General features: G+C 62.2%; 48 protein-coding genes and 5 pseudogenes (1 of these 53 running past the window's edge). 22 read left to right on the top strand and 31 right to left on the bottom strand.

Translation table 11 applies throughout. The annotated features are described in order from the left end of the window. The 4 genes from mdlC to ACV1FX_RS28655 form a co-directional block, all read right to left on the bottom strand. Positions 1-1026, bottom strand: partial view of a benzoylformate decarboxylase gene (gene mdlC, locus ACV1FX_RS28670; protein WP_473120915.1) — the 5' portion only. Its footprint begins 597 nt before the window's first position; 1026 of the gene's 1623 nt are visible here — the first part of the coding sequence; it begins with the start codon at positions 1024-1026; its stop codon lies off the left edge, out of view. Between the two features lie 171 nt (positions 1027-1197). Next, complete coding sequence (locus tag ACV1FX_RS28665; RefSeq protein WP_473120914.1) at positions 1198-2049, bottom strand: HTD2 family dehydratase; 852 nt, start codon at positions 2047-2049, stop codon at positions 1198-1200. A 15-nt stretch (positions 2050-2064) separates the two neighbouring features. Then, complete coding sequence (locus ACV1FX_RS28660) at positions 2065-3168, bottom strand: CaiB/BaiF CoA transferase family protein (protein ID WP_473120913.1); 1104 nt, start codon at positions 3166-3168, stop codon at positions 2065-2067. Between the two features lie 9 nt (positions 3169-3177). Further along, a complete protein-coding gene (locus ACV1FX_RS28655; RefSeq protein WP_473120912.1) occupies positions 3178-4347 on the bottom strand; it encodes an acyl-CoA dehydrogenase family protein in 1170 nt (389 codons plus the stop codon). 125 nt (positions 4348-4472) lie between these two features. On the opposite strand from ACV1FX_RS28655, the gene ACV1FX_RS28650 reads away from it, so the two are divergent. Beyond that, a complete protein-coding gene (locus ACV1FX_RS28650; protein ID WP_473120911.1) occupies positions 4473-5393 on the top strand; it encodes a LysR substrate-binding domain-containing protein in 921 nt (306 codons plus the stop codon). Between the two features lie 266 nt (positions 5394-5659). On the opposite strand, the gene ACV1FX_RS28645 is transcribed toward ACV1FX_RS28650, so the two are convergent. Then, positions 5660-6934 (bottom strand): cytochrome P450, encoded by a 1275-nt coding sequence (locus ACV1FX_RS28645; protein WP_473120910.1) that lies wholly within the window; start codon positions 6932-6934, stop codon positions 5660-5662. A 25-nt stretch (positions 6935-6959) separates the two neighbouring features. Further along, a complete protein-coding gene (locus tag ACV1FX_RS28640; protein WP_473120909.1) occupies positions 6960-8225 on the bottom strand; it encodes a cytochrome P450 in 1266 nt (421 codons plus the stop codon). 276 nt (positions 8226-8501) lie between these two features. Between ACV1FX_RS28640 and ACV1FX_RS28635 the strand changes: the two genes are divergently transcribed. Beyond that, positions 8502-9650, top strand: coding sequence for a DUF898 family protein (locus tag ACV1FX_RS28635; RefSeq protein ID WP_473120908.1), 1149 nt, complete (start codon positions 8502-8504; stop codon positions 9648-9650). Between the two features lie 3 nt (positions 9651-9653). Then, positions 9654-10778 carry a M48 family metallopeptidase gene (locus ACV1FX_RS28630; RefSeq protein WP_473120907.1) on the top strand — a complete coding sequence of 375 codons (1125 nt, stop codon included), beginning with the start codon at positions 9654-9656 and terminating at the stop codon, positions 10776-10778. 59 nt (positions 10779-10837) lie between these two features. On the opposite strand, the gene ACV1FX_RS28625 is transcribed toward ACV1FX_RS28630, so the two are convergent. From ACV1FX_RS28625 to ACV1FX_RS28600, 6 genes are all read right to left on the bottom strand, one after another. Continuing rightward, entirely contained in the window at positions 10838-11095 is a 258-nt protein-coding gene (locus tag ACV1FX_RS28625) for a DUF3551 domain-containing protein (RefSeq protein ID WP_473120906.1), read from the bottom strand. A 38-nt stretch (positions 11096-11133) separates the two neighbouring features. Then, positions 11134-11490, bottom strand: coding sequence for a hypothetical protein (locus tag ACV1FX_RS28620; RefSeq protein WP_473120905.1), 357 nt, complete (start codon positions 11488-11490; stop codon positions 11134-11136). A 232-nt stretch (positions 11491-11722) separates the two neighbouring features. After that, positions 11723-13903: an alkaline phosphatase family protein gene (locus ACV1FX_RS28615; protein ID WP_473120904.1), complete on the bottom strand. Its 2181-nt coding sequence runs from the start codon at positions 13901-13903 to the stop codon at positions 11723-11725. Between the two features lie 162 nt (positions 13904-14065). Beyond that, on the bottom strand, positions 14066-14437 hold the full coding sequence (locus tag ACV1FX_RS28610) for a cupin domain-containing protein (RefSeq protein WP_473120903.1): 372 nt from the start codon (positions 14435-14437) through the stop codon (positions 14066-14068). 134 nt (positions 14438-14571) lie between these two features. Then, positions 14572-15390 (bottom strand): DUF2927 domain-containing protein, encoded by an 819-nt coding sequence (locus ACV1FX_RS28605; RefSeq protein ID WP_473120973.1) that lies wholly within the window; start codon positions 15388-15390, stop codon positions 14572-14574. A gap of 202 nt (positions 15391-15592) precedes the next feature. Beyond that, the gene (locus ACV1FX_RS28600) at positions 15593-16168 is read right to left on the bottom strand and encodes a L,D-transpeptidase (RefSeq protein ID WP_473120902.1); all 576 of its coding nucleotides are present in this window, start codon (positions 16166-16168) and stop codon (positions 15593-15595) included. Between the two features lie 258 nt (positions 16169-16426). On the opposite strand from ACV1FX_RS28600, the gene ACV1FX_RS28595 reads away from it, so the two are divergent. From ACV1FX_RS28595 to ACV1FX_RS28570, 6 genes are all read left to right on the top strand, one after another. After that, positions 16427-17974 (top strand): acetolactate synthase large subunit, encoded by a 1548-nt coding sequence (locus tag ACV1FX_RS28595; protein WP_473120901.1) that lies wholly within the window; start codon positions 16427-16429, stop codon positions 17972-17974. A gap of 33 nt (positions 17975-18007) precedes the next feature. Continuing rightward, entirely contained in the window at positions 18008-18526 is a 519-nt protein-coding gene (locus tag ACV1FX_RS28590; RefSeq protein ID WP_473120900.1) for a hypothetical protein, read from the top strand. Positions 18527-18758: 232 nt separating this feature from the next. Then, entirely contained in the window at positions 18759-19163 is a 405-nt protein-coding gene (locus ACV1FX_RS28585) for a hypothetical protein (protein ID WP_473120899.1), read from the top strand. 63 nt (positions 19164-19226) lie between these two features. Continuing rightward, complete coding sequence (greA, locus tag ACV1FX_RS28580; RefSeq protein ID WP_473120898.1) at positions 19227-19709, top strand: transcription elongation factor GreA; 483 nt, start codon at positions 19227-19229, stop codon at positions 19707-19709. A 361-nt stretch (positions 19710-20070) separates the two neighbouring features. Further along, on the top strand, positions 20071-28635 hold the full coding sequence (locus tag ACV1FX_RS28575; protein WP_473120897.1) for a beta strand repeat-containing protein: 8565 nt from the start codon (positions 20071-20073) through the stop codon (positions 28633-28635). A 221-nt stretch (positions 28636-28856) separates the two neighbouring features. Then, complete coding sequence (locus tag ACV1FX_RS28570; RefSeq protein ID WP_473120896.1) at positions 28857-30857, top strand: O-linked N-acetylglucosamine transferase, SPINDLY family protein; 2001 nt, start codon at positions 28857-28859, stop codon at positions 30855-30857. A gap of 175 nt (positions 30858-31032) precedes the next feature. Here ACV1FX_RS28570 and ACV1FX_RS28565 read toward each other — a convergent pair whose 3' ends face one another. Together ACV1FX_RS28565 and ACV1FX_RS28560 are read right to left on the bottom strand one after the other, a co-directional pair. After that, positions 31033-31191 (bottom strand): hypothetical protein, encoded by a 159-nt coding sequence (locus tag ACV1FX_RS28565; protein WP_473120895.1) that lies wholly within the window; start codon positions 31189-31191, stop codon positions 31033-31035. A gap of 136 nt (positions 31192-31327) precedes the next feature. Beyond that, on the bottom strand, positions 31328-31471 hold the full coding sequence (locus ACV1FX_RS28560; protein ID WP_473120894.1) for a hypothetical protein: 144 nt from the start codon (positions 31469-31471) through the stop codon (positions 31328-31330). A gap of 380 nt (positions 31472-31851) precedes the next feature. Between ACV1FX_RS28560 and ACV1FX_RS28555 the strand changes: the two genes are divergently transcribed. Continuing rightward, positions 31852-32058: a cold-shock protein gene (locus ACV1FX_RS28555; RefSeq protein ID WP_473120893.1), complete on the top strand. Its 207-nt coding sequence runs from the start codon at positions 31852-31854 to the stop codon at positions 32056-32058. A 480-nt stretch (positions 32059-32538) separates the two neighbouring features. On the opposite strand, the gene ACV1FX_RS28550 is transcribed toward ACV1FX_RS28555, so the two are convergent. Beyond that, entirely contained in the window at positions 32539-33078 is a 540-nt protein-coding gene (locus tag ACV1FX_RS28550) for a GNAT family N-acetyltransferase (RefSeq protein ID WP_473120892.1), read from the bottom strand. A 202-nt stretch (positions 33079-33280) separates the two neighbouring features. Here ACV1FX_RS28550 and ACV1FX_RS28545 point away from each other — a divergent pair, with 202 nt between their 5' ends. After that, positions 33281-34168, top strand: coding sequence for a LysR family transcriptional regulator (locus ACV1FX_RS28545; RefSeq protein WP_473120891.1), 888 nt, complete (start codon positions 33281-33283; stop codon positions 34166-34168). A 499-nt stretch (positions 34169-34667) separates the two neighbouring features. Beyond that, positions 34668-35999, top strand: a complete 1332-nt coding sequence (locus ACV1FX_RS28540; protein WP_473120972.1) for a tyrosine-type recombinase/integrase — start codon at positions 34668-34670, stop codon at positions 35997-35999. Here ACV1FX_RS28540 and ACV1FX_RS28535 read toward each other — a convergent pair. Continuing rightward, the gene (locus ACV1FX_RS28535; RefSeq protein WP_473120890.1) at positions 35996-36313 is read right to left on the bottom strand and encodes a hypothetical protein; all 318 of its coding nucleotides are present in this window, start codon (positions 36311-36313) and stop codon (positions 35996-35998) included. The two genes, ACV1FX_RS28540 and ACV1FX_RS28535, sit on opposite strands and share 4 nt — an antisense overlap. Positions 36314-36534: 221 nt before the next feature. On the opposite strand from ACV1FX_RS28535, the gene ACV1FX_RS28530 reads away from it, so the two are divergent. After that, positions 36535-36723 carry a hypothetical protein gene (locus tag ACV1FX_RS28530; RefSeq protein WP_473120889.1) on the top strand — a complete coding sequence of 63 codons (189 nt, stop codon included), beginning with the start codon at positions 36535-36537 and terminating at the stop codon, positions 36721-36723. Here the strand turns inward: ACV1FX_RS28530 and ACV1FX_RS28525 are convergent. Continuing rightward, complete coding sequence (locus ACV1FX_RS28525) at positions 36716-37282, bottom strand: hypothetical protein (RefSeq protein WP_473120888.1); 567 nt, start codon at positions 37280-37282, stop codon at positions 36716-36718. The genes ACV1FX_RS28530 and ACV1FX_RS28525 overlap by 8 nt on opposite strands. Before the next feature lie 177 nt (positions 37283-37459). Then, positions 37460-37747: a hypothetical protein gene (locus ACV1FX_RS28520; protein ID WP_473120887.1), complete on the bottom strand. Its 288-nt coding sequence runs from the start codon at positions 37745-37747 to the stop codon at positions 37460-37462. Positions 37748-38099: 352 nt separating this feature from the next. Here ACV1FX_RS28520 and ACV1FX_RS28515 point away from each other — a divergent pair, with 352 nt between their 5' ends. Both ACV1FX_RS28515 and ACV1FX_RS28510 read left to right on the top strand, forming a co-directional pair. Then, positions 38100-38387: a helix-turn-helix domain-containing protein gene (locus ACV1FX_RS28515; RefSeq protein WP_473120886.1), complete on the top strand. Its 288-nt coding sequence runs from the start codon at positions 38100-38102 to the stop codon at positions 38385-38387. Beyond that, positions 38384-39667 carry a type II toxin-antitoxin system HipA family toxin gene (locus tag ACV1FX_RS28510; RefSeq protein WP_473120885.1) on the top strand — a complete coding sequence of 428 codons (1284 nt, stop codon included), beginning with the start codon at positions 38384-38386 and terminating at the stop codon, positions 39665-39667. Before ACV1FX_RS28515 ends, ACV1FX_RS28510 begins: the two co-directional genes overlap by 4 nt. Here the strand turns inward: ACV1FX_RS28510 and ACV1FX_RS28505 are convergent, their stop codons facing one another. Genes ACV1FX_RS28505 through ACV1FX_RS28495 form a run of 3 tightly spaced genes read right to left on the bottom strand, consistent with a single transcriptional unit; the run spans position 39668 to position 40769 of the window. Next, positions 39668-39790 carry a hypothetical protein gene (locus ACV1FX_RS28505; protein ID WP_473120884.1) on the bottom strand — a complete coding sequence of 41 codons (123 nt, stop codon included), beginning with the start codon at positions 39788-39790 and terminating at the stop codon, positions 39668-39670. Between the two features lie 42 nt (positions 39791-39832). Continuing rightward, a complete protein-coding gene (locus ACV1FX_RS28500; RefSeq protein ID WP_473120883.1) occupies positions 39833-40459 on the bottom strand; it encodes a LysR family substrate-binding domain-containing protein in 627 nt (208 codons plus the stop codon). Further along, the gene (locus ACV1FX_RS28495; RefSeq protein ID WP_473120882.1) at positions 40398-40769 is read right to left on the bottom strand and encodes a LysR family transcriptional regulator; all 372 of its coding nucleotides are present in this window, start codon (positions 40767-40769) and stop codon (positions 40398-40400) included. The genes ACV1FX_RS28500 and ACV1FX_RS28495 overlap by 62 nt, the downstream gene beginning before the upstream one ends. Positions 40770-40911: 142 nt before the next feature. Here ACV1FX_RS28495 and ACV1FX_RS28490 point away from each other — a divergent pair, with 142 nt between their 5' ends. The 4 genes from ACV1FX_RS28490 to ACV1FX_RS28475 all read left to right on the top strand — a co-directional run bounded on the left by ACV1FX_RS28490 (position 40912) and on the right by ACV1FX_RS28475 (position 45714). After that, positions 40912-41880 (top strand): hydroxymethylglutaryl-CoA lyase, encoded by a 969-nt coding sequence (locus ACV1FX_RS28490; protein WP_473120881.1) that lies wholly within the window; start codon positions 40912-40914, stop codon positions 41878-41880. Continuing rightward, the gene (locus ACV1FX_RS28485; protein WP_473120880.1) at positions 41870-43072 is read left to right on the top strand and encodes a CaiB/BaiF CoA transferase family protein; all 1203 of its coding nucleotides are present in this window, start codon (positions 41870-41872) and stop codon (positions 43070-43072) included. Before ACV1FX_RS28490 ends, ACV1FX_RS28485 begins: the two co-directional genes overlap by 11 nt. A gap of 51 nt (positions 43073-43123) precedes the next feature. Continuing rightward, positions 43124-44578 carry an MFS transporter gene (locus ACV1FX_RS28480; RefSeq protein ID WP_473120879.1) on the top strand — a complete coding sequence of 485 codons (1455 nt, stop codon included), beginning with the start codon at positions 43124-43126 and terminating at the stop codon, positions 44576-44578. A 644-nt stretch (positions 44579-45222) separates the two neighbouring features. Continuing rightward, positions 45223-45714 carry a calcium-binding protein gene (locus ACV1FX_RS28475; protein WP_473120878.1) on the top strand — a complete coding sequence of 164 codons (492 nt, stop codon included), beginning with the start codon at positions 45223-45225 and terminating at the stop codon, positions 45712-45714. Positions 45715-46132: 418 nt separating this feature from the next. Here the strand turns inward: ACV1FX_RS28475 and ACV1FX_RS28470 are convergent, their stop codons facing one another. From ACV1FX_RS28470 to ACV1FX_RS28455, 4 genes are all read right to left on the bottom strand, one after another. Next, the gene (locus ACV1FX_RS28470; RefSeq protein WP_473120877.1) at positions 46133-46333 is read right to left on the bottom strand and encodes a transposase; all 201 of its coding nucleotides are present in this window, start codon (positions 46331-46333) and stop codon (positions 46133-46135) included. Between the two features lie 332 nt (positions 46334-46665). Then, positions 46666-46932 (bottom strand): hypothetical protein, encoded by a 267-nt coding sequence (locus ACV1FX_RS28465; RefSeq protein WP_473120876.1) that lies wholly within the window; start codon positions 46930-46932, stop codon positions 46666-46668. Positions 46933-47009: 77 nt separating this feature from the next. Beyond that, a complete protein-coding gene (locus tag ACV1FX_RS28460) occupies positions 47010-47246 on the bottom strand; it encodes a hypothetical protein (protein ID WP_473120875.1) in 237 nt (78 codons plus the stop codon). Beyond that, a complete protein-coding gene (locus ACV1FX_RS28455) occupies positions 47239-47694 on the bottom strand; it encodes a hypothetical protein (protein WP_473120874.1) in 456 nt (151 codons plus the stop codon). Before ACV1FX_RS28455 ends, ACV1FX_RS28460 begins: the two co-directional genes overlap by 8 nt. A 338-nt stretch (positions 47695-48032) precedes the next feature. Here ACV1FX_RS28455 and ACV1FX_RS28450 point away from each other — a divergent pair. After that, positions 48033-48428, top strand: a pseudogene (locus ACV1FX_RS28450) (transposase); the annotation flags it as partial. A gap of 312 nt (positions 48429-48740) precedes the next feature. On the opposite strand, the pseudogene ACV1FX_RS28445 reads toward ACV1FX_RS28450, so the two are convergent. Continuing rightward, a pseudogene (locus ACV1FX_RS28445) lies at positions 48741-49482 on the bottom strand (transposase). A gap of 98 nt (positions 49483-49580) precedes the next feature. Here ACV1FX_RS28445 and ACV1FX_RS28440 point away from each other — a divergent pair. After that, positions 49581-50411, top strand: a pseudogene (locus ACV1FX_RS28440) (IS701 family transposase); the annotation flags it as partial. A 985-nt stretch (positions 50412-51396) separates the two neighbouring features. Here the strand turns inward: ACV1FX_RS28440 and ACV1FX_RS28435 are convergent. Continuing rightward, positions 51397-51639, bottom strand: a complete 243-nt coding sequence (locus ACV1FX_RS28435) for a hypothetical protein (RefSeq protein ID WP_473120873.1) — start codon at positions 51637-51639, stop codon at positions 51397-51399. Positions 51640-51993: 354 nt separating this feature from the next. Between ACV1FX_RS28435 and ACV1FX_RS28430 the strand changes: the two genes are divergently transcribed. Further along, positions 51994-52431, top strand: a complete 438-nt coding sequence (locus ACV1FX_RS28430; protein ID WP_473120872.1) for a hypothetical protein — start codon at positions 51994-51996, stop codon at positions 52429-52431. A 112-nt stretch (positions 52432-52543) separates the two neighbouring features. Here ACV1FX_RS28430 and ACV1FX_RS28425 read toward each other — a convergent pair. From ACV1FX_RS28425 to ACV1FX_RS28410, 4 genes and pseudogenes are all read right to left on the bottom strand, one after another. Continuing rightward, positions 52544-52808, bottom strand: a pseudogene (locus ACV1FX_RS28425) (transposase); the annotation flags it as partial. A gap of 4 nt (positions 52809-52812) precedes the next feature. Next, a pseudogene (locus ACV1FX_RS28420) lies at positions 52813-52941 on the bottom strand (IS256 family transposase); the annotation flags it as partial. A gap of 9 nt (positions 52942-52950) precedes the next feature. Beyond that, a complete protein-coding gene (locus ACV1FX_RS28415; RefSeq protein ID WP_473120871.1) occupies positions 52951-55311 on the bottom strand; it encodes a hypothetical protein in 2361 nt (786 codons plus the stop codon). Positions 55312-55782: 471 nt separating this feature from the next. Continuing rightward, a complete protein-coding gene (locus ACV1FX_RS28410; RefSeq protein WP_473120870.1) occupies positions 55783-56475 on the bottom strand; it encodes a hypothetical protein in 693 nt (230 codons plus the stop codon). Positions 56476-56828: the final 353 nt, after the last annotated feature.

Here is a 56828-nt window from a genome sequence, read left to right as displayed (position 1 = left end):
CGTCGCGCGCTTGCTTTCCGGCAGCAGGTCGAGCAGCGCATTCAGCGCCGGCTTCATGGTCGCGACGATGCTGGCGCCGACCGGCGCCACCGCGGCGGCATCCGGATCGTCGGTGATCTGGAAAATGATCGTTCCGCCGTCGAAGATCGAGGCGTGCCCCTCGACATGGAACGTGAACACCGGGGCGCCGATTACGACGACGAGATCGTGTACGCTCAGAGCATCCGAGAGCTGGCCCGGCGAGGCATGCAGAAAGCCTGCGAATTGCGGATGGCGCTCCGGGAAGGAGCAGCGCGCCGAGAACGGGCTGACCCAGACGCTGGCCTTTGCTTTCTCTGCTACGCGCACCATGAGATCGACGGCACCGGCACGGTCGATGCCGGGGCCGACGACGAGGGCAGGGTGCTTGCTCGCGGTGAGCGCGGTGACCAGCGCCTTCATCGCCTCGGGCTCGGGTCCGAGTTCTCGGCTGACCTTGCGTGCTTCGGCCGGCGTCGCCGCATGCGTCCAGTCGTCGATCGGAATCGAGACGAAGGTCGGGCCGCAAGGCGGCTGCATCGCGGTGTGATAGGCGCGCGCGATCGCGGCCGGGACATCCTCGGCGCGCGCCGGCTCGACGCTGTATTTGACGTAAGGCCGCGGGAATTCCGATGCGCGCTCGGCGTAGAGGAACGCCTGCAACGGCAGGATCGAGCGCGCCTGCTGGCCTGCGGTGATGACGAGCGGCGTCTGGTTGCGATGGGCGGTGTAGATGTTGCCGAGTGCGTTGCCGACGCCGGCGGCTGAATGCAGATTGATGAAGCCGGCATTGCGTGTGGCCTGCGCATAGCCGTCAGCCATGCCTACGGCGGAAGCTTCCTGAAGCGCCAGCACATAGTCGATGTCGTCGGGCCAGTCGCTCAGGAACGGCAGCTCCGTCGATCCCGGATTGCCGAACACGCGCTTGATGCCGAAGCCGCGCAACAAGTCGAATGTTGCCTGCTTGACGGAGACGGATTCGCTGCCGGTTTTTCCGTTCTTTGACATTGTTTCCGTCCCTTGTTGTTTATTGAAGCTGCCACCGCCGTCATTGCGAGCGAAGCGAAGCAATCCAGACTGCCACCACGTTAACAGTCTGGATTGCAGCGTCGCGGAGCTTGTCATCCGGCCCGCCGAAGGCGGGACCGGGTGGCTCCTCGTAATGACGAGGAGAGTGTATCACCACACTGCCGTCCCCTTCATCGTCGGCTGAGCCTCCGCGTTCGCCGTCCACAGCTCCAGGCCAGCTTCGGTCTCATTCGCGTTGACCGAGAACTCCGTGCCTTCAAACAGTGGCTGCAAGCCGCGATATGAAAACTTCTTCGGCGCCTTGCCGCCCCGCAGCTTCGCCGCCATTTCGATAATCAGCGCCGCCTGAAGCGGCCCATGGAAGATCAGGCCCGGATAGCCCTCGACCTTGGTGACGTAGTCGCGGTCGTAATGGATGCGGTGTCCGTTGAAGGTCAGCGCGGAGTAGCGGAACAGCAGCACGGGATCGGAGACATGCGTCTCGCGATGCTGCGCCTTGGGCGGCTGGGGCGGAGCCTTGGCCGTCGCAGGCTGACTGCTCGTCACTTCGCGATAGACGATGTCCTGCCGCTCGCGAATGGCGACGCCGCGTGGCGAGGTGATGGTGTGCTCGACCGCGACGAAGCACAGCGTGCCGGTCGAGCCGGTCTTGACCGTGACGTCGGCGATGCGCGAAGTCCGGGTCGCGTCATCGCCGACGCGAAGTGCGTCGACGAACTCGATCTCGCCGCCGGCCCACATCCGGCGCGGCAGCGGCACCGGCGGCAGGAAGCCACCGCGGCTGGGATGACCGTCGGGGCCGAGCATCGACATCGGAGACACCGGTTGCGCCAGGCACCAATGCGCCGTGAACGGTGCGGCGTCGCCCTTTCTGGGCTCGCCGACCTCCTGGAACAGGGTCGCGCGCAGGCCCTTGACGAGCTGCGCGGTGACTGTGTCGGTCGCCTCCTGGGTGCGGCCGATCCATTGCCGCAAATGATCGATGTCGAGCTTCTCGGTCATGACGCCTCGCGCTTGTTACTTCTCCTGGCCGGGCCGTTCACCAATGGCGGGCACAGCGCCGTAGCCGCGCGTCTCGCCGACGATGATCGGCGCCGGCGCGGGATAGCTGACGCGGCCGTTCGGCGTGTCGACCTCGATGCGCCTCAAATGTGGATGAGTGGAGAGATCGGCCATGGTGTTGACCTCGGCAAACGCGATGTCGGCATCCGACAGCCGTTTCAACAATTCATCGCGAGTCATCTTCTCGAAACTGTCTGCGACCGTCTTGTCGGTGAAGTCGCGGTTGCGCACGCGCTCGACCATATTGGCGACGCGGGGATCGCTCGGTAGCGCAGGCTGGTCCAGCACCTCGGCGCACAGCGTCTTCCATTCGCGCTCGCTCTGGATCGAGATCAGAATGTCCTTGCCGTCTTTTGAGGTGAACACGCCGTAAGGCGCGATCGAGGGATGACGCAGACCCATGCGCTTCGGCGGATTGCCGGCTTCGGCATTGAGCAGTGGCACGGTGAGCCAGTCCGCCATCACGTCGAACATGGAGATGCGGATGTCGGCGCCCTTACCCGTGCGTCCTCGTGCGATCAGCGCTTCCAGGATTGCGGCATGCGCGGTCGCGCCGGTCGCGACATCAACGATGGATACGCCGACGCGCGAGGCGCCGTCGGGATTGCCGGTGATCGATGCAAGTCCGCTTTCGGCCTGGATCAGGAGATCATAGGCCTTGCGATGCGCATAGGGGCCCTCGTCGCCATAGCCTGTGATGGTGCAGGAGATCAGCTTCGGATGGTCGCGCAGCAATCGCTCGCGCGAAAAGCCGAGCTTGTCCATCGAGCCGGGCTTGAGGTTCTGGATCAGCACGTCGGCGCTCGCGATCAGCTTTTCAAGCTCCGCGCGCCCTTCCTTGGTCGACAGGTCAGCTACCGCCGATTGCTTGCCGCGGTTGAGCCAGACGAAGTAGCTGCTCTGGCCCTTGGCCGCTGCGTCATAGCCGCGGGCGAAATCGCCCTCGGGACGCTCGATCTTGATCACCTCGGCGCCGGCATCCGCGAGGCGCGACGAGCAGAACGGCGCCGCGACCGCCTGCTCGACCGCAATCACCCTGATCCCGTCAAGTGCTCCCATGGCGCGACCTCAGTATGAGCGGGGCATGCCGAGCACATGCTCGGCGATGAAGGACAGCACGAGGTTGGTCGAGATCGGCGCGACCTGATAGAGCCGCGTCTCGCGGAATTTTCGCTCGACATCGTATTCCTCGGCGAAGCCGAAGCCGCCATGGGTCTGGATGCAGGCGTTCGCCGCTTCCCAGGACGCATCCGCGGCCAGCATTTTTGCCATATTGGCCTCCGCGCCGCAGTCGAGCCCGGCCTCGTATTTGCGTGTCGCCTCCTTCACCATCAATTCAGCCGCGCGCATCGAGGCGTAAGCCTTGGCGATCGGGAACTGGATGCCCTGGTTCTGGCCGATCGGCCGGCCAAACACGGCGCGCTCCTTGGCGTAGTTCGAAGCCTTTGCGATGAACCACTTCGCATCGCCGACGCATTCGGCCGCGATGAGGATACGCTCGGCATTCATGCCGGAGAGGATGTAGCGAAAACCCTTGCCTTCCTCACCGATCAGGTTTTCCGCGGGCACTTTCATGTCCGCAAAGAACACTTCGGTGGTGGCGTGATTCATCATGGTGCGGATCGGGCGGATTTCGAGGCCCTTGCCCCTGGCCTCGCGCATGTCGACGATGAACACCGAGAGCCCGTCGGTGCGCTTCTTGGCCTTTTCTTTCGGCGTGGTGCGCGCGAGCAAAATCATCAGGTCGGAATGCTCGGCGCGGCTGGTCCAGATTTTCTGGCCGTTGACGATGTAGTGGTCACCCTCGCGGCGGGCGAACGTCTTGAGCGAAGAGGTGTCGGTGCCGCTGGTCGGCTCGGTGACCCCGAAGGCTTGCAGGCGCAATTCGCCGGTCGCGACTTTCGGCAGATACTTGGCCTTCTGCGCGTCGCTGCCGTGTCGGAGCACCGTGCCCATGGTGTACATCTGGGCGTGGCAGCCGCCGCCGTTGCAGCCGGCGCGCTGGATCTCCTCGAGGATCGCGGCCGCCGCCGACAACTTCAGCCCTGCGCCGCCATATTCCTCGGGGATCAGCACCGAGAGGTAACCCGCCTCGGTGAGCGCATCGACGAAGGCTTTTGGATAGGCCATCTCGCGATCGAGCTTGCGCCAGTATTCGCCGGGAAACTGCGCGCAGAGCTTTGCGACGGCTTCGCGGATATCCGCGTGATCGTCGTTGTGTTGTTCTTGTTGGGTCATGGCGTTTCCCGTTGGGTTCGTTCGAGAGGATAACGCAGGACGATCCTCCGGCGTTGTCTGGACAGCGCCAACCCCCTATGCTCATTTGCTATAGCGTATGGAGTAGCGTTCAAAGATTGGCAAGCATGGATTTCCGTCAGCTCAGGACCTTCAGTTGCGTGGCCGAGCTCGGCAGCCTCTCCAAGGCGAGCGATACCCTGCGGGTCGCGCAGCCGGCACTGAGCCGGCAGATCAAGCTTCTGGAACACGAGCTGCGCACCGAGTTGTTCACCCGCAATGGCCGCGGCATGGTGCTGACCGAGGCCGGTCGCCTGCTGCTCGCGCGCACCTCCGGCATCGTCCGCCAGATCGACCAGATCCGCGACGACATCCAGTCGGCACAGGGCCCGCTCTCGGGCCACGTCGTGCTCGGCCTGGTTCCGACCGTGAGCTGTGTGCTGTCGGCGCGCTTCGCTCGCCGCTGCGTCGAGACCTATCCGGGCATCACGCTGCGCATCGTCGAGAGCTACAGTGGCCATCTCGTCGAATGGCTGCATCGCGGCGAGATGGATCTTGCGATCCTCTACGGCCGCTCGGCTGATCTGCACCTCACGGTGCAGAGCCTGGGGCGCGACAACATCGTTGCGGTCGGCCCGCTTGGCTGCGGGCTCGCCCGCAAGAAGAGCGTCGAGATCGGCTGGCTGCTCAGGCAGCGGCTGGTGCTGCCCAGTCATTCGCACGGCCTCCGGGCGCTGATCGAGCACGCGGCCGCGCAGCGCAAGATCAAGCTCAACGTCCAGCTCGAGGCGGATTCGTTCCGCGTGCTGACGAGCCTCGTCGAGGAGGGCCTCGGCTTCGCCCTCCTGCCGCCCTCGTCAGTGCAAGCTGAGGTCGCGGACGGGCGGCTGGAAACCGCCAGTGTCTCGAAGCCGATGACGCGCGAGCTCATTGTTGCCTCTCCGATCGACCGCCCGGCGTCGACGGCAACCGTTGCCGTCACCGCGCTCCTGCGCGAGGAAGTGGCAGCCTGCCGCAAGGACGGCATCTGGGACATCAGGCTTGCCTGAGCCGGTCGACGCTGGTCACAGCAATGTCCTAGGGCAATGAGCCGAGCTGCTCTCATCCCATCTGGCGCGAGCAGTTATGCCAGATTTTTATAACGCGCCGGTCCATCCGCGCAGTCATTGCGAGCGCAGCGCGTCATCCCCACCGTCATCGCCCGGCTTGATCGGGCGCCAGTACTCCGAAACGGGAGTGGCTTATTCGATGGTCGCGGCGCACTGGATGTCCCGCTTTCGCGAGGCATGACAGGGCTTGCCACTCCTCACGCACGCTACCCCGGAATCCTCACCGGCAGCGTCTCGTAGCCCTTGATGAAGCTCGAATAGATCCGTCGGGGCTCGCCGACTACCTCGATGCGATCGAAGCGCTGCAGCATTTCCTCCCAGACGATCCTCAGCTGAAGCTCGGCGAGCCGCATGCCGACGCAGCGGTGGATGCCGAAGCCGAAGGACAGATGCGTGCGCGGCCGCGGCCGGTCGATGATGAAGTCGTTCGGCCTCTCGAACATCTCCTCGTCGCGATTGCCGGAGACATACCACATGACGACGCGGTCGCCCTTCTTGATCTCCTTGCCGCCGATCTCGGTATCCTGCAGCGCGGTGCGCCGCATATGCGCGAGCGGGGTCTGCCAGCGGATCACCTCAGGCACCATGGAATCGATCAGCGCCGGATTGGCGCGAAGCTTGTCGTACTGCTCGGGGTTCTCGTTCAGCGCCAGCACAGAGCCGGTCATCGTGTTGCGCGTGGTATCGTTGCCGCCGACGATGAGCAGAATGATGTTGCCCATGAGGTTGTCGGGGTCCATGAAGCGCGTGGCGTCATTATGGGCCATCAGCGACAGCAGGTCGTTGCGCGGGGCGGAATTGACGCGCTCGTTCCACAGCCTGGACATGTAGGCGTAGCATTCGTCCATCTCCTTCCGCCGCTCCTCGGCGGATGCGACGATACCGCTCTTGGGCAGCGCGGTAGAGACATCCGACCAGCGCGTCAACTTGCGCCGCTCCTCCCAGGGGAAGTCGAAGAGAGTGGCCAGCATCTGCGTCGTTAGCTCGATCGACACGCGCTCGACGAAATTGAAGGTCTCGTTGCGCGGCAGGTTATCCAGCACGGTCTGCGAGCGCTGTCGGATCAGCTTTGCCAGCTCGTCCAGATGCGTCGGTGTGAACATCGGCGACACCGTCTTGCGCTGTGCCGAATGCGTGGGCTGATCCATCGCGATGAAGCTCGGCCAGTCGTAACCGGCCGGCACGTCGCGAATCGCGATGCCGCCGAGCGTCGAGTCGGACGAGAAGATGCCGTGATTGGTGTCGACATGCATGATGTCATTGTATTTCACCACCGACCAGTAGGGCTCGATCGGTGCGTTGGTGCAGTAATGCACTGGCTCTTCCTTGCGTAGCCGCTCAAACCATGGCCACAGCGTGTCATCCTGGAACAGCCGCGGAGCGCCTGGGTGGTAATCCTTCAATGGCGTCGCATAGGCCTCCTCGCGCGCCCGGCGCATGCGTTCGGCCTTGTCGGTCCTGACCGGAGTTTGGACGTTCATGGCTGGTTACTCCAGTTTTCGCGAATCACGCCGCAATCCTGACCGGGAGCGTCTCGTACCCCTTCACGAAACTCGAATATACCCGCTTGGGTTCGCCGATTACGTCGATATGATCGAAGCGCTTCAAAATCTCTTCCCAGATGATCTTCAGTTGCAGCTCTGCAAGCCTGAGGCCGACGCAACGGTGGATGCCGAAGCCGAAGGAGAGATGAGTGCGCGGCCGGACGCGGTCAATGATGAATTCGTAGGGCTTTTCGATCGCCTCCTCGTCGCGGTTGCCCGAGACGTACCACATCACGACCTTGTCACCCTTCTTGATTTGCTTGCCGCGAAACTCGAAATCGGCAAGCGCGGTGCGGCGCATATGGTGGAGTGGCGTCTGCCAGCGGATCACCTCGGGCACGAAACTGTCCAGCAGCGCGGGATTCTCCCGCAGCTTGCGGTATTGCTCCGGATGCTGGCTCAGCGCGTAGATCGAGCCGGACATGGTGTTGCGCGTGGTGTCGTTGCCGCCGACGATCAGCAGGATCAGGTTGCCCAAGAAGTTCTTGGCGTCCATGTCGCGCGTCGCCGCGCCATGCGCCAGCATCGAGAGCAGATCGCTCTTCGGCGGCTGCGCGATGCGCTCCTTCCACAGCCGCGAAAAATAGGTCGCGCATTCCAGGAGTTCGGCCTGCCGCTGATCCTCGGTAGCGACGAGGCCGCCGGAGCCGGGAATGGTGGTCGCGACATCCGACCAGCGTGTCAGCTTGCGACGGTCTTCCCAGGGGAAGTCGAAGAGCACCGCGAGCATCTGGGTGGTGAGCTCGATCGAGACGCGGTCGACCCAGTCGAACTGCTCACCGCGTGGCAGATTGTCCAGGCACTCGGCCGAGCGCTTGCGGATGTTGAGCGCGAGCTCGTCCAGATGTGTCGGGGTGAACATCGGCGCCACGGTCTTGCGCTGGGCCGCATGACGGGGCGGGTCCATGGCAATGAAGCTCTCGCGGCGCAAATCGGGATCGATGTCGCGGATGGTGATCCCGCCGAGGGAAGCTGCCGAGGAGAACACCGAATGGTTGGTCTCGATCTCCATGATGTCGTTGTACCTCGTCACCGACCAGTACGGGCCGAACATCGAGTCCTTGCAATAGTGCACGGGGTCTTCGCGGCGCAGGCGATCGAAATACGGCCAGAGCGCATCGGTCCTGAACAGTTCGGGATCGCCGGGATCGAACTGCTCCAGCGGCAGCGATGCGGCGCGCTCATGCAAGCCCTCGCGCGTGACTGTGCTCTCGATGGTCCCATGCATGACCGGCTCCCTTTTTAGCCGCGCGCGTTTTTGTTGAATTCTGCGCTGCGGTATTTGCCCTGCAATTACAACCCGTTGCGTGCGTCGGGGCAAGGGCGAGTTTTGCCATATCCGGATTTGTGAGCGCGCCGACGAGCGTGATCTGGCGCACGCTGAGGAAACGGAAATTGCCGACGAAATCGCCTCAGCGAAGGTCCCGCTCGAACCGGCTCGTGCCGGGGATCGACCAACCGCCGATAGTTTGCTCTAATCGGATTCGCACTTAAAGGTTGATTTATGAATGACTTGCAATGGGCCCCGATCGGCCCGCCCAGCCCGGCTTCGCCGCCGCCATTGCCGCCGGCGCAGATCAACTTCACCGGCGACCGCAGCGAGTTTCACCGGATAGTCACCAGGGGCGCAGCGCTCGAGCTCGTCACCTTCGGCTTCTACCGCTTCTGGCTCGTCACGGACGTCCGCCGGCATCTCTGGTCTAACACCTCGGTCGATGGCGACGCTGCCGAATATACCGGCCGGGCCAAGGAGCTCCTGATCGGCTTCCTGTTTGCGCTGGCGATCCTGGTGCCGATCTATCTCGCCTATTTCCTCATCGGCACCGAGTTCGAACGCTGGCAGAGCTTTGCCTCAACGCCGCTGTTTATCGCCTTCTACGCCTTTGGCCAGTTCGCGATTTTCCGCGCGCGGCGCTACCGTCTGACGCGGACGGTGTGGCGTGGCGTGCGCTTCTGGATGGACGGATCTGGCTGGGCCTATTCGCTCCGCGCCATGCTCTGGGGCTTGCTCGTGCTCCTGACGCTCGGTCTTGCCCTGCCGTGGCGTGAGGCCTCGCTCGAACGCTACAAGATGCGTCACACCCATTACGGCGACCTTTCCGGGGATTTCGAAGGGACCGGCTGGCAGTTCTTCAAGCGCGGCTGGCGGCTGTGGCTGCTGAGCCCAATCGCAATCGTGATCTTCCCGCTCGCGCCGATCTTCTATGCCGAGTTCAAGGCGCGTGAATGGCGGTGGTGGCTGTCGGGCATTCGCATCGGCAGCGTGAGTCTCTCCTCGGACCTGCCGCATGATGCTTTCTACGGCCTCTACTGGAAGGTGATCGGATGGTGGCTGCTGCTGTCTGTCCTGTTCGGCCTCTATATGGCCGGATGCGCCGGGATCGTCGTCGCGGCAACCGGCGTGCCGCTTGGGCCCGACGGATTTGCGCGCAACATCCCGCTTCTGGTGATGGCCGTGCTCGGCTATCTGGCTCTGGCTCTTGCAGTAAACGTCATCATGCGCATCTATCTCCAGCGGGATCTCTGGGTCAAAGCGCTGGAATCGACAGATGTGCATGGTATTGCGGCGGCCGCGAACGTACGCTCGCGTGGCGGACTTGCCAGTGCGCTCGGCGAGGGCTTCGCCGACGGGCTTGACGTCGCGGGCTTCTAGGTCGTGAGCGAGATCACCGGACAGACCGAGGCTGCGAGCGCCGCCGCGAAATCGACGATCTATTTTGACGGCGCGTCGAGCCGCCGCCGCAAGGTCACGCTGAGCTTCAGTGAGCGGCTTGAGATCCGCGAGGACGGCGACGAAGGACCGCTGACTACGCACTGGTCCTATGACGACATCCGGCGCGCCGATAGCCCTCCAGGTATCCTGCGCCTGTCGTGCACCTCCGCGCCGCCTCTGGCGCGGCTCGAGCTTCGCGAGGCGCCGCTCGGGCGCGAGATCGCCGCGCGCTGCCTGCGGCTCGACGAGCACCAGGCGGGTCGCCGCGGCGTTGCAAAGATCGTCGGCTGGTCGCTGGCCGCGGCGGTCTCGATCGTCGCGGTCGTCCTGTTCGGCGTGCCGCTCGCGGCCGACCGGCTTGCACCGCTGGTACCGGAGCCGCTGGAACGGCGGATTGGCGATGCCGCCGAGGTGCAGGTCAAGGCCGTGTTCGGTGGCCGCGTGTGCGACAACCCGAACGGGCAGGCGGCCTTCGCCAAGCTCATGAAGCGCCTGCGCGACGCTGCCGGCCTCGACGACACCGTGAAATCTGCAGTGTTGCCGACCGGGGCGCCCAACGCCTTCGCGTTGCCCGGCGGCAAGGTCTATCTCCTGAACGGGCTGCTCAACAAGGCCGAGAATGTCGACGAACTCGCCGGCGTGCTCGCGCACGAGCTCGGTCATCTCAAGCACCACGACAACATGCGCGGCCTCATCTACAACGGCGGCACCTCGTTCCTGATCGGGCTCTTGTTTGGCGATGTCACTGGTTCAAGCGCCGTGATCTTCGCCTCGCGCAGCGTGGTCGAAGCCTCCTATTCGCGCGAGGCCGAGACGGCCGCAGACACATTTGCGATCGACGTGATGCACGCGCTCGGCCGCTCGCCCAAACCCGCCGCCGAACTGATGTTCCGTATCACAGGCAAGGAAGGCGGAAGCGGCTTTACGATCCTCGCCAGCCACCCGCTGACCGAAGATCGCCTTGCCCGCATGACCAAAGAGGACCGTCCCGCCAGCGGCGAGCCGCTCCTGAGCGCGCAGGAGTGGGGAGCGCTGAAGGGCATCTGCGGTGGAACGGGGAAGGTCTGAGCGCTGGCGTGGAACCATGGGTTTCGCGGGCCCTACCGGCCGATCATTATCGCGGCCTACTAACCGCGGCCCTGCCGCCGCGGACCACGCATCGGCGCTCCCTGCCAGTACGGGTTCTCCAGGCACATGGCCGCAAGTCCCGCGGCCGTCGTGCGGCACTGTTCGATCGAAACATAGCTGCAGTCGATGATGGTGGTGCCGCGCACATGCCACGACTGCAGGCACACGGGGTAGCGCGGGTCGTAGCGTTGCGCCGTGGCCGGAGTGGTCGCAAGCATCGCCGCGCCCGCCAAGATCAGCAAATGAAGCATACGCATGTCGCGACTCTTTTCAGGCTTTCGACGGGATGTCGCCCTTACTGGATCGTTGCATTCACCGTGATGACCGATCTTCCCGAGCCATACGGACCTTCCCCCGTGCCGTAGATGGCAAAGGTATCGTTGCCCTTGTAGCCGCGTGGAGCCGTGTAGGTAAAGGTCGTGACGTTGAGTTGCCTCAGCGCCCCGCGCTCAGGTTTCTGCGAAATGCCCGAGCTCTTCATCATGCCCGGTATTCTGATTGGGAATTTGCATGTTTCGCCCGACCTCACGGCGAAGTAGGCCGTCATGTCGACGCCGAAGCTGGATGGCGAGCCGGTGACCCGGCAGTCGGCTGCGAGAGCCGAAACCGGCATCAGGCCCAGTGTAGCCAGTGCCAGGATAGAAAACCGCATGGCCGACCTCCCGAGACTCCTGGGTTTTCAGAATTTAGAATCCGAGCGCGCCAACAGCTCTTGATTTGAATCAAGGGGCGGCGCAGGAGAACCTGCGGGAGAGGTGATGGATTTGGCTTCGCCCCGGCATCGGACACGCGGGAAAGAGCTGCGCGAATGCCGAGTTTCATGACGCTCCCATGGGCGCTGGTCGGCGCCCATGGGAATTATTCCGAAGGTCGGCGCCGGCTTGTCAGCGCAGGATATCGCGCAGCACCTCGCCGTCGACGTGATGGGGTCTCACTCCCAGGATATGCATGATAGTCGGCGCCACGTCGACATTGTGCATGCGCCGGATCGTCTCGTTGCGGATCTGCGGGCCCGCAGCAATAAAGGTCGCGCTCATCACCGGCAGCTCGGGGTCGTGGCCATGGGCACCATAGAAGTTCGGCATCGACAGCGTGGTCGTGGCCGAATTGAACGGCGCATCGCCAAGGCGGGCGACGCCGGGGCTCTGGATGCCGTCGAAGTTGTAGCCCGGAGCCATCAGCGCGAACACATCACCGAAATCCTGGCCGATGGTCTTGCTGGTGCACTGTCCGGTCGCCGCCTCGCATTGCAGCGGCCGGCTCTCGACCACCGTGAAGATCCGACCGTCCTGAAGCGAGTAGTTGAACCGCGGGTTAGGATCGACCGCGTTCTTCACCGCATCGGTAATCTGCGCGACCAGCGCATTGTAGGCCGCGGGATCAACCGTGCCGCCCGACTCGCGCTGCTGGAGGTTGACGTAGATGTTGGCCGCCGGGCCCGAGGTGCGGACTCCCACCTTGCTGGTATCGATGCCGGCATTGCGCAGGATGTTGAGCATGCTCACCGAGGTGTGGAACGGCGCAAAACCGTGGTCCGATACCACGATGACGTTGCTGTCGCGGTCCGCCGCCTCGGCGATTCTCTTCACCGCCTGGTCGGCCGTCTGATAGGCGAAGCGGATGTACGAGGCATAGCGCGCGACCTTGTCCGGATCCTGGTTGGCGCCGATCGAATTCGGATCCTTCGGGTTGGTCCCCTGGCGCGGGTCGGTGAGCAGGAACTGATGCTCGGAGCCGTCGGGCTGCTCGATATAGACCATCACCAAGTCGGCGTCGGGATGGTTCAGGATCGCGCGCTCGCCGATATCGGCCTGGTAGCGCACGAAGGTCTTCACCATGTCCTCGAACATCGCTTCGATCTCGACGTCGGGAAAGTTGGTGAAGCCGGGGCTCAGCCGCTCCGGAATGCGGAAGTCGGCCTGCGGTCGCCAGAAGCCGATATTGTTGTTGATGTCGTCGACGTCGTTCAGCACCGGTGTATTGCGCGGGATGTAGTTGGCGCCGTAGCGCGCGAAGCGCACGATCGAGAGATCGGGCGCGAGCTGCGAGACGAAGTAGGCGGCGCCGACCCTGGCTCCGCTGCCTTCGAAGAAGAACGGCGCGTTCTCGCCACCGATCTTGGCATAGGCCGGTCCGGTCGACGGCGCGTGGAACGGTCCCGATGTGATTCCGCGCGTCGTATCGAAGAACACCAGGGTGTCGTAGTTGACCTTGCCGTCATTGCTGGTGTCGATCGCCGCCGTCCGGATCGCATATTTGACGTCGAGCGTCGGCGCGCTTGTGCAGGTCGCGGTCGCTGCCGAAGCGCACGAGAACATCTCGATCGGCGCTGACGTGGCCAGCACCGGGCTGTACGAGAACCGGCCGGCCGCCTGAAGCGCCGTGGCGACGGTCGGGTCCGGCGCGAAATCCGCCTTGGAGAGCGAGAAGCCCTGGGCCCCGATGCCGCCGAACGCCCCGAACGGCACAGTGTAGTTGGTGACGCGGGTCGGGCTCGCCGGCTGCACCACCGTATTGTTGATCGAGATGTCGGCGCCGTCGCCACCCGGCCAGGTCGCGGTGGCGACCTTCTTGCCCTGCTGGCGCAGCTGCACCCACAGCGGCAGCGCCGTCGGCTGCGGCGAAGGCCCGAGCGGGCTCTCCTGATAGCCGCCGATCGGTGCTGCGAAGCCGCTCAGGCTCGACGTGATCGGCCCGACGACCGCCTCGAATGTGTTCGACGGGATGTCGTTGTGCACGGCCGTCGATCCGGTCGCGATCGCGATGTGCGACACCGCGGTGAGCGACGGCGATGCCGTCACGTTCTGTATGGCCACCGCACCATGGCGGCTCAGCCGCGCCAGTCCGCCGTCACGGGGCAGCACGCCTTCCTCGATGAATTTCTGGATGAAATCGGGCTTGGCGCCGTCGAGCGAGATCAGCACCACCCGGCCGGTTTTGCGGCCATGATGATCTCCGCCGCGATCGCGGTCGTGCTCATCGGCGCGCGCCGTCGTTGTGACGCCGGCCAGCGACGCCGCGAGCGACATCGCGGATATCGAGAAAAGAAAGCTTTTCGATTTCATGTGGACGTCCCATCTTTATGTCTGGCGCAACTTGCGCGAGTTTTCTCGGGAGGGACGCACCGACTATCGCGATTGGCTGACGCACATGTGACGCTCGCGCGACACGCGTAAAATTCGGCGACAGCGCGTGAGGAGGGCGGCTTGTGATTCTACTTCTCGATCTCAGGGATCCGTTGTGTAGGAGCGCCCGGGTTCAAGAGCGTAGATGGTCAGAAAGCGGAGCGGGCGCTCCGGATCACAATTGCGAAAGAGGGTGTGGGGATTGTCGGAGCGATCCTGCAAGGTCTCGCCGGCTCGATACTGTCGCGGCTCATCGTCGCCATAGGCCGACTCAGCGACGCCTTCGACGATGAAGACCACGCCACCGACCGGATGGCGGTGAAGCGGCGCGACGCCGCCGGGCGGATAGGTCACCTCGACCACGACGAGTTCCCGTTGGTCCCCCGGCAATGCAAGGCGTTCGAGAACCCTGCGTGTGACACCCGCAAAGCCGGCTTGTTGCGCGTTTGCCTGCCCGCCGCTGCTCTCGCTCATCCGACATCCTTTTCTTGTAGGCATCGAGACGTCGCGCCTCAATCAGATCGTGGTCCCGACTGCGCCGTCACCGCACTGCCGATCTTAGCAGAACTGCGCTGCTCGAGTTACAAGGGTGCGGCGCGTTCGCTGCCTCACTCCGCCAGATTATTCACCTGCTTCACCCAGGCCCGCACGTCGACGAGCACCTCAGGCAGAACGCTGCGGACCTCCAGCACGGTCATGCCCGCCTTGATGCGCGGATCGTACAGCAGGTTGAGGATGTACTGATCATAGACGTCGAAATAGCCCATCGACACATTGTCGTTGAACATGGTCCAGGGCACGCTCGCGGTGTCGTTGATCGGCCCGAGCGATTGCAGCACCTCCTCATAGGCGCAGTCGAGGAAGACGAAGTCGCCATTGTCGACCGTCAGGATGACGTCGGAATGCTCGATCTCGAAGTTCTCGTTCTTGCGGAAGCCGGAGAGACATTGGGGATCGAGCGAGGACCGGATCTCGCGCGCCTTCTCCGCACCATAGAAGACCGAGATGGTGCGATAGAGGTCGCGGTCGCGCACCAGCTTGACGCGGACATTGGCGGCTTCGGCATCGTCGGTCATGGCGATGTCCAGATGCTGCACGCGCCTCGCAATGTCGGTGACGACCTTGGCGAGCTGCGCCTTGCGGTCGGCGCGGCCGTCGCTCTCGGCGAAGACGCGCACCGGCGCGTCGAATTTGCGGATGCGGTCGACGCGGCCGGCGAGATGATACTCGGCGCCGAACGCGGTCTTGAGGAAGCCGTCGACGATCTCGCCGTCAGTGAAGGTCTTCTTCTCGCTGCGCTGGCGCGAGACGATCGCCGGCAGCTCGCCGGCGGAAGCATTGGTGCAGACGTCGCGGGCACAGGTCAAAACCGCCAGCGCGAGAAGGGCGGTGCGACAAAAGGGAGAAAGCAGGCGACACGCGTTCATCGTCATGCAACGCTGCCGTATTCGTACCTCGCACACAAGAGCGCAGCGGTCGCAGGTCCCGGGTTCCAACTGCGCAGGGCGGGCAAAAGCGACTTGTCCGCCGTAGCTCGAAGAGCGAAGGCGGAAGCGTGCCCACCTCTTTTCCCGAGATGATGGAGAAATGGTGGGCACGGCGCTTCGCACCTCTGCCCACGAAGTGACCCTAGTTGTTCAGCACCACCACCGTGGTTCCGACCGAGACGCGGCCATAGAGGTCGGTCACGTCGTCATTGGTCATGCGGAAGCAGCCGGAGGAGACCGCCTGTCCGATCGTTTCCGGCTCGTTGGAGCCGTGGATGCGGTAGAGCGTCGAGCCCAGATACATCGCGCGGGCGCCGAGCGGGTTCTCGATACCGCCACGCATGTGGCGCGGCAGGTCCGGCCGGCGGGCGATCATCTGCGCCGGCGGCGTCCAGTCCGGCCACTCCTTCTTGGCGCTGATGCGATGCACGCCGCCCCAGCGGAAACCGTCGCGGCCGACGCCGATGCCATAGCGCAGCGCCTGGCCGCCTCCCAGCACGAGGTAGAGCCGGCGCTCGCCGGTGTTTATCACGATCGTGCCGGGGGCGTAGTTGGTGGGATACATGACGGTGCTGCGGGGGATCGGGCTCGCCCCGCCGCCGAGAAAGCCGGTGGAGCTGGTGCCGGTGAAGTCGAACATCCCCGCCGCAGACGCCCCGCCTGCGCTGATGGTGAGGGCCGCGATGGCGGCGATCGATGCGGCAAAAAACCGGTTCATTCTTTCCCCCAGCAAAAAATCGTTTCAATGGATGACCACAGGCCATATTTGCCGGCGTTTCGCAAGCCACGGCAGCGTGAGCAGGCGCAATCCTTAATGATTGCCAAATGCGGAAGCCTGGCGGGATCGCAAAGCTGCGTTAGCCAAGAAGTCTCGTCGCCTCCGGCAGGGCAGCAATGTCTGCTATTGCTTTGACGAAAACGGCGAACAATGGTTGATCGATACGGATCCGAAGAAGAGGCCGCGGGAGCTGAAACGATGAACGGTGCGGAAAGCCTGGTACGGACGCTGGTCAAGGGCGGGGTCGACATCTGCTTCACCAATCCCGGGACCTCGGAGATGCACTTTGTCGCGGCGCTCGACCGTGTTCCCGGCATGCGCTGCGTGCTCGGCCTGTTCGAGGGCGTGGTGACGGGTGCGGCCGACGGCTATTACCGCATGAAGGGCACGCCCGCCTCGACGCTGCTGCACCTCGGCCCCGGCCTCGCCAACGGTCTTGCAAACTTGCACAATGCCAAGAAGGCGCATTCCGGCATCGTCAACATCGTCGGCCAGCATGCCGGCTACCACATCGGCTACAACGCGCCGCTCACCTCCGACATCGAGGGCCTGGCGCGGCCGATGTCGTCCTGGGTGCGGACCTCGCCGGACGCCAGGTCGGTCGCCGCCGACGGCGCTGCGGCAATCGCCGCCGCCAAGAGCTCGCCGGCACAGATCGCGACCCTGATCCTGCCCGCCGACACCGCCTGGAACGAGGCCGACGGCATCGCCGAGGTGCAAGCGGAGAAGCAGCGCCCGTCCTACTCGCCGCAGGCGGTCGACACCGCCGCCAAGATCCTCCGCAATGACGGCAGCCGCACGCTGCTGTTGATGGTCGGCAGCGCACTGAGCGAGCAGGGCCTGGCTCTGGCGCAGCGCATCGCGGGGAAGACCGGCTGCCAGGTGATGGGCCCGACCTTCCGCCCGCGCATGGCGCGCGGCCGCGGCCGCTTCTCGATCGACCGCATCCCTTATGTGATCGATCAGGCACTGCCCCTGCTGAAGGATTTCCGCCACATCATCCTGGTCGAGGCGAACGATCCCGTCGCCTTCTTCGCCTATCCGAACAAGCCGAGTCTCTTGAAGCCCGAGGGCTGCGAGGTCCATCGCATGACCGAGTGGGGCGAAAACTCGGTCGCGGCGCTGGAAGCGCTTGCCGGCGCGGTGCATGCCACCTCGCACGACGTCAAGCCGCAGCAGCTTCAGGAACTGGTCAAGCCGACCGGCGCGCTCAATTTCACCACCATCGCGCAGGCGATTGCCTATGCGATCCCCGAGAATGCGATCCTGATCGATGAATCCCTGACCACCGGGCGCGGCTTCTTCCCGCCCACGGCGGCGGCGGCACCGCACGACTGGATCCAGAACATGGGCGGCTCGATCGGCTTCTCGACGCCGCTCTCGATCGGTGCTGCGATCGCCTGTCCTGACCGCAAGGTCATGTGCATGGTCGGCGACGGCAGCGCGATGTACACGATCCAGTCGCTGTGGACGCAGGCCCGCGAAGGACTGAACATCGTCACCATCGTGTTCGCCAACCGCATCTACCAGATCCTGCGCGGCGAGTTCGACGGCGTCGGCGCCGGCGAGCCCGGCCAGCGTGCGACCGACATGCTCAGGCTCGATCGCCCGACCCTCGACTTCGTGGCGCTGGCCAAGGGCATGGGCGTGCCGGGCCGGGCCGTCACCAACGCCGAGGAGTTCAACAAGGCGCTTGCTGAAGCCGTCGCCGAGCCGGGACCGCGGCTGATCGAAGTCGTGATGTGAGGTAAGCTCCGGACAGAGTGCTTTGGGGGCACGATGCAGACCGAGCTGAACAAGGTGATCGCGGCGCTCCGGGATTTCTACGCCAGAGAAGATTTCCTGTTCGAGAAGGATGTCGGCGAGCGCGCGGTCACCCACCGCTTCGCCGTCTATCTGGAGAAGCAGTTCTCCGGCTGGGCGGTCGATTGCAACTACGACCGCCTCGGCGAACGCACGCTGCACCTGCCGCGCGGCACGATCATCTCAACCGACGATCATCTGGGAAAATCGATCTACCCTGATGTCGTCGTGCATCAGCGTGAGATACCCAACAATCTGCTCGCGATCGAAATCCGCAATGCGAGCAATCACACCGCGATCGAGCACGACCAGCAGAAGCTGAAGGCGCTCACCGATCCCCATGTTTGGTTCGCCTATCAGATCGGCGTTCTGCTCGTGCTCGCGAGGGAGAACGTAACAGCCGCGGAAGTCTATGTTGGCGGCGTGCCCGATCGGACGCAGACCGTCTGGTTCGCCGAACGGCTGCGGGAGACCGGGCTCGGTGTTCCGCACTAGCGTGCAATGAAGCGAGTACGATGGGCTGCCTGGATCGAGCTCTTTCGGGAGAGGCGGTGAACTGGCTCGTCTGACCGATCCAATCACAACTGGTTGGACGGTACGGCAATGCCTGTTCTGTGAGGCTGACCACAGTGCACGCCCGCTTTTCGACTGATGTTCGCTGACTTGCGCACGTTCGTCGCGCGGGATTAGGCTTTCGTCATTCTGATCGGGAATTTTGGAGGCTCTCATGCAAAGGTCATATTTGCTCGCTGCGAGTGCCGCATTCGCCCTCATGTTGCAGATGCCGATTGCGGTGGCTCAGGGCACCGACGGCACTGCCGCACCGCCTGCGGCAACCGCGCCGCCACCGCAAGCCACGACCCCTGCGCCTGCCGCAACCACGACCGCGCCGGCCGCGACGACCCAAACCACCGCGCCGGCGACAACGCCCCCTCCGGCGGCCGCGACTGCCACGGCCGCGGCCCCATCAATGGATTCGAAGAAGACTGCCGAGAAGAAGCCGGCCAAGAAGAAGCAGATGACGCGGCAGCAGGAGATCGATCATTCGATCGACACCGGCACGGTTCCCTCGCGCTATCGCAGCTCGGTGCCAAGGGAGTATCAGAAATACATCCCGTTCGATAAGAAGTAGTGTAAGTTCGCCGGCGCGACGACGCCACGTTGCGCCGCATCTCAACATCGACGAGGACCCGGATTGAGCGTCGCTTTTACCAAAGAAGAGAGTGCCGAAACCGCATCCGAGACGTTGTTGCCGGATCGTCCAATTTCGCCACATCCCAACCTGGTGACTCAATCGGGATTGCTGGCTCTGGAGTTGCAGCTTCGGCAAGCGCGCGAGGCGTATGAGGCCGCGCAGCGCATCGAAGATGTCAACGAAAAGCGCCGGCAGTCGGCGGTCCCCTTGCGCGACGTCCGCTACCTCGCGGAAAGGCTGCGCACGGCCCAACTGGTCCCCGATCCGGCGTCGACCGAGACGGTCGCCTTTGGCAGCACGGTGACGTTCAGCCGGGCCGACGGCCGCGTGCAGACCTATCGCATCGTTGGCGAAGATGAAGCCGATCCGAAGGCTGGGTCGATCTCGTTCGTAGCTCCGGTCGCGAAATCGCTGATCGGGAAGGCGGTCGGAGACGTCGTCGGTGCGGGCAATCACGAGATCGAGATTCTGTCGATCGCGTAGGGGCGTGTGCGGCGGCGGACTTTTGCGGACCCGCCGCGTGCCCCGAAATCAAAAAGCCAAGACTGTTACGGTCTGCAACAAATCCAAAATCATTTGTCACTCGGCGAACGGCTCATTGTCGGACTGTTGTCGCATTCTACAATCGCGTTTGACGTAACCGAATTCGACTCCGGGCGGGGCGTCCGATCTTCCGCGGCTGACGATCTGCTCATCGAGCCAATTGCATCGATGGGCCTTTGATAGATGCCGAGTTCAGGCACGCCCATTCGATCATCTGCGGCAAAATTTGCCGACCCGGATTCTGCTCCCGATACGTATAAGCCAAAGACAGTCAGCGCTCCGTGTTCGCGCGAGGCTTTTCGTGAGCACCATAACAGCAGTATCCTCCTATACGGTTGCGCAGATCGCCAACCTGACGAAGACCGAAATCGAATCGTTGACCGATACCGATATCGACGGTCTGTCGGCGACGCAGATTGCGGCCTTCACTGTGACCGAGATCGCAGAGCTGAGCTCGAGCCAGCTCGCCGGGCTTTCGACGACGCAGATGAAGGCCCTGACGACGACCGAGATCTCGGCGCTGACCCCGAGCCAGCTGTCCTTCAGCGTGACCCAGCTGGCGGTCCTCAGCGCGGCTCAGTTCCAGGCATTCGACGATGACGTTGTTGCCGCCCTCTCGGCAACGCAGATCAAGGGGCTGACGACAACAGAGATTTCGGCGCTGACGAGCGACCAGTTCGAGGATCTGACATCCACGCAGATCGCGGTGCTGACGTCGACGCAGATCAGGGCGTTGACCACCTCCCAGCTCTCCTGGCTTTCGGATACCCAGGTCGCCGCGCTGAGCACGACCCAGCTCGATGCCCTGACCAAGACCCAGGTCACCTCTCTCAGCACTAGCTTCATTGCCGAATTGACGACGACGCAGCTTGCCGGTCTGACGGCAACCGAAATCAGCGCATTGTCGGTCACGCAGGCCGACGCCTTGAGCACCGAACAGATCGCAAGCCTGGCGACGACGCAGATCAAGGGGCTGACCAGCACGGCGTTGGCCTCCCTGTCCACCGCGCAGATCGCGGCCTTGAGCGGAACGCAAATTGCAGCGCTCTCGGCCTCGCAGGTCAGGGGATTGAGCCAGGACCAGATCTCATCGCTCTCCGACAGCCAGTTCGCGTCGCTGACTGCCACCGAAATCGGTGCCTTCACAAGGACCCAGATCGGCTACCTCTCGACCACCCAGATCGCGGAGCTGACCACCACGCAGCTCGCGGGGCTCACCGCCGGCGGCGTCACAGCTCTGAGCAGCGAGCAGCTCCAGGCCCTGACCGATACCCAATTCCAGGCGCTGACCGTAACCCAGATCAGCGGGCTCACCAGCACGCAGGTGACGGAGCTGACGTCGGACCAGATGGATCTGTTGTCGGTGACCCAGGTAGCGGCGCTGACGACCACGGCGATCGGAGCGTTGTCGGCAACGCAGGTGACTGAGCTCGAGATCACCCAGCTCGCTGCCCTGACCGTGACGCAGATCGCGGCCTTGACGACGACGGCAGTAGTCGCGCTGACGACGACTGAGATAGCCGCGCTGACGACCGCGCAGATCGGCGGGCTCAGCGCCACCGACCTCGGCAGTCTGGGTCTCGATCAGTTCGCCGCGCTGACGACCACCCAGATTGCGAGGCTGAGCTCCACTCAGGTCAAGGGACTGTCCGGAGACCAGCTCGAGACGCTCACTGGTTCCCTACTGGCGGCACTCACATCGAGCGCGGTCGCCGGTCTCACCACCACACAGATCGGCCTCCTGTCGGACACGCAGATCGCGGCTTTTTCAACCACGCAGGTCGCCGGTTTGACCAGCACCGCGATCGGCGCGCTTTCGGTCGAGCAGATCTCGATGCTGACGCAGACCCAGCTCGCGGCGCTGTCGACGACCCAGGTGAAGGGCCTGAGCAGCACCGAGATCGCGGCCCTGTCCACCGCTCAGCTGAACGCACTCACCGCCACCCAGGTGGCGGCGCTGACGATCACCGCCATCACCGGCCTGACGGAAACGCAACTCGTCGCGTTCACGGCAACTCAGTTTTCGGCACTCACCTCGACCGAAATTTCGGCCCTGACGTCGACCCAGATTGGTGCGCTGACGACGACCGAAATCGGCGCGCTCAGCATCACCCAACTGAAGGGGCTGACCAGCACTGCGGTCGCGGCGCTCAGCACCACGCAGTTTGATGCCCTTAGCTCAACGCAACTCGCAGCCTTCACGACCACCCAGATCAAGGGACTGACCGGCGACGAGATGGCCGAATTGACGGGAACCCGGCTCGCCGCTTTGACTCAGACTGAGCTCTCCGGGTTGACCACGACCCAGATCGGGATGCTGGCGACCGATCAGATTGCCGCGCTCACGACCACCCAGGTCTCGGGTCTCACCGCCACCGCCATCGGCGCGTTGTCGGTCGAGCAGCTCGGCTCGCTGACCACGACCGAGGTCGCGACACTCACCACTACGCAGATCGGTGGGCTTACCAGCTCCGAGCTCGCAGCGCTGACCACCACGCAGCTCAATGCGCTGACCACGGCCCAGATCGCAACCCTGACGACCACGGCCGTCGCAGGTTTGACCGAGACCCAGATCGCGGCGTTGGGCAGCAGGCAGCTCAATGCCTTGACGACGACGCAGCTCGCCAAGCTGACGACGACTGCCATCGATGGCCTCTCCATTGCGCAGATCGCGGCCCTGACGACGACACAGATCAAGGGGCTGACCAGCACTGCGATCGCCAGCCTGACCATCAGCCAGTTCGAGGCGCTGACCACGGCGCAAATCGGAGCCCTGACAACGACGCAGATCCAGGGTTTCACCGAGGAAGAGATCGACGTCCTCACCGATACACGACTGAGTGCGTTGACCTCGACCGAGCTCGCCGGCTTGACCACGACCCAGGTCGCGTTCCTGTCGGAGACCCAGATCGCTGCGCTGACCACGAAGCAGATCTCCGGCCTCACCAGCACGGCAATCGGATCGCTCAACACCACCCAACTGTCTGCGCTGACGACCACCCAGATCGCGGCACTGACCACGACGCAGACCAACGGCTTCACCGCGACCGAAATCGGCGCCCTGACGCTCGATCAGATCGGTTCGCTCACCACCGTGCAGGTCGGGTCGCTGAGCACGACTGCCGTAGCCGGCCTCACCGAGACGTCGGTCTCCGCGCTCGATACCAAGCAGCTCGGCGCATTGACCTCGACCGAACTCGGTGCGTTGACGACCACCGCCGTCGATGCTCTGACGACAACCCAGCTCGCGGCGTTGACCACCACCCAGATCAGGGGCCTGACGAGCACGGCGATCGGCTCGCTCACCACGACGCAGATCGGGACCTTGTCGGACAAGCAGCTGGCGGCGCTGACGACGACGCAGGTCAAGGGACTGACGACCGACCAGATCGGGGCTCTGACCGCGACCCAGCTCGGCGCCATGACCTTGACCGAGCTCGCCGGCATGACCGCAACCCAGATCGCCACCCTGTCTACGACCCAGGTCGCCGAGCTGACCGCGACCCAGCTCAAGGGGCTGACTTCGACCGGCGTCGCGGCGCTGAGCGCAGCGCAGCTGGCTGCGATGTCGACGACGCAGCTCGCCGCTCTGACGGCGACCGGAATCAGCGGGCTGACGACCACCGATGCGGCTTCACTGAGCACGACCCAGGTCAGTGCCCTGACCACCACTCAGATCAAGGCGTTCTCCACCACGGCAATCAAGAGCCTGACCGCCGCGGCGATCTCGACACTGTCGACGGCCCAGCTCGCGGCGATGACGTCGACCCAGGTGAGTGTCCTCGCGGATACGCAGCTCGCCGTCCTGACCGCCGACCAGATCACCGCTCTGACGACGACCGAGATGAGCGGGTTGACGAGTACCCAGATCGCCGGGCTGACCCAGACGCAATTCGCCGCTCTCACGGCGACCCAGATCGGCAACCTGTCGACCACGGCCGTCACCGGCTTGACCGCAACCGAACTGGTCGCGCTCACGACCACGCAGCTCGCCGCTCTGACGGCCACTCAGCTCGCGGCGATGAAGACCACGCAGGTTGCGACGCTCGCGGCAACCGAAATCGCTTCGTTGTCGACGACGCAGGTGAGGGGGCTGACCTCGACCGAGATCGGCGCCCTGACGACGACCCAGGTCGAGGCGCTGACGACCAAGCAGGTGTCTTCCCTGACCACCACGCAGATCAAGGGGCTGTCGGCGGACCAGATCAGCGCGCTCACCGAGACCCAGCTCTCCGCGCTCTCCGTCACCCAGCTCGCGGCATTCTCGTCGACGAGCCTCGGCAACCTCGACGCCGATGTATTCGCCGCGCTGACCACGACGCAACTCGCCGCGCTGACGTCCACACAGTTTTCCGCGCTGACCGCGGCTCAAGTCGAAGCCCTCAGCGCGACGCAGATTTCGGCCCTGACAACGACGGAGCTCCAGGGCCTGAACGCCACCCAGGTCAGCGCCTTGTCGACGACGCAGCTCGCCGCCTTGACGACCAGGCAGATCGCCGCGCTGAGCGCGGCCGCGGTTGGCGGGTTGAGCACGACGGAGGTTGCTGCGCTCGGCACAACTCAGCTCGCGGCACTTACCACGACTGCAATTGCAAGCCTGGTCGAAACCCAGCTCGCAGCGCTCACCACGTCGGAACTCTCCGCGCTCACTACCACCCAAGTCTCCGCGATTGCGGCAGCAGTAATCGACGGACTGACGACGAGTCAGATTGCCCACCTGACCACGACGCAGATCGCCGCGCTCACGTCGACCCAGGTCGGTGGACTTGTCTCCACGCAGGTTGCCGCCTTCACGACGACCCAGATCGCCGCGCTTACCACGACGACGATCTCGGGCCTTCTGCAGACGCAGGTCGGAGCACTGACGACGACCCAGATCGGTGGCTTGAGCGCGAGCGCAATCGCCGCGTTGACCACGACCGGCATCGCGGGCCTGACGACGAGCGACATTCGCGCCCTGACGACGACCCAGATCGGCGCCCTGTCGACCACGCAACTCGCCGGCCTCGCCGAGACCCAGGTGACGGCGCTCACTGCCACACAGGTTGCGTCACTCACGACCACCCAGATCGCCGGTCTGACGGCAGTCGAGATCGGTGAGCTCACCACGACCCAGATCGGGGCGCTGTCGACAACCGAGCTCGGCGCGCTGAGCGCGACGCAGATCGCCGGACTGACCTCGACGGAAGCCGGCGCCCTGACGACGACGCAACTGGGCGTGTTGAGCGCGACCCAGATCGCGGCCGTGACCGCCACGGCAATCGCCGGTCTGACCACCACCGCAGTCCGGGCGCTAACCACCACGCAGATGTCGTCGCTCACGGCGGCGCAGGTGGCGGGGCTGAAGGAAACGCAACTCGCGGTGCTGTCCAACGAACAGATCGCCAAGTTGACGACAACCGAGATCAAGGGCCTGACCGCCACCCAGATTGCCGCTCTGAATACGGCGCAGCTGGCGGCGCTGACGACGACCCAGTTCTCGGCCCTGACCGTGACGGCGATCGCAGGGCTGACGACGACCGAGGTTGCGGCGCTGACGACGACCCAGCTCGCCGCGCTCTCCGTCACGCAGCTCTCCGGGTTGACCGACACTCAGGTGCAAGCGCTCACGCAGGCGCAGTTCGCGCTCCTGACGGCAACGCAGATCGCGGCACTGAGCACAACCGGGCTTGACGGTCTGGAAACAACCGATCTCGCGTCATTGACGACGACCCAGATCGCGGCCCTGACGAGCACTCAACTCGCCTCGCTCGACGAGACCCAGATCGATGCGCTGACCACGACCCAGATCGGCGTTCTTACCACGACCCAGATCAAGGCGCTGTCGGCGACGCAGATCGCGGCACTTGCCGCCACCCAGCTTGCAGCCCTCACCACCACCCAAATTGCTTCGTTGACCACGACTGCGGCATCCGGCCTGACAACGACCGAGATCGAGGCGCTGACCATCACGCAGCTTGGGGCTCTGACCGCGACGGCCCTCGGTGCGTTGGGCGCGACGCAAGTTGAGGCGCTGAGCACCAGCCAGATTTCCGCGCTCACCACGATCCAGGTCAGGAGCTTGACCAGCACCGAGGTCGCCGCGTTGACGACGACGCAGGTTGCAGTCCTGTCGAGCGACCAGGTCGCTGCGCTGACGGCCACGCAAATCGGCGCACTCACCGATACCCAGCTCGAAATCCTGACGGCCACCCAACTGGCGGCCCTGACCACAACGCAGATGTCGGCGCTATCGACCCAGGCCATCACGTCGCTGACGTCGTCGCAGATCGCGGCGCTGACGACCGCCCAGATCGCGGGTTTGACTGCGACCGAGATCGGCGCGCTCGCCTCGACGCAGATCGCCGCCATGACCGTCGCGCAGATCGCGGCGCTGACCGCGACCGAAGTGAAGGGACTGACGGGGACGCAGATTGGCGCCCTGTCCACGACGCAGCTCTCGGAACTGACGACGACCCAGATGGCGGCGCTCTCGATCACGGCGATTCAGGGGCTGACTGCAACGGAGCTTGCTTCGCTCTCCACCACCCAGCTCGGCGCGCTCACCGCCACCGAGATCGCGAACCTTACGACAACCCAGATCGCGGGCCTGTCGGCGACGCAGATCGCCTCATTGACGACGACCCAGCTCAAGGGGCTGACGACGACGGAGATCGGTACATTCAGCACGACCCAGCTTGCCGCCCTGAGCACCCGGCAGGTTGCGAGCCTGACCAATACTGCGATCTCCGGCCTGACCGACAGCCAGGTCGCGGCCTTGACGACGGCGCAGCTGTCGTCGCTGACCACGACCCAGATCGCCGGGCTCTCCACCACCGGCATTCGTGGTCTTACCGCGACGGAATTCGAGACGCTGAGCAGCCGCCAGGTCGCTGCGCTGACATCGACGCAAGTTGGCGCGTTGACCACGACCCAACTGGCCGGTCTGACGACCACGCAGCTCCTGGAGATCACAACGACCGGCATCGCCGGCCTCACCGCGACGCAAGTCGCCGCGCTATCCGACACTCAGTTCGCCGCGCTCGACGCCACGGAGATCGCCGCGTTGACGAGTACCGCCGTCGCCGGGCTGTCGGTCACGGAACTCACCGCACTTACGGCGACCCAACTCGCCGCCCTGAGTTCGACGCAGATTGGAGCACTTACGGCGACGCAGATCGCAAGCCTGTCGAATACGCAGATCGCAACGCTGACCACGACCCAGCTCAAGGGCCTGACCACGACCGAAGCCGGCGCGCTCACGATCGATCAGCTCGCTGCACTTGGAACCAAGCAGGTCGCCGCCCTGACCACTGCTGCCATCTCCGGACTGACCTCGAGCCAGGTGGCGGCACTGAGCGACACGCAGGTTGCGGCGCTGACGACAACCCAGATCGCCAATCTGTCGACCGCCGCGGTGACCGGGCTGACGACCACGGAGCTCGCAGAGCTCACCACCACCCAGCTCACCAGCCTGACCGCAACCCAGATCGGCGCCCTGACCACCACCCAGGTCGCGGGCCTGACGTCGACCGAGCTTGCTACGTTGACGACCGCCGAGGTCGGAGGGTTCACGAGCGCAGCGGTCAGGGCACTCAGCAACACCCAGCTCGCGGCACTGAGCACGACACAGCTGGCCAGCCTGTCGACCTCGGGCATCTCCGGCCTCGCGGCGAGCCAGATCACGTCGCTGACCACCACTCAAATCCAGTCGCTGACGTCCACCCAAATCGGAGCGTTGTCGACGAGCGCGATCTCGAGCCTGTCCTCGGACGAACTTTCAGCGCTCACCACGACCCAGTTCCGCAGCTTCACGACGACCCAGATCGCCGCTTTCACCGCCGCTCAGCTGGCGGGGCTCACCACGACGCAGATCGGTCTTTTGACGGCGACCGAGATGGCCGGATTGACCAGCACGCAAGTCAACACGCTCTCCACGGCGCAGATCAGCGCGCTGAGTTCGACCCAGATCGCGAGCCTGTCGACGACGGGCGTCTCCGGCCTGACCGCGACACAGGTGGCCGCACTGACGACGACCCAGCTCGCAGCCTTTATGGCGAGCGAGATGGGGGCGCTGACGGCCACGGCGATCGCGGGCCTCACGACCACCGAATTCGCCGCTTTGACGACGACCCAGTTCGGCGGCATTTCGGCAACGGGCATTGCCGGCCTGTCGGCGACCCAGATCGCCGCTTTGACGACCGCGCAGATCGATCTTCTGACCTCGACTGAAATCAGCGGCCTGACCTCCGCCCAGGTCGGCGCCCTCAGCACCACCCAACTTGCCGAATTGACCGCGAGCGACATCGGGTACCTCTCTCCCGTTGCGATCACCGGTCTGACCGAGACGCAGATCGACGCGCTGACGGTGACCCAGATCAGCGGCCTGACGTCGACGCAGATCGGGTCGCTGACCACAACGGAGATCGGATACCTGTCCTCGACGGACATCGCCAGCCTGACCGTCACCCAGCTCGCCGGTCTGGTGCGCATGCAATTGCGCGCCCTCAGCGCGGACCAGATCGCCGCGCTGTCGACAGCGCAGATCGCGTCGCTGACTGCAACTCAGGTCGGATCGCTGACGGTCACGGAGCTGGAGACGCTGACGAGCACGCAGTTCGATACACTCACCTCGACGCAAATTTCGGGAATTTCCGCACAAGCGTTGAGCAGCATGGACGAGACGAGAATCTCCGAACTCTCTGCCGTTCAGCTCAGTGGCCTCACGACCACGACGATTTCGGCTCTGACCACGACATTCCTGGAATATCTTTCGGTCGACCAGATTGAGGCGCTCAACGCGACGCAAATTGACGCATTGACGACGACTCAACTAGCTAGTCTGTCGGTCGAGCAGACGGTAGCGCTGGATCTCGCAGTGCTCTGATGCAGCTCTCCGCTTTCCGTCCGTGTTGCGGTGGACGTCACGCGAACGAAACTGTCACGATGCAGCATCATTTGTACACAAAATATAGCGGATCGTTTCTGTTGTGTGTCCATGAGTGTGACGACGTCGCGTCTCGTTCAATCAGAAGCGAGACCGACGCCCGACACGTCACTCTGCGCGCCGTGAAGCGTTCGCAAAACCGATAATCGAGAGGCCTAGAGATGGTTGATGATATCGCGGTGCTGGCTCCTGCTTCCGCACCGGAGCGCGGGTTCGGCGTCATGGATTTGATCCGGGCCTCGGACAAGCTGAAGCAGAACGGCGAGCATCGCGCGGCCGAAAGCCTCTACGCCGCCTGGATCCAGAGCAATCCGAACGATCCCCTGCTTTACGCCGTCCTGTTCAACTACTCGGTGCTGCTCACCGAGTCCGGCGACCTGAGGCCGGCCCGCGAGAGCCTGGAGCGCTGCATCGCGCTGAACGCGGATTTCATGCCCGCTCATATCAACATCGGCAGGATCCACGAACGAATGGGCGCGGTCGGGCAAGCGGTCGTGCAATGGTCGAAGGTCACGGAGAAGCTCGCGCCTGTGACCGGAGCCAACATTGCCTACAAGACCACGGCACTCAACCAGGCGGCACGGGCGCTCGAGGCCACCAACCAGGATGCGCTTGCCGAGGACTTGCTGCGCCAGAGCCTGGAGATCGACTGTCATCAGCACGAAGTGGCGCAGCACCTTGTCGCGGCGCGGCAGCGCCAATGCAAGTGGCCGGTGATCGTCTCTTCGGAGCGGGTCACCCGCGACCTGCTCGCCGCGGGCATGTCGCCCTTATCGGCCGCCGCTTACACGGACGATCCGATCCTCCAATTGGCGAGCGCCTGGAACTACAACAAGGCCGATATCGGCGCGCCCTCGGCCATCATGACTGACTGGCCGCGTGCCCACGACCATGCTGGGCCATTGCGGATCGGCTACGTCTCATCCGATCTGCGCGAGCATGCGGTCGGCCATCTGATGGCCGAGATTTTCGAGTTGCACGATCCCGGCGCGGTCGAGACGTTCGCTTACTATTGCGGACCAACGGCGAGCGATCCGCTACACCAGCGCTTCAAGGCCTCGGCCGATCACTGGGTTTCGATCAGCGAACTCGACGATGCGGCCGCTGCCCGCCGGATCGCCGAGGATAGCATCCAGATCCTCGTCGACGTCAATGGCTATACCCGCGAGGCCCGCGCCAAGTTGTTCGCGATCAGGCCGGCGCCGGTGATCGTCAATTGGCTCGGCTATCCCGGCACGATGGCAAGCCCTCATCATCATTATATTATTGCCGACGATTGGATCATCCCCGAGAGCCACGAGCTCTACTATTCGGAGAGGGTGGCGCGGCTGCCATGCTATCAGCCCAACGACCGCAAGCGCATCGTTGCGGATTGGATGCCCTCGCGCAGCGAGATGGGGTTGCCGGAGGATGGCACGGTGTTCTGCTCCTTCAACGGCCTGCACAAGCTGACACGATTCACGTTTGAACGCTGGCTTCGCATTCTGAACGGCGTGCCGGGCAGTGTGCTGTGGTTGTTGGGAAGCGACGAGGCCGTCAGCGAGCGGCTGCGGGCCCATGCGCTCGCGCATGGCGTTGCGCCGGAGCGCCTCGTGTTTGCCGACAAGATGCCTAATCCGCAGCATTTGGCACGCTATAGGCTGGCCGAGTTGTTCCTCGACAGCACGCCATATGGCGCGCATACCACGGCATCGGACGCACTATGGATGGGGGTGCCGGTGCTGACGCTGAGCGGGCGCTCGTTCGCGTCGCGTGTGTGCGGCAGTCTGGTCCGGTCCGCCGGCTTCCCCGAACTGGTCTGCATCACGCCGGAGGACTATGTCGAGCGTGCCATCGCGCTCGGCAGGGATCGGATCCGCCTGCGAGACTATCGCGAGCGCATCCTCTCGGCGCGCGATACCTGCACGCTGTTCGACACGCCGCATCTCGCCCGCGAGATCGAGGTACTGTACGGCCGGATGTGGAGTGAGTTCAGGAATGGCGAACTGCCGCAGCCGAATCTTTCCAATCTCGATGTCTATCTGGAGGTCGGCCTTGCCATCGATGCCGAGCAGACCGAGGTTCAAGCTGTTCCCAACTACAATGCGTGGTGGTCCGAGAGGCTCGCCAAGCGCCACGCGATCCGACCAATTGCTCCCGATCTGCGTCTGCACTCCGCATGATGCCTTGAAAGCTCGCTCCCGCCGCTCGCTCCCGCCGTGCGCGGTCGGAGACGTCGTCGGTGCAGGCAATCAGGAGATCGAGATTCCGTCGATCGCGTAAGGGCGCGCTTGGAAGCGCGCCACGGGTCCAACTCGGCGCGTATGTTTGCGAAACCGGCGAGGTGCGCAGGGGCCTTCAGTTGTTCGGCCGCAACCTCCAGCCGTATTCCTGATGGGGGATCGTCGCAGTTATGTCGACATCCCTGCTGGCCGAAAGGCGCCAGGCTGCCACCCCGAAGCACAAAGTCAGGGTGAGGGCGATGGCAAGCAGAAGCATCGAGACGAAATCACTCATGCGTACGCGCCCCATAATTTGAAATTGCGAGCAGAGAGCGAGCACGGGTTGCCGATTCGGAAAATGCAGACAGGCTGACCTAGTGCGGATTTTCCCCAGCGGTCATGAGGGCGAGCGCAACCGGGCACCGGCAAGGCTAGTTGTCGCCATTGGCTGACTGCTCCGAAGACGGCTCTCTTCGGCGCGGAAAGAGCATACCGACCGTCCCGATGATCACCAGAAGCATGCCGGCGATCATCAGCCAATGAGGAAGCTGAAGCTGCAGCGCTTTTTCGAGCATCCTTGGGCCTCACCGAAATTGTTAGCTGGGGCCGACGGCGCTTATGAGACCGACCAAGATATGGTCTAGCGCGACGACAGTCCACAGGGTGGGTGAGGTGGAGGACAAGCCCGCGACAAAGATCCAGATACCGCCTCCCAAGAGGAGGGCTGAGATGGCGTAAGCGGCAGCTCTGTCCATTGGTCGACCGCAGGGCAGCACAGGATCGATTGCGCCTGTAGTGACTCGCGGCGGCTGGGAACGTTCCTACGGCCAGAGTTGGCTGATGGGCCGCCTCAGCCGACAGTCGGTGCGGCTACTGCGTCGGGAAGCGAACAGTCAGGCGTCCGCGGTTAGGCTAGGCTTTTCAGGCAATACTTTGGTGATTCGGAGAAACGACATTGGCAATGGGTAAAGTGAAGTGGTTCAACGCGACCAAGGGTTATGGCTTCATTCAACCTGATGACGGCGGCTCAGATGTTTTCGTCCACATCAGCGCCGTCGAGAAAGCCGGCTATACCGGCTTGGCCGAGGGCGCGCGGATCAGCTACGAGCTGAAGGCTGGGCGCTCGGGCAAAATGTCTGCGGAAAGTCTGCGGATCGGGTGACGGCGGCGCCGCGGTCGCCGAGGTCCGAGCGGTCACGCTGCGACGTCGAACGACGCAATGAGGGCGCGCATATCATTTGCGAGGCCGCGATAGTGCTCGCCCATCCGCAGGTATAGTTCGCGTTTGCCTCCATCCGCTCGCTTGGCAATCAAGTCGCATTCGTCAGCAAGGCTTTCAAAGCGTTCCAGCTTGGCTTGGAAACCAGTCATGGGCAGGCCCCGAACTCATTACTAAAAAAGGGATGAGGACCGTAATCGCTTGATTAGGTCAGAGCAAACATTGTTATCTCATATAAGCATAATTTGTTCGGCTTCGTGCATTTAAGCCCCAGCCGACCGATACGGCATGGATCTTCAGGACATTCTTCTCGAAGTCAATCTGCTTGCGGTCTTGTCAGTTTCCACCTTTTAGTTGAATCGCTGACAGAAAGCGCGGCAAGCGCTGGCACCTCCTCGCCGGCGGCAACAACCGGTCGCGCGATCACCTGGCGTGTCTTTCCCGGATATCCGAGGGAAGTGTGGCGGCGCCCGAACTGAGCGCGCGTTGCATCAGGACGGTGTCGACCCATTGTCCAAGCTTGAAGCCGACTGACCTCAGTGTTCCCACCGGCTGAAAGCCCACGCGGCGATGCAGCGCGATCGATCCGGCGTTTTGGCTGTTGCCGATCACAGCAAGCATTTGCCGCCACGGGCCGGCTTCGGAACGCGCGATCAACTCGTGCAGCAAGGCCATGCCGATTCCGCGGCCGCGCATCGTCTCCGACACGTAAACGGAGTCCTCGATCGTGTGGCGATAGGCCGGCCGCGGCCGATACGATGTTGCGTAGGAATAGCCGGCAACTTGCCGGTCGACTTCGGCAACAAGGTACGGCAAGCCGGCGGACACCACGGCGGCGCGGCGCTTGAGCATTTCGTCGAGTGTCGGCGGCACTTCCTCAAAGCTTGCAAGCCCGTTCAACACGTAAGGTTCGTAGATGCGCTGCACGTCGGCCATATCGACTTCTGTCGCGTCGCGGATCACGACATCTCTGTTCAGTGCTGTCATTTCGTCTCTTTCATAAGCCCTGCGTTGAAGACCGGAGGGGTGATGGGCACGACGGTGTTCTTGCAGCCATCAGAGTGCTCCGGACGCGGCCGAAATCGTTACCGTTGCCCGAGCATGCAGATCCGCTTTATATAAGTAAAGCTTAGTCATCTTATGCAAAGCATAAGCAAGGCTTTTGATGAAAAACCTCAATCTCGACTACCTTCAGAGCTTCCTCATCGTGACCGAGTGCGGCAGCTTCTCGGCCGCCGCCGAACGGCTGCAACTCAGCCAGCCCGCGGTCAGTCTCCAGGTTCGTCAGCTCGAAAAGAGTCTCAACGCGACGCTGATCGAGCGCGTGGGGCGAAAAGCAAGACCGACCGCCGCAGGTGCCGCGTTGCTCGCCCACGCGCAGCAGATCAACGCGGCCGTTACGTCAGCCCTCGACGCAGTCGCGCACCACACGACAGGAACGGCAGGGCGCGTGCGGCTGGGGACCGGCGCGACGGCGTGCATCTTCCTGCTGCCGCCGATCCTCAGGGCGTTGCGGATGGAGCTCCCCGCTCTCGAGATCACGGTCACGACGGGCAACACCGCGGAAATCGCCAAGGCGGTTGAGGACAATGCTATTGACGTCGGGTTTGTCACGATGCCGGTCTCCGGACGAAGTTTCGAGATCACGCCGGTGATGAATGACGAGTTCGTCCTGATCGCCCCTCACGACATGGCGCTTCCGGCGCGGATCACGCCGGCCGTCTTGGCGAGCAAGCCGGTTGTCCTGTTCGAACCGGGCGGAAACACACGGCGCTTGGCGGACGAATGGCTGCTGCGAGGCGGGGTCTCTTTGAAGCCGCTGATGTCTCTCGGCAGCGTCGAGGCGATTAAAGAAATGGTGCGCGCCGGTCTTGGCTGCGCGATCCTGCCGGGCATGGCGGTCGACGCAAAGTCGAAGCATCGGAATCTCGTCGTTCGATCGCTGTCACCCAGACTTCACCGCCGTCTCGCAGTTGTTGTTCGCCGCGACAAACGTCTCGATCTCGGCCTCAGAAGGGCGGTATCCGCGCTAAAGGCGATCTCCCGAGTCTGATTGGTGGCACGATCGTGAGTTCTCGCTGAGCGACAATGATGTGAGCAGCGTGTCGCGCACATTGTGCCCAACTTTCCTGGGGGCACTCTCCGAGTGGATCGAACAATTAAATTGTTGAACTCAGGAGGGAAATGGTGGGCGCACAAGGGATCGAACCTTGGACCTCTCCCGTGTGAACCACAATCTGTAGACCAGAGCCAACCAAATCAGGCCATAGTTGAGATGTAAAAACTCATTTGAGTGATGGGGGTTACGGCCTCTTGCGGCCATAAGAGCCCATAGGTGACTTTGCTACATTTTGTATGCCCCCGTTGTGCCCGCCGTGGATTTTCCCTTGGGGCACAAAAACGGGGGAGGTCTGAGACCCGGTTCTGTTTGGGTCTGTGGATCCTCCCTCGCGGGCACACGGCAAGGGGAAGGTCTGAGGCCTGGTTCTGTTCGAGGGCTGACCGCCCTTCTTGCGGGGCACACCGGGGCACAGAGAGAGAGGGAAGGAATCATGACGGAGTCGGCCAACCAGCTGACGCTCACCGATGCAGTGATCCGCACCGCAACGCTGCCGCCGGGTAAGGCGCAGCATTATCTCCACGACGACAAGCTGCCCGGCCTCGCCTTGCGCATGCGCGCCACCGGCGGCCGGACCTGGGTTTACCTCTTCACCAAGCCGGGGGTGAGGGGGACCCAGCGCAAGACCCTCGGCGCGTGGCCCAAATATAATGAGAAGGCCGCGCGCAAGGCCGCCACCATCGCCGCAGGCGAGGTCGTCAAGGGCTTGGACCCGAACGACGCGAAGCGCGAGGCGAGGCGGCAACAGGCAGCCGAGAAGCAGCGCACCACGCTCGCGACCCTCATTGTTGAAGATGGTCCCTACCAGACGTCCTTGACCGAACGTCAAGTCGTCAACTGGAGGCCAGCAATGTCGGCGCTGCGGCGCGGGCTCAAGGACCACGCCGAGAGCGGCGTGGGGGACCTGACGCGACGGCAGATCATGGCCGCGGTCGACAAGATTGCCAAGACCGGCAAGCGCGGTGCAGCCAAGGACTTGCGCAAGCACGTGCACACCTTGCTCGAATGGTGCGTCGGCGAGGGCTATGTCGAGCACAACGTGCTCGCCGGCTATCGCGCGCCCAAGGAAACCCGCGCGCAACGGGTCGGACGCCGAACGAAGGGTCGCGCGCTGACCGATGAGGAAATCATCAAGGTCTGGGATGCATCCGGCAAGCTCGGGGCTTTCGGCCTCCTGGCACGGATGTGCCTGCTCGGTGGGCCGCGGCGCAGTGAGCCTACCATGATCGAATGGCGGAAGCACATCATGGATGACCGTATCACCTTCGATGCGGCGTGGACCAAGATGGGGCTACACCACGACGTGCCGCGCACTCACCTAGTTAACGAGGTGCTCGCGGCCGGAAAACATTTCCAGCGGGCAACCTCCGACTATGTCTTCCCGTCACCAAAGACCGGCGGCCAGATGTCTGGCTTCACGAAGATGGTCAACCGCCTGGTCAAGGAAGCGAGCGTCGCCAAGTTCACCATGCATGACTTAAGGCGCAGCTTGCGCACCATCATGTCACGCTGTGGTTACGACAACGAAATCCAGCGGCTGTGTGTTGGGCAAAAGCCTAGCGGAATCGATCAGGTCTACAATCACGACGAACAGTGGATCATCCGCAAGATGGCGTTCGAAGCAGCTCACGACTACATTGCGGAGTTAGTCGGCGCGAAACGGGTCGGCAAAATCGTGCGCCTTCAGCGGACGAATCCGCTTGACCCGATCAAAGCCGAGCTCCTCGGCCGTCTCCGTGAGCATTATGCGGCTGAGGCGTCCTAGTGGTCTTTATCGCACTTGGCCAGATAGTCGCGCACCGCATCGACACGATAGAGGGGCCGCCCATCGACGTAGCGCCATTTCAGCGCGTGGTTCGGATTACGCCGCCACTGCTCCAGTGCACCGGGCGTGCGCCGGATAACGGCGGCCGCCTCCAATGCCGTTAAATTCGAGCTGGCCGGCAGCGCATCGATATCGAACGTCGCGGGCGGCGGCACGCCACGATTCTTGCGACGCCGCTTTGTGGCAGGCGGCATCTCACCACTACTTGGCGACTCTATTGCCTCGGTCGGAGGCTTTTCGTCTTCACCGTTCATGCCTCCGCCCCAAACCCTGATCGGTTTGAGGCAATAAGATCGCAGACGTCAGCAGCAATACAGAAATCGAGAGCGCAGGTATGGCTGCTGGGTAGCTTTGGCGTACAAATAGGACGAATCGTGCCTATTTTCGCAGGCCTTCCCGGTTAATCAAAATCTTTGCCCAGGCCGGGGGCGCCGGGATAGTAGGTTAATGCAAGCGCCCAGCCTTTGGAGCCAAAATGGATCTGGATGAAGAAGCAGCTCGGTTCGTGCAACTGCTCGACGAAGAACGCGAGGAGCAGGCGTACCAAGCTTACCTCGAGCAGCACACACGTTTCATCCCGCGGGAGTTTGTGCAGAACCACGGTATCCGGCTTAGCCTTGTTCTTCGCAAGCTCTCTTTCGGCGGGCGTGTGAGCTTTACGTGAGCGCCAGCACCACGTTGTTGATTAGGTCGGTCACAACGTCATCTGCCTGCGACTGGACGACAATGACGGAAGAGGGGTGGGCGGCGATATTCCGCTTCACCAGCTTCTCCTTCAAAATCTTGATGATGTTGCCGTTCACAGTCTGGGCGGTGTTGCACACCTCGATGATTTCCGACTCTTTGAACTCATCGGCGAAGTCGTCGTAGTTGGTTATCCCAACGCCGGTCCTCTTCGGATAACGTCTCGCGATGGCGGCATTGAATGCAGCAAGCCGCACTGGGTCTTTCAAAATCCAATTTAACAGGTGATCGAACGCCAGATTCCACGTCATGACGATGCAGGCGCGGTAGGCCCGGACCTTGTGGCAGTCGAGGGCTTCGCTCAGGAAAACCTTCTCGTCCGCTCCCGGCACCTTACCGGGAAGGTCGGCGAGAAGTTTGCTCACCGCCTGGATGGACTGATGGACGCCGCACTTCTTGTCTAGCTCAGAGCGAACTGCCCGGCCAAGCTTAAAGCCTTGCTTCTCGCGCAAGAGGTCCGGCGGCTTGGCGTCCGCCATCCGGTTGAGATTCATAGCGATGTTGATTTGCGAGAGATGGAGGGTGTCGTAGCAGCCCTTGATGTCGCTGGGTCGAAGATTTCCTTCCCGCCATGGACGTGGAGCCACCACGCAAAAAGACGCATCTTCTCGCGGGGTGATAGAGTGTCAAAATCAGCGACCTGAGAAACCAAGTCCTCAAGCCGCATCGGCGCCGCCGCCGTTCTTCATCTCGGCCACGCGCTGAAGCCCGAGATGGTGGAGGGTGTAGGTGCCCTTTTCCGACGAGGTGAAGAGCTGCTGTGCCTTCAAGTCGCGGAGAGGCTGCGCGAAATCCTTTACGTCCGTAGGCCACTTGAGCCACCGGTAAGCGGAATAGATGTGGGCATCCTTGGTATGGGGCTGCGCGCTGACAATCCTGTAGCCGGCGGGCGCTTTGTACTCGACGGTGGAAACCGCATGGGGCCCACATCCATAGTCCACCATGCCGCCGTCCTTGGTAACACCTGCAGCTCGCGGGCGTATGACATCGGAACTGGGAATTGAGGGCTTATCCACATCAGGGCGAGGCCAAACGCCATCACGACGAAAGCCGGCGTGCGCGACCGCAACTTGAGACCCGAGAATTCAAACCGGTGCGACGACAGCGAGGAACCTGCGGCGGCCGAGAGGGCGTTGCTAGGTTAGATTCCTAACTGATTTGATTTGCTTAGGTGTTGTTCGAATAATGTCAGCGATCGCTGACATATGGAAATGTTGACGAACGGCGACATTTTTCAATTGTCAGCGATCGCTGACATGTGATAATGTAAGCGAACGCTGACATTTGGATTCAACCATGCTCATTCGCACGCCAGCTGACCTCGGAGCCGTCATTCGAGACAGGCGCAAACGCCTCAAGCTCGACCAGTCGTCGCTGGCGAAGCAGATTGGCGTCAGCCGTCAATGGGTGATCGACATCGAGCACGGCCATCCACGTGCAGAGCTGGCGCTCGTGCTGCGGGCACTGGACGCTCTCGGCATTCCGGTGAATGCCGGTGACCAGCAGACGACCAGTCGCGGCTCGGCTCGTGGCGGCGTCGACATCAACACCATCGTCACCAAAGCAAAGAAGGGGAAAAGATGACAAGCGAGCTTGTCGCGCTCCTGGACGGCAATGAAATCGGCCGCGTGCGCAATGATGCGCGCGGACGGCTGAACTTTGTCTACAACGACGATTGGCGCGGATCGGATGGAGCGTACCCACTTTCGCTTTCGATGCCTCTTGCCGCACAGGAACATGGTCCTGCGGTCGTACAGGCCTTCCTGTGGGGGCTGCTGCCCGACAATGAACAGGTGCTCGACCGCTGGGCCAAGAAATTCCAGGTCTCCGCACGCAACGTCTTCGCGCTTATTTCAAACGTAGGCGAAGATTGCGCGGGTGCCATTCAGTTCGTTGCGCCTGAGCGTCTCGAAGCTCTGCGAAGCGGCAAGGATGACAAGACCGAATGGCTCGACGAAGCCGAGATCGCCAAGCGCCTTCAGGCGTTGCGCGAAGACCACGCGGCATGGCGCCTGCCGCGCGACACGGGGCAGTTCAGCCTTGCCGGCGCACAGCCGAAAACGGCTCTTGTGTTCAAGAAGGGACAATGGGGCATTCCATCCGGGCGAGTTCCGACCACCCACATCCTCAAGCCACCCACCGGCCATTTCGACGGGCATGCTGAAAATGAACATGTCTGCCTGCGGCTCGCAGGAGCACTTGGGCTGCCGGTTGCAGATACAACGATCATGCGCTTCAAAAACGAAATCGCAATCGTGGTTGAGCGGTACGACAGGCAGGTCAACGGAAACGACATCCTCCGTGTCCATCAGGAAGACGTCGGCCAGGCGATGGGCATTCTGCCGACCAGCAAGTACCAGAATGAAGGCGGTCCCACCCCGTCTAGTATTGTCGAGCTCCTGCGCACCTACTCGACAGAACGGGCAGCCGATGTGGAGACATTCGTCAATGCCTTGGGCTTCAACTGGCTCATAGGAGGCACCGACGCGCACGCCAAGAACTACTCTCTGCTCCTCGCCAGCGGCCCCCATGTCCGGCTCGCGCCACTTTACGATATCGCCAGCATTCTGCCCTACAAAGACATCGATATGCGTAAGATCAAGCTCGCGATGAAAGTCGGTGGCGAATACAAGCTCGACCAGATCGGGCTACGCCAGTGGCAAAAGTTTGCGCGCGAGACGCGCGTCGACGCCGAGCAACTGGTTGCTCAACTGGCCTCGATGGCCCAGCAGATCCCCGACCTCGTGACCGACATTCAAGCGCACACGAAAAAAGCGGGGCTCGAGAATGCGGTCATCGAGCGAATGGTCAGTGTTTTGAGCAGCCGGGCGAACGATTGCGAACGCCTTCTGAAGGGCACCTAGCTACTGTACCGGCAACACCAGCAGCGTGATGATCGTCGGCGTCACGTCGCCATCGGCGTCGACACCGCACTCATTGCGGCGATAAACGCCGTCGGCGGCGGCGCCGGAATTGCCGGAACGCAATGATCGCCATCGTCATCCGCGGCATCGGCGTCGTCGGCATCATCAGCAGCAGCGCCAGCGCTCAAATCGGCGAAAATGCCGGCCCAGCGGGCGCTGATTCAGGCCTTTCAAGATACTCGACGAAGGGGCTTGCTCAGCGATCCGGTCTTGACGCGCGTTGGCTTGTCGCAGCGCTAGGTGGACCCAAGTCCCACAAATCGCATGATCGCGGACGCCGATCTGACCGTAGCATTTCGGCAGCACGGCAATCCCGAATCCCGCGGCTACCAGGCCCAGAATGGCGCTGCCATCTTCGGCTTCCTGAACCACCCTGGGCACGAATCCCGCGCTGCCGCAGAGGTGAACAACGTGGCCGTTCAACCCGCGGCGGCTGGCATTTGCGAAGAAGATGATCGGTTGGGCTGCCAACGCCTGTACGGGAATCGCCCCGCGCTTGTGCAGCAGGGGATGGCCCTTCGATGCAAACAGCTCCAGCGGGTCGGGCCAGAGCCGACGAATGATGATGTTCTTTGGGAGAGGAAATACCGGAGACGGCCGCAGGAAGCCGAGATCAAGCCGTCGGTCCATCAGCATCGCGGCCTGTTCGCTGGTGGAGGCATGAAGCAGCTCAAGGCGTATCTCCGGATACGCTTGTGAAAAGCGGGCGGAGTATCTTCGAGAACGACGCATGGATCGGCGCCGATCCCGTATAGCCGATACGCAGCAGGCCGGCGTCCCCGCGCGCAGCCCGCTGCGCCGTTTCCATCGCGTGATCGAGCTGCGCAAGAGCTTCACGTGCCTGTTCAAGCAGGATCTGCCCAGCCTGGGTCAACTCGACGCCGCGGCGATGGCGCGGAAACAGCGGCGCGCCCACCTCGTGCTCCAGGGCCTTGATCTGGATGCTGAGGGGAGGTTGGCTCAGGTTGAGACGGCGTGCAGCCCTGCTGAAATTTAGTTCTTCAGCGACTGCGACGAAATAGCGGAGCTGCCGGATGCCCATCCTGCTATTTAGAAATCAACTACCTAAACGCGTCAAATAAGATATTGGACGAATGGCAGCCGCACCTCCATCCTTGTCGGGCTGCATAGCCAAGTCGGGGGCGGCTCGTGGTTTTCCGTGGGCCTAGGCAAGTGGAGGATGAATGGGAGACCTGCCGAACGAAGTGGAGATCCAGGAGGAGGGGCCGCGCGAGGGCTTCCAGATCGAGCCGGGACCGATTGCCTCACCCGACAAGATTCGTCTCATCGAGGCCTTAGCGCAAACCGGGCTTCGCCATATCCAGGTTTGTTCCTTCGTCAATCCTCGCCAGGTGCCGGGATGGGCAGATGCAGATGAGGTGGTCGCGGGCTTTCGGCCGGCGCCCGGCGTTCACTATGTCGGGCTCTGGTTTAATGACAGAGGTCTCGACCGAGCGCTCGCCTTCTCGGACAAGCTGACGCTCTCCGGTTCGATTGCGTTGTCCGCCTCTGATGCGTTCACGCGCAAGAACCTGCATCGCAGCCACGCGGAAAATGTCGAAGCGATGCGCAAGCAGACGCGCCTTCATTTGTCGAAGAACGTTCCGGTTCAGCGCATCGGAGTGATGGCGGCATTCGGCTGCAATTTCGAGGGCGATATTGCACCTGAGCAGGTCATCTCCACGCTTCGGGACGGCTTCGACATCGCCAAGGAATGCGGCGTCTCCATCGGCAACATCTCCTTGTCGGATACGATGGGCTGGGCGACGCCGCAACGCGTCGAACGACTGATCGGGGAAGTGCGTAACAAGTGGCCGCATCAGAGGATCACGCTGCACTTGCACGACACCCGCGGGGTTGCCGTCGCCAACGCGATGGCCGGTCTGCGCATGGGCGTGACACGGTTCGACTCCACCGTCGGCGGGCTGGGCGGCTGTCCCTTCGCGGGGCACAAGGGCGCCGCGGGCAACATCTGCACGGAGGAGCTCGTGCTCCTTTGTGAGGAAATGGGGATCAGCACCGGTGTCGATCTCGATGCGCTGATCGAAGTCGGGCGGATGGCCGAGGAGATCGTCGGCCATCCACTGCCGAGCGAACTGCTCCACGCCGGCAGCCTCAATTCATTTCGAAGGAAAGCGTCAGGTGTCCACTAAACCGCTTACTGGGCTGAAGGTCCTCGAGTTCAGCCACACCATCATGGGACCCTGCGCGGGTTTGATACTCGCCGATCTCGGCGCCGACGTGATCAAGGTCGAGCCCGCGCCCGACGGCGACCACACCCGCCGTTTGCCGGGCTTCGGCGCCGGCTTCTTTGCCGGCTTCAACCGCAACAAGCGCAGCATCGCGATCAATCTCAAGCATTCTGAGGGCCTGGCGGCCATCCATCGACTGGTGATGGACGCCGACATTCTCATCGAGAATTATGCGCCCGGCACCATGGAGCGGCTCGGGTGCGGTTATGCGGATCTGGAAGCGGTCAATCCGCGCCTGATCTATCTGGCGCTCAAGGGATTTCTCGCAGGTCCCTACGAACATCGGCCGGCCCTCGACGAGGTCGTGCAGTTTCAGGCAGGGCTCGCCTATATGACAGGTTCCGCGGGACGGCCGTTGCGCGCGGGCGCTTCCGTCAACGATATAAGCGGCGCGATCTTCGGCGTCACGGCCGCGCTCGCCGCGCTTCGCGAGCGAGACGCGACCGGACGAGGTCAGCGGATCAGCAGTGCGTTGTTCGAGAGCGCAGCGTTCCTCATGGTGACGCACATGGCGGGTGCGGTTGCGAGCGGTCACCCGCCGAAGCCCATGCCGGAGCGTCGCCATGCCTGGGCGATCTACGACGTCTTCAATACGAGCGACGATCAAATCTTCATCGGCGTCACCAGCGACAAGCAATGGATCCGGTTCACCGAAGAGTTCGGGCTCGCCGCTCTCGGCGAGAATACGGATCTCGCGACCAACGTCATGCGGGCGAACCATCGAGGCTGGCTTATCCCCGCCGTGCGGTCGGCGCTTGCGCCCCTTTCGAAGGCGCTCATCGCCGAGCGCTGCGAACGCGCTGCGGTCTCATGGGCGCCGGTCGGTAAGCCGACGGATCTGTTCGACGATCCGCATCTGGCCAGTCATGGCGGCCTGATCGATGTCGCAATCCGCACCCCCGAAGGCGCAACCGAGATGACGCGGCTGCCCGCCATGCCAGTCGAATTCGGTGCGGAACGCGAGCGGCCGGGGCTGACCCGTCAACCACCGCGTCTCGGTGAGCATACGGAAGAAATCCTGGTCGGCGCCGGGTTCGACCGCGCTCAGATCGAGAGGCTGGCGCGAGGGCAGATCATCGTCGCGCCCCCTTAGCGGACGCTGGACGAGACAAGAAACGAAGACGAAGTGAGGGCGAAACAAGGCATGCACGGGCCGACGACACAAGTTGGGGAAATGCTCGCGACCGGTGGCGAAGGGGCGTCGGCAAATGCCGATAACGCGTCATCGGCTGCCGTGATCAATGCGCGCCTCGACCGTCTTCCGATGAGCTGGCCGATCTGGAAGCTGGTCCTTATGGTCGCCCTCGGGGCCTGGTTCGAGATCTATGACGTCTTCTTCACCGCCTACGTTGGACCGGGGCTCGTCAGAAGCGGAATTTTCACGACCTCGACCGTGAACTTCTTCGGCTTCGCCGGATTGGGCGCCTTCGTGGCCGCCATGTTTGCCGGCCTGTTCGTCGGAACGATCATGTTCGGCCAACTGGCTGATCGTTTTGGGCGGCGGATCGTTTTCACTGGCGCGCTACTCTGGTACACGGCAGCCGCCGCATTGTTGGCCTGCCAGCACAGCGCGGAGTGGATCATCGTCTTTCGATTCCTCGCGGGCATCGGCGCGGGCGCAGAGATCGTGACGATCGACTCCTACACGACCGAGCTCGTCCCCGCGAATTCGCGCGGGCGGTCGTTTGCCTTCCTGCAGGCGATACAATTCTCCGCGGTTCCGACCGTCGCGCTGGTGGCCTGGTATTTCTTGCAGACGGCGCCCCTCGGCTTTGACGGATGGCGGTGGGTCATCTGGCTGGGGTGCCTGGGAGCGGTAGCTGTCTGGTTCATCCGGCTGGGCTTGCCGGAAAGTCCGCGCTGGTTGGCCCAGAAGGGCCGCATCGCTGAGGCAGATGTGATCGTCTCCCGGCTTGAGCGTGAGATTGTGGCGCAGACGGGTACGTCATTGCCTGAGCCCGAGCCTCATCTTCCCGTGGCGCAAGAGGCGATGGTCAGCTTTGCGGAGCTGTGGGGCTCCCAATACCGGGGGCGCACTATCATGATGCTGGTGTTCAACTTCTTTCAGTCGATCGGCTATTACGGGTTTGCGAGCTGGGTTCCGACGCTCTTGATCGCCAAGGGCATCAACATTACGCACAGCCTTCTTTATTCGTTCGTTATCGCCATTGCGAACCCAATTGGTCCGCTACTTTCGATGACGTTCGCCGAGCGGATCGAGCGCAAGTGGATCGTGGTGGGATCTGCCACGGCGATGGCGGTCATTGGAATGATCTTCTCGCGGCAGGAAGAGGCAGCTCTGATCGTTGCGCTCGGCGTTACTATGGCCCTGGCGAGCAATTGCCTGACATTCTCCTATCGTGCCTATCAGGCGGAGCTCTTCCCCACGCGCATGCGCAGCCGCGCGATTGGCGCCGTTTATTCAATCAGCCGCATCAGCGCAATGTTCTCTGGCTTCCTGATCGCGTTCTGCCTGCGCGACTACGGCGTGACGGGCGTGTTCACGTTGATCGCGGGATCCATGGCGATCGTCGTAGCGACCATCGGCCTGTTCGGCCCCCGCACCAACGGACTGAAGCTGGAGGCGGTTTCGGGATAGGTTGAGGAACACGAACCGGTTCATCCGCGTCTGTGGGCTGAAATGTCGCCTCCGCCTACACGGTTTAACAGGCGGAATGCTGAATGGTGTCGAAGGATATGTAGCCGGAGACACCCGAACGCGAGCGTACAGGTAAGGCGTCTTGCGTGGACCGAGGGGGAGAACACCGCCAAACCTGAGGCACGGCATCGACTTGCAGCAAGCAAGGGAAAAGACTGCGACCGGCAACCTCACCGATGCGCTGGTAGTCCAACATATGAACGAGGGAAGGCATGAGCGGAATGGCAAGGGAGTTGACCCCGATGTCCGCCATGTGGGTCATGATCGGAATCACGACGGCGGGGTGCGAATGCTGATCGAACATTGCCCCCCATCGGCGTCGTCGAGACCTTTCAGGCCGTTGATTTCATTGATTTGAGATGACGGGCCCCCTACGCCGATCATGGTCGAGACCCCACGCCGAAACACGCTCTGCTCGCGCCAGCTTTGCATAATGGTCCACAATTTAGGCGATCCATCGCATCCGCTTTGAAACTCAGTGTGCAGTCAGGTTACCGTCAGACCCGATCTGTATGCTGCTGGCAGTTAGAGCGCGGTCACTTCCGTGACCGCTCGCATGCAGATACAACACAGGAGAAAGACCTATGCCTGTAATCCGAGGCACAAACTCCGACGATCACTTGAATGGAACGCCCGACAGAGACTACATTGATGGCCAAGGTGGGAACGACTGGCTCTCCGGTGGCGCGGGCGCCGATGATGTACAAGGCAATAAGGGCAATGATGCGCTCTCTGGTGGTGACGGCGACGATTTTCTGTACGGCGCTGAAGGCAACGATACTCTGTTCGGCAATCAGGGCAACGACAACTTCATCTTCACGAGCGGGGGCGGCAAGGATACCGTGAGGGACTTCACGATAGGGGACAAACTGCACATCGCGGATGGGATCAATAACACTAACATTCATACGGTTGCTAACGTTGTCGATCACGTCCACGCAGTTGGACCGGACACCACGGTTGTTGACCTCGGAAAGGGTAATTCGATCACGCTCTCCAATGTAAATGCTAACGATGTTCAGCATCACCCGGAGAATTATTTCTCCATCTCGCATATCACCGATCTACTCATCTGACTTGCTCGGTCAGCTGTGAAATGGACCCGCGGAGCGGGACCGCTTGAACCGGTTTGTTAGTTGGAAACTGACCGCTCCTGATCCGTTTCTATCACGCTGCGAGAAACGCTGTCTGCGGCGGTTGCTGTGGGCATGTGGTCACCGCGTCGCTGACCGTCCAGGATGTCGCCAGCACCGGCTTCGGGTTCAAATCATAGTCGTAAGCGAGCAGCCCTTCGATGAGCGAGGATGGATCCGGGTAGTAGACCCAATTGAGCGTTCCGCCGGCAACTTGATATTAGCGAAACGAAGCTTTGTGCGGCTAGAGCATGATGTTTTTATACGGAAACACACCCTGAATTTTTTGAGATAGTTGGCGCACTCCTCCTTGGAGAAGAGGTCGAGGAGTTCGCCGACCCTGCGCCAAGTCGATTCGACGTCACGCGTCTGCGCGGGCCCGCATCAGGTGTTTGAGCTTGGCGAAGACCTGCTCGATCGGATTGAAGTCGGGGCGGTAGGGCGGCAGGAAGAGCTGATGTGCTCCTGTGGCGCGGATGGCGTTGCGCGCCGCCTTGCCCTTGTGACCACCGAGATTGTCGAGGATGACGAGTTCACCTCTATGCGAGGGTCGCTTCGTCATCTGGTTGAAGCAACAGGCGAGACCGCCTCCTTCTATGTTGCGGATGGCGATGAACGCATCTGGGAGCGGCCAGCGTCACGCCACCGGCCGGGCGATCCATTGGCCGCAGAACATGATCCGCCGTGCTGGCGCGGCAATCCGCAAGTCGAGATCGAGTTACTGCTTTACGCTGGGCCCGCCTTGCGCTTGAAGCCGCAATCCGCACCGAGGCCGAACTGCTTTCGATGTTGGATGAGCCGAGGCCAGCGGCGTTTGGCAGGGCAACGCAAACCGTGGCCGAGGCTATGGCGTGAGCCGCGATCTCCCGGACAAATGAGGTGGCAGAATGGCCTTCAATCTTCACGATAGTCGGACCAGCCATGTTCGGCGGCGATCTCCAGCTCGCCGGTGAGCGACCAAGAGCCGATCACTTCGCCATTGCGGATCGCGCGGAACGCATAGGGTAGCAATTCGCTCTGGCTCTCTCGGATCGTCTTCAGGGCGATCCTGCACACGTTCGATTGATCAGCCCAGCGCTGCGGATCAGGACAGGGGAAGCTGAACTTCGGGAACGGCTTGCCCACACAGTCGATGGCTTCATAAGTGATGATCTGTGCCATCGCGCATTTAAGGCGCGAGAAGATTACCGGAAAATTAAAAGGTCGCCGGGATGATCATCCGCCAATCGTGGCGATCTTCAGCCTCTGGTCTTTGGTCCGCCTAGAGGGATATTTTTTGCATAGCTTTGCCGCACGTTCGACATCCATTCGTCCATCTCCGAACGCAATTTTTCCCGGGCGGATGGATCTCTTTTGGTGAGTCGTTTGAGAATGAACGTGACGTAAGCAGCGGCGGCGACGCTGAGCAGAGCCGCAAATATCGACAGGACGCTACTAATCGACCCGTCGTAAAGCCACCTCTGAACTTCATACATCGAACTTCTCCCGCATCTTCGCCGTTCGTGCGCCAATATCAGTGTAGATTTGCTCTTCCTCGCTCAATGTCCCGGTTGCCCGTACCGCAATCCCGGCAATCCAGACACCCGAAAATACCGCCAGCAATAAGATAGGCGCTCCTGCTGCCAAACCAATCAAGCCCGAGGCTGCGAGCGCTGTTCCACCTCCAATACCATATCTGACGTTCGTAAGTTGATTCTTTCGTTCGGCGCCCTTGTCGGTGCAGTGGCGGGAAATTGCGATCAGATCGCTCAATATTTCGGCCTTGGTATCCGGATCATTGGCTCCCCTGAGAAACTCAGCCATTTCGGCAAGAAACGCAGGCTCGTCCAGGGTGGCCCGGATGTCACGCAGCGTGCCTGCATCAGGCGCTCCATTGAGCGTTTTTCTAATGTCGTGAAGGACTTGTCTCGGATTCTTCGCCATCAGCGAGCCCCACCCAGTTCTTACAATCTAAACGTTTAGATTGATCGCTTTTCAATGATTTTCGTGAGCTTGCGGGCCTTCGCGAGGCCCGGCAAACCCGATCGGTCTTCCCGCAATTGAAGACGGTTGTGTTCGTCCACGGGTGCTTTTGGCACGGGCACCATTGCGAGAGGGCGCGGCTGCCCAAGACGAACGCCGACTATTGGACGAAAGAGCTTCATCGCAACGCGCAGCGGGACGATACGACGCTCTGGCTTCTGAGGAGATCCGGATGGCGCTGCGTCGTTATCTGCCAAGCGAAGGAACCAGTCAAGTTGGACAAGATCCTCCGGGCAACCATGATTCGAATGTCGTGGGCGCGGGCCGCGTCGGTTGAGGAGACGTTCGCGTTGTGGGCGGCGTCGCTTCGTGAGATCAAGCAACGGATACGTCCGTTGTTCACGCAAGAGCGTGTTGCGACGAATGCAGGCCTATTCCTGGAAGGTCTGCTCGGAGATGAGCAGCGCAAGACCGGTTGGATGCGCGCAGAGGCGGCTGGCGATCCCGGCCCATGGCGGCAGCAGGCGATTCTGGGTCGTGGAGACTGGGACGCTGATGCCCTGCGCGATATCGTGCGCGACTATGTCATCGAGCATTTGGCGGATGACGATGCGGTGCTGGTGATCGACGAGACTGGTTTTCTCAAACAGAGCAAGGCGCCATGCGGAGTGGCGCGGCAATACACTGGTTCGTCCAGGGGTATCGGCATAAGAGTGCGATCTCCATTTGTGCCGGAGTTGCCAATTGGATGATTGTTACGCAGCGCAGGAGGCAGAGCCGCTGAGACGACGGTTTGTAGACTCTGATACGCGGATTGGATACCGCATTTCCGTTTGTTCGTCCGGGGCTGCCTCGATCTGCCAGCGGGCATCGACAATGTCGGCCACACAATTCGTGCGAGAGTTCCCCAACCGGGGCTCTGCCCCCAGCGATGCGCAACAATGATGTCGCTCCTGAAAGTTCTCCTGTGTTGAGGTGGAAGGAAGCGTAGCTAATTCGACAAGCGATCAGGTTGCGCCGTGCGGCTCCGCCTCTTGGCCGATTGCCCAAAGGAAGGCGGCCATTTCCTTGGCGATGGCCACGGTGACGACTGCCTGGCGTTTGCCGCGTGCCATCAGCTTGCGATAGCGAGCGCAGAGTCTGACTTGGGCTTTCCAGGCGATGTCGCACACCGCCTTCGTCAGACCGGCCTGCCGCTCCTGCAGTAGGCGGCTCATCCGGGCGGGGAAGCGGTAGGTCCAGGCGCCCTCAATGAGCACGCTGCGCGCCCGGCCATTACCAGCTTTGGTGATGCCGCCGCGCCGGATGCGTTCTCCCGTGGAGTTTTCGCAGGGCACCAGGCCGAGATGCGCCATCAGTTGGCGCGGGCTGCTCCGGATCCGGTACCCAGACCGCGGTCAGCTCCCCTGCACGATGCAGCTTGGCCAGGGTCAGCGCATCACGGCGGTTGGTCTTGACCCGTTCTCCAGGCCGCTTCGGGATCAGTGATGGTGCAACCACGATGCAGTCGTGGCCAAGCCGTGTGATCTGACGATGGAGACCGTAGCCGGTCGGGCCGGCTTCGTAGCAAAAGGCAAGGTCCCGGTGCCTTTTGGCGAGCTTCGTTATCAGTCGCTCCACCGCATCAGGCGCACTGTCGATCTCGCCGATGAAGCGCACGTCGCCATCGCGCCCCGCCTCGGCTACGGCTACCGAGATCTTCAGCTTCGACGTATCCAGTCCCACGTAGATTTTGCTATCCTGCCGCACGGCTCGTCCTCCTATGTGAGAGGCTCGGCGCCGGCCCACCCGGCGCAACCCTCGCTCATCGCATACTACGGACGAGCCACCTCTCGGACAACGAACATACGGTCTGCCAGATCGGCGTCTTCGCTGCCTACGTTTCGCGTCATGGCCATGCGTTCATCGATCGCGCGTTGTATCTTCCGAAGGAATGGACCGACGATCCAGATCGACTTGAAGCCACTTATGTACCTGCCGACGTCAGCTTTGCGACCAAACCAAAGCTTGCGACGAGAATGATCGCACGCGCGATAGCCGCGTCTGTACCATTCAAGTGGGTTGCCGGTGATGCCGTCTACGGTGTTGGCAACATCGAACAGCAACTACGTCGGGCAGGCAAAGGCTACGTGCTTGGGGTCAGCAGCGCTCATGTGTTTCGATCCTGGGGCAAGCGACCGCCGGTCGCCGGTACGGCTGCAGACCTCGCCCGGACGCGGCGCTCATCCGACTGGAAGCGCCTGTCGGCGGGAGCCGGAACCAAAGGACCGCGGCTGCACGATTGGTGTTATCTCGAATTGGCCGATCTCGAGGCCGAGCAGTTCAACAGTGCAAATGACGGTTTGTGGACACGCGGTCTACTGATCCGTCGTCGCATCGCCGATGATGACCTCGCCTTCTTCTCCACCTGGTGCCCAACGGGAACAGCCATTGAAACGCTGGTCGCGGTCGAAGGCCATTGATGGGCGATCGAGGACAGCTTTGAAACCGCGAAAAACGAGCTCGGGCTCGATCACAACGAAAGCAGATCCTGGCATGGCTGGCACCGTCACGTGTCCTTGGCGATGCTCGCCTTCGCCATGATGGCCGCGATCCGACATCGCGCTAACCCGCCACCGCCCAAAAAAACGAAACGGCGCCCCCCGGCAAAAGCCAAAGCGCAACCACCCCACCACTGATCCGTTGGTCAATCCAAGTAATCCGCCGCATTGCTATCAGACTTGCTCGAAAGCGGATTCAACCCGCACACGTCATCGCATGGTCTTTCTGGCGCAGAGCTCACCAGGCTGCCGCTCAACGCGCCCACTTCAAATCAACAAAGCAACTGTAATGCTAGGCCGCCTTATGCCGTTTCGTTAATCCGCGGAGGTGCTGCCTTCCCCACGACGAAATAGACGAACCCGTAACCTGGGATGAACGCCGACAAGGCGCAATTGAGGATGGACCTGTTTTGCAATCCTTGAATGATCCCCATTACTCGGCTAGCAAATACGGCAATCGTCAAAATCCAGTGCCAAAATGAACCCATAATCGAATCCCAATTTCCGACGCGTCCAGCGAGCTCCAATTAAAAAACGGCCTCAGCTGGCCGGGGGGCAAATGCTGAGGCCGTTCGTAACTGCTCAAGCTGTTCTGCAGCTCGAAGCGTGGTTGAAACGCCACCTATGGCCGTTTGTTCCACAACAGGAACGCCGGTCGTTCGGCAGTCAAGGGCCGGTAGATTTGGGCCACGAGGCGCCCGTACAGCCCCTTTCGTTCGTAGTAGGCCAATGGCTATGAGACGGCTTTCGTGACTGATCGAGGCATCCACCAAGGCAAGCCGTTGTGCATCGATGGCCTGCTGTAACTGAGATGGGTGGGTGAAGCGCAACAGCGCAGCCAAACCCGCGGTGGTCGGCGTGATTTGTGCAATACCTTCAGCTACGACGCGGCACACCTCTCTCTTTCGCAGGTTGGCGAGTTGTTGGGGGTCGACGCGGCTGGCCGAGGGCATGACAATCTCATCAACGGTAGGAGGAATGTGCACGGTAGGTTCGAAGCCTGCCCAGGCGGCCGATGGTCAGGTCTGGAACGGAAGAACCAGGTGGGGGAATTTACGGCTGACGAGTCGGCAAAAACGAAGAAAGTGTTCCTGGTGCAAGCGCCTGTCCATCGGCTGGTGCCCTAGTATAGCTCTGCGGTGCAGAGATGACGCTTCAGCCCGATGAAGCGATCCCGGCCACCGACGCAGTGGGCATGCGGCGATGAGGGAAATGGATCCGCATCGTATCGGTGAACCCGCCAGATCTCGCCGTTGACCTTGTAATCCTTCTGGACGAGCTCGCGACCCAGATCGTCGACCACTCGGATGTAACCAAGGTCAACGGAAATATGATCGTCAGATTCATCGACAATTTGGTCCGGCATTTTGGCCCTCCCAAAAGTGGCCTTGGAATCTAATGCGGAATGCTACCATCGTATAGCGGGCCAGGAATAACCGATTCACGGTTTCAGCGTAGGGGTTCGAGCGTTCAAACCCCTGGCATGCAGCCGTGCACGAGATTCGGGCCTCACGCAGGCCAAGTCAAAGGCGTGTTGCGCGAGGTCGGGTTCGACACGGTAAGGTCGCGCCTAAAAGCCATCGTTGGAGGGGCCGATAGGGATCTATCTTTAATGCGAGTTCGTGAGCAGGCTGCTGCGCTTTGAGCGGTGATGTCTCGTTTTGTAACCAGAGTGAACTGGCGTAGAATGAGCCAGTGCATGGCGAACCGGTAGGGCCTCGTGACCTCTCAGTGGCAATATCAAGTTAGATTTGATGTCCGCGATACTGCGGTAGCGGACTCAATACGTCGAAATTTTTGCGATCCGGCACTGAGTCCTCTATTCGATATACTCTCGGCGCATGGCGCGGCACCGAAATGTCAGTTCGATACCTTTGCGGAGTATGTCGCCGCGGCAGAGGAAAACGGCGTCGAAAGTTATCCGCTCTATCGGTGGACGAAGGCAACGATCGAAGATCCGACGAAGAAGGATAAATATTTGAAATCCTTTACTCTCTACGTAGATGATCAAGAGGTCTACGAAAGGGAGATTGCTGACGCGCTAGAAGCGGACTTGCAGTCGGTTGCCCGTAGCGGGATCATCAATCAAACATGTAAGTTCGACAGCAATCCTGCCAACAATCCTCAACCGCCAGAACGCTCCCGCGACTGGGGCTAGCCCATCAATGCGGGTGAGTTGAGACGACCGCTCCTGGCCGATTCCGTTGAAAGAAGCGGCGGTAGTCCGATGTATTGGCGCCAGCGCGATGTAGCCGAACGTCTTTGCTGGCTTAAGCGGGCTTGAGGGTTAGCATCGGGATCAGCTTGGCCATCTTGCGAAGGTTCTGAGCGGTGGCTGCGAGGATGAACTCGTCGCGCGCGCCGTTTGGGCCTCGTAGACGTAAACGGTCGAGCTTGAGAATGCGCTTGAGGTGCGCGAACAGCATCTCGAGCTTCTTGCGTAACCGGCTCGAGGTGCCCCATTCCCAAGATCATGCGATCTCGCGCGCCACGTCACGTGGCGCCGTCATAGATCGACCGCGGCACGTATCGAGCCGCCTGCGGTTTCGGCTTTCGCCCGGCTCGGTGCCAGATAGACGTTCCGCAGATCGTTCTTCATCGCGCCCTGCACGGATTTGGCGACCTTGTCGAGCACGTTGCTGACTTTGTGGCACCAGCACCGCCGGTGTCTGCGCGCTCACCGCCGTTGCATGCGCTGGGGACGCAGTACCAAGCTCGCGCGGGCTTCGGCTTTTCTTTTTTTGTGCCCAGGCCACAGCGGCTGGAAATGCCCCGGCGTGTGCAAAATGTGCACCAGTCGACCTTCCTGACCCAGGACAGGATGCACGGTCACGCCATTCGCATCTGCCTCGATGGCTTGAATGCGCAGGCCAAAACGGGTCGCCAGCAAGACCCCGACACCTCCAGCGCCGTAAAGGTCGATGGCGCCATGCGGATCGACCGCGCCGAATTGAACCAGCCTATCCCGCAACGACTGAGCCTGTTGCTGAGTCTGCGGCGTTTCGTAGTCCTGTCGCTCCGTGTTGCTGGCAAATTGAAGAACCGTGTCCAGCAGGCAATTCAGTCCTTGGCCACTGGCCTGTCCTACGTAGGCATTGAATCGCGCCAAAAATTCTTGGAGCGGGTAGCTCAACGGGCCGACAGGCAAGTCAGGCAGCGATGCGCCCGCGAGTGCCTGTGAGGGCGCCTGGTGATGTGCCGCGGGCGGCACTCCGAAGGCGGCGGCGCTGTGCCGATCGTAGCCAGAAGTACTGGTGTGTTGCCAAGGATCGCTGACGATGTTTTCTTCGAAATGACGCCCCCAAAAGCCCGTGGGCGTCTCTGATGGTCCCATGCTTTCGGCACCGCTGGTGCCACCCCAGTCCTGTGCGCCAATCGGTCGTGTGTCGCTGGCTTGGTAACTCGGCGCGCTCCACGATTGTGCGCCGTGCGCGTAGCCGTGCTCATTGCGGTCCGACTGCGCGGACTGCAATGGCCACGCGGAACTCCAGCCGGCAGGTACCTGTGCCGCGATCTGGTTCGCCTCGCGCCAAAGCTGCGACTGATCGCAACTTGCCACTTGCGGCTCGGCATAGTTTGGGAGCCAGCTTTCGCGGTGCTCCCCTCCCGCGCGGATGAGAGGCCCGATATCCGCGAGCGGCGGACGGGATGCTCCACCGGCCGAGGATCCGCCAGGATCGTGGACCGGCTGAATAATAACTTGTCTGCCTAGCGGATTGTTTACGGCCGGCTCCCACGCTCGGCTATCGAACGATGCCGTGTAAGGCTGAGTGTTAAGAGACAAATTCGTCGGCCACTGCGACGGCCTCGGTAGGAGCCCTGCTCTGTCCAGTGCTTCGATCAGGACGCCGGGGGCCGGTTGCGGGCCATTGAATTGCGAGGGATCAAATTGCAGGGGAAGGAGATATCCGAAATCACGCGGCGGCGGCCAAGCCGGTACGGCGGCTGCCGGAGCGGATGATTGTTGCGACAGGCTTAAGGAAGACGGCATGCCTTCCCAAAAGTTCGCGAGGTCCCAACCGTCGGCGGGCAGCTGGCCAACTTGGTCCACTTCCTGCCAGAGCTCCTCCGGATCGACAGCTTGCAATGGCGAATGGGCTGCCTGTTCCCCCATCTGCCAGGAGCCGACTGCGCCCGAAACACCGTCCCCGAGGCTACTGTTGCCGGACTCACGTATCAGGCCGATAGGCGGCGTAGTCTCTGTTCGCTGGTTGGAACGAGCTGCATCATCGATGATATGTCCGCCTTCTGCCGTGGAACTGCGACGTGGAGGCCCGCGATCAGCTAATGTGTTTGGGTCACGATACTTACGAAGCGCTTGCAAGGCGGCTTTCAGGTCCGTCAAGTGGCGGGCACCCCTTGATACCCTGCGGGCGTGGTCGAGCAGCGAATCGTGATCGAGTGCAGTAATCGTTTGACTTGGCCCGAGAGAATTCGCCAAGTCACGCAAAGTGCGATTATACCGCCGGGCGGTCTTGCTGAGCCACCCTTGGCGCCCAGCAGCTGCCTCGATGGCCCGGTCGATGAGACTCTCGTCTTCCACAGAGACAACTAGACCATATGGCGTATCAGGCTCGCGATACCACCGAAGGACCGTCAGCGCGGAACCCACTTGCCCGTCATTCGGAAAAAACTCGTCGGCGTGAGCGACCAAAGAATCATGATCGAGTGCATCAATGGTTTGGCCTCGCGCCCCGAGATGATTGCCCAATCGACGAAGAGCGCGAGCGTAAGTGCTTCTTGTTCCTTCTTTCAGACGCTCGCACGCAACCTCGGCCTCGAGAGCCGAGCTGATGAGGTTCTGGTCGTTATCAGACAGATGAGGATGGTTAGGGTTTGAGCGCGGTGGGCGGCCCCCTGCGATGGGAGCAGCACCGCCTTGGCGCTCCTCGGCCAAGTGCTGCTCAGAGTCCTCGTGCGCGACCTGGTCTACCGCTCCTGGCGCGGCCGGCTCCGCCTGTTGTTGCAACATGGCGTAGTACGCCTGCAGCCAACCTGGATCGACTGGATCGAACGGATTGAAATTGTCTGGGTCCACGCCAATCTCCCGCGTCCGAAGCTAGATCGTAGCAAGTTCTCAACCTCAGCGCCCAGAGCGGGAGGGGGTGAATTTGATCAGGATAGGGCGACAGTCCCGCACGATCACGGGCGACGACTTTGATCCCTGGCTGGCGCTTTAGCCAGCTGCGCTGGGGTGGCTCCATTCACCGACAGGCCCACATTCACACAGATCGTAGAATTGCGGACCTACCAAAGCTGGGCGGCGGCGGTCAGGGTGAGCACACTCCGTCTCGTCTTCGTCATCATCCGCTCCATCTAGCTGTTAGCTGCTCTATGTGATGGCCGGGGCCCTATTGATCACTTCCCAGTTACTATCCAGCATAGTACCCGCCAAATAGAAACGCCCCGGAGCGGTCGCCTTCCAGCTTAACTGAGGGTCCCAAAAAACGGGCCATCTCGCTTTGTCTCTAACTGGCCGCAGCCTTCCAGATGCGATCGAGGAAGCACGCTACCCCAATTCGCTCGTTGACCCGCGCAGCAGTGCCTCCAGTTTACGCGCACCTTGCTCGATCGCCTCAGACCAATGGCCGAACCGTTCCTGCGCGACGACTTCGAACGACGGGTACCACAGTGGCTTTCCGCCAGCCTGGGCCCAATACCAGGGATAACCGCAGGGCACGAAAACCACGCCGGGGACTCCGAGTGCTCCGGCGATATGGACGGCGAAGCTGTCGGGCCCAACCACGGCGTCGAGATTGGCGATCGCTGCGATCAATTCCGCAGGGCGCTCGATATGCACACCGGCATCGATCGGGTGACGCCATCGCTTCATGTCGTGGCGTTGCGCTCCACTCATCAAACTGATCGGCGTGACGGAGTGTGGAATCACAGCGGCAACCTGCTCCATCGATAGGCCAAGAGCGCCGCTCTCCCATAGGATTCCTACCAACGGCCTTGCGAACACGGCCAAAGCATCGCGCCACTTGGCGAATAGCTCGGCATCGGGACGCAGGTACGGAACGTCATCTGCAATGGTGCAGGCGTCGATCGACAGAATGCGCAATAGCGATTGCAACGGCGTAGCTGAGAGTCCAGGTCTCGGCTCGTCCATAATCACCGGCTCAGCGAGGTGGGCAAGAAGAGCCTGATAACGCGCCTCCGCGACCACCTGCACATCTTGCTGGCTCGTCAGCCGGCGCAAGAGGCGAACGAGCGCTACGAACTCGAGTGCGCCGGTCGTCGGGAGGACGAGTATCCGCGTCACAGGCTCTAACATTACAGTTGGTGCGCCGGGAGACCGGCAAGGAGTAGGTGGTGGAAGTCCACTGCGATAAAGGAGTAGCGATCCACATCGGCCCCGAGCCGTGCGCAGGCGTCCGCGAGGATGTCGGCGAAGCGTCGGCAGGGGAGCGCATAGGCCAGCCATCGAGCGTGTGCTGCAGCAGCATAGGAAGGAGAGTTCGAGATGAACGCCTAGCCATGTGCGTAAGCTGCGCGAAAAGATGGGGGTGGGCCCCCCGGGGTCGGCGTTCAGGCGCGGGCCTCAAACCAGTC

The sequence above is a fragment of the Bradyrhizobium ingae genome (assembly GCF_055791185.1).
Note: the sequence above shows the minus strand (reverse complement) of the source record. Positions and strands in the feature narration are given on the sequence as shown.

What these genes read in the sequence shown, in the direction of transcription:
- ACV1FX_RS28510 (WP_473120885.1), top strand. Translation starts at nt 38,384, where the DNA reads ATGACAAGCGAGCTTGTCGCGCTCCTGGACGGCAATGAAATCGGCCGC.
- ACV1FX_RS28665 (WP_473120914.1), bottom strand. Translation starts at nt 2,049, where the DNA reads ATGACCGAGAAGCTCGACATCGATCATTTGCGGCAATGGATCGGCCGC.
- ACV1FX_RS28610 (WP_473120903.1), bottom strand. Translation starts at nt 14,437, where the DNA reads ATGAGCGAGAGCAGCGGCGGGCAGGCAAACGCGCAACAAGCCGGCTTT.
- ACV1FX_RS28615 (WP_473120904.1), bottom strand. Translation starts at nt 13,903, where the DNA reads ATGAAATCGAAAAGCTTTCTTTTCTCGATATCCGCGATGTCGCTCGCG.
- ACV1FX_RS28585 (WP_473120899.1), top strand. Translation starts at nt 18,759, where the DNA reads ATGCAAAGGTCATATTTGCTCGCTGCGAGTGCCGCATTCGCCCTCATG.
- ACV1FX_RS28570 (WP_473120896.1), top strand. Translation starts at nt 28,857, where the DNA reads ATGGTTGATGATATCGCGGTGCTGGCTCCTGCTTCCGCACCGGAGCGC.
- ACV1FX_RS28525 (WP_473120888.1), bottom strand. Translation starts at nt 37,282, where the DNA reads ATGGCGGACGCCAAGCCGCCGGACCTCTTGCGCGAGAAGCAAGGCTTT.
- ACV1FX_RS28595 (WP_473120901.1), top strand. Translation starts at nt 16,427, where the DNA reads ATGAACGGTGCGGAAAGCCTGGTACGGACGCTGGTCAAGGGCGGGGTC.
- ACV1FX_RS28435 (WP_473120873.1), bottom strand. Translation starts at nt 51,639, where the DNA reads ATGCCGGACCAAATTGTCGATGAATCTGACGATCATATTTCCGTTGAC.
- ACV1FX_RS28650 (WP_473120911.1), top strand. Translation starts at nt 4,473, where the DNA reads ATGGATTTCCGTCAGCTCAGGACCTTCAGTTGCGTGGCCGAGCTCGGC.
- ACV1FX_RS28480 (WP_473120879.1), top strand. Translation starts at nt 43,124, where the DNA reads ATGCACGGGCCGACGACACAAGTTGGGGAAATGCTCGCGACCGGTGGC.
- ACV1FX_RS28560 (WP_473120894.1), bottom strand. Translation starts at nt 31,471, where the DNA reads ATGCTCGAAAAAGCGCTGCAGCTTCAGCTTCCTCATTGGCTGATGATC.
- ACV1FX_RS28545 (WP_473120891.1), top strand. Translation starts at nt 33,281, where the DNA reads ATGAAAAACCTCAATCTCGACTACCTTCAGAGCTTCCTCATCGTGACC.
- ACV1FX_RS28515 (WP_473120886.1), top strand. Translation starts at nt 38,100, where the DNA reads ATGCTCATTCGCACGCCAGCTGACCTCGGAGCCGTCATTCGAGACAGG.
- ACV1FX_RS28635 (WP_473120908.1), top strand. Translation starts at nt 8,502, where the DNA reads ATGAATGACTTGCAATGGGCCCCGATCGGCCCGCCCAGCCCGGCTTCG.
- ACV1FX_RS28625 (WP_473120906.1), bottom strand. Translation starts at nt 11,095, where the DNA reads ATGCGTATGCTTCATTTGCTGATCTTGGCGGGCGCGGCGATGCTTGCG.
- ACV1FX_RS28500 (WP_473120883.1), bottom strand. Translation starts at nt 40,459, where the DNA reads ATGCGTCGTTCTCGAAGATACTCCGCCCGCTTTTCACAAGCGTATCCG.
- ACV1FX_RS28530 (WP_473120889.1), top strand. Translation starts at nt 36,535, where the DNA reads ATGGATCTGGATGAAGAAGCAGCTCGGTTCGTGCAACTGCTCGACGAA.
- ACV1FX_RS28465 (WP_473120876.1), bottom strand. Translation starts at nt 46,932, where the DNA reads ATGGCACAGATCATCACTTATGAAGCCATCGACTGTGTGGGCAAGCCG.
- ACV1FX_RS28490 (WP_473120881.1), top strand. Translation starts at nt 40,912, where the DNA reads ATGGGAGACCTGCCGAACGAAGTGGAGATCCAGGAGGAGGGGCCGCGC.
- ACV1FX_RS28540 (WP_473120972.1), top strand. Translation starts at nt 34,668, where the DNA reads ATGACGGAGTCGGCCAACCAGCTGACGCTCACCGATGCAGTGATCCGC.
- ACV1FX_RS28470 (WP_473120877.1), bottom strand. Translation starts at nt 46,333, where the DNA reads ATGACGAAGCGACCCTCGCATAGAGGTGAACTCGTCATCCTCGACAAT.
- ACV1FX_RS28660 (WP_473120913.1), bottom strand. Translation starts at nt 3,168, where the DNA reads ATGGGAGCACTTGACGGGATCAGGGTGATTGCGGTCGAGCAGGCGGTC.
- ACV1FX_RS28620 (WP_473120905.1), bottom strand. Translation starts at nt 11,490, where the DNA reads ATGCGGTTTTCTATCCTGGCACTGGCTACACTGGGCCTGATGCCGGTT.
- ACV1FX_RS28475 (WP_473120878.1), top strand. Translation starts at nt 45,223, where the DNA reads ATGCCTGTAATCCGAGGCACAAACTCCGACGATCACTTGAATGGAACG.
- ACV1FX_RS28605 (WP_473120973.1), bottom strand. Translation starts at nt 15,390, where the DNA reads ATGAACGCGTGTCGCCTGCTTTCTCCCTTTTGTCGCACCGCCCTTCTC.
- ACV1FX_RS28640 (WP_473120909.1), bottom strand. Translation starts at nt 8,225, where the DNA reads ATGCATGGGACCATCGAGAGCACAGTCACGCGCGAGGGCTTGCATGAG.
- ACV1FX_RS28565 (WP_473120895.1), bottom strand. Translation starts at nt 31,191, where the DNA reads ATGAGTGATTTCGTCTCGATGCTTCTGCTTGCCATCGCCCTCACCCTG.
- ACV1FX_RS28455 (WP_473120874.1), bottom strand. Translation starts at nt 47,694, where the DNA reads ATGGCGAAGAATCCGAGACAAGTCCTTCACGACATTAGAAAAACGCTC.
- ACV1FX_RS28460 (WP_473120875.1), bottom strand. Translation starts at nt 47,246, where the DNA reads ATGTATGAAGTTCAGAGGTGGCTTTACGACGGGTCGATTAGTAGCGTC.
- ACV1FX_RS28495 (WP_473120882.1), bottom strand. Translation starts at nt 40,769, where the DNA reads ATGGGCATCCGGCAGCTCCGCTATTTCGTCGCAGTCGCTGAAGAACTA.
- ACV1FX_RS28600 (WP_473120902.1), bottom strand. Translation starts at nt 16,168, where the DNA reads ATGAACCGGTTTTTTGCCGCATCGATCGCCGCCATCGCGGCCCTCACC.
- ACV1FX_RS28535 (WP_473120890.1), bottom strand. Translation starts at nt 36,313, where the DNA reads ATGAACGGTGAAGACGAAAAGCCTCCGACCGAGGCAATAGAGTCGCCA.
- ACV1FX_RS28645 (WP_473120910.1), bottom strand. Translation starts at nt 6,934, where the DNA reads ATGAACGTCCAAACTCCGGTCAGGACCGACAAGGCCGAACGCATGCGC.
- ACV1FX_RS28655 (WP_473120912.1), bottom strand. Translation starts at nt 4,347, where the DNA reads ATGACCCAACAAGAACAACACAACGACGATCACGCGGATATCCGCGAA.
- ACV1FX_RS28590 (WP_473120900.1), top strand. Translation starts at nt 18,008, where the DNA reads ATGCAGACCGAGCTGAACAAGGTGATCGCGGCGCTCCGGGATTTCTAC.
- ACV1FX_RS28520 (WP_473120887.1), bottom strand. Translation starts at nt 37,747, where the DNA reads ATGGTGGACTATGGATGTGGGCCCCATGCGGTTTCCACCGTCGAGTAC.